The organism is Acinetobacter sp. UBA1496, assembly GCF_002324975.1.
In the GTDB taxonomy this organism is placed as follows: domain Bacteria; phylum Pseudomonadota; class Gammaproteobacteria; order Pseudomonadales; family Moraxellaceae; genus Acinetobacter; species Acinetobacter variabilis.
Map to the genome: position 1 here is coordinate 1 of NZ_DCRI01000108.1, position 41,817 is coordinate 41,817.

Below are 41,817 nucleotides of genomic sequence, written 5' to 3' on the forward strand. Positions count from 1 at the left end.
TGCTGCTTGAATCCGCCAACCGTAATAAAAAAGCACCCTATTGGGTGCTTTTTTAATTTGTCATTCTTACTTTTTCGGAGCAGGTACAGAAGCCTCGGTAGTAATGTTCACTGTAATTTTATCGCCCACATTTGGAACATAGCCGCCTACCCCAAAGGCTGAACGGTTAAATGAAGTGGTTGCATTAAAACCAATCGTTTGTAATTTGGTCATTGGATGTACGCCTTGTTTATTTAAAACTGCATCCAGTACCACAGGTTTAGTGACATCTTTCACGGTTAAGTTACCGGTGATTTTGTATTTGTTTTTGCCTAAAGCCTGAACTTTAGTACTTTTAAAAGTGATATTCGGATATTTGGCAGCATCAAAAAATTCTGCTGTCTTAATATGGTCATCCAGCGCTTTCACATTCGTATTAATGCTTGCAACCGGGATATTCACATTGACCGAAGAATTCGCAGGTTTTTCATTATCAACATTAATCGTACCCTGTATATCACTGAAGTTTGCAGATGGTGTAGAGAAACCAAAGTGGCTCCAAGAAAAAACCGTTGCTGAATGAGTCGGGTCAATCGTATAAGCCACTGGTTTTGCCATAGAAAATGTTGCTACAGATGCGACCGCCAAGCCTAATGCTAATGTTTTTAAATTCATGTTTTTATCTCACGTTTTGGATGTTATTAAGTGTATAGAATCTGGAACCGTTTACAGCCTTAAAGATAAAACGTTTTGTTGCAGCAATGAAACGATAAAATTGTAAGTTATTTTTTTAATTTTTGAGCTTTAATCCATACGGTACTGAATAAATCCAGTTTTCTTGGCGACTTTGTTATACAACGCTTGCGCCTGATGATTTGATTCCTGAGTCAGCCAGTAAACCCGGTCGCAATTACGCTGCTGCGCTACCTGATAGACATGCTGAATCAACTTTCGCGCCACGCCCCGTCCGCGATAGTCCGGATAGGTAAATAGATCCTGCAAATAAGCATATGGTCTTACTGTCCAGCTACTGTTATGCTCGATGACATGCACAATCCCAACGACCTTTTCATCAATCAAGGCCGCAAAACCGTACATTGAATCTAATTCATAATTGGTTAATTTATCCCAGGTATTTTTACTTACCTCATCCGAAATTTGCGTTTGATAAAAGCGTTGATAGTCTTGCCATAAAGATAGCCATTCTGACTGTGAGATTTGATCTGGATCTAGGGCTGTATATTCATGTTTAACTGCTTCTTTGGCTTATTTCTTTAATTTAAGTCGTTTCGATAGTGGTCGCGGAATTTTTATAGCAACTTCAACTTAGCTTTATCTCATCTGGCGCTCATAAGCAACCTGTCAGATGGAAATCATCCGACATAAAAAAAGCCCCAATTAGGGACTTTTCACGCTTTATATTTAAAGTTTTTCAACCAGAATACGATCCACCTGTTTCAAACCAGAATGCTTTTCATGGTTCTTGCGACGTACTTTAATGATTTTTTCTTCAGCCATTTCCTGAAGTAATAGCTCAACCGCAACCATTGCTTCAAGGGGGAGATCCTGCCCGATCCATTTCTGCTCGCCTGCATCCATTAAAGTAATTTCATCACTAATTTGTTCATACAAGCTCATGTTTATCTCACTCTTTCATTTCAATTATGGGAGAACACTTTTTAGCGGTTGCCACATGAAAACAAGGCTAGAAAGCGAAAAAACAAAAGACGCCCCAAAACTGGGGCGCCCTTAAAAAACGACTTAATCAGTTGATTAAGCAGTAATCTCTTTTACAGCTGCTACAACAGCTTCAGTTGTAATACCGAAGTGTTTGAACAGGTCTTTAGCAGGTGCAGATTCACCGTAAGTGGTCATACCGATCACACGACCATCAAGACCTACAAATTTCCACCAGTAATCTACATGTGCAGCTTCAACCGCTACACGTGCACGAATCGCTGCAGGAAGAACTGATTCACGGTAAGCAGCATCTTGCTTCATGAATTCTTCAGCACATGGCATAGATACGACACGTACACCTTCAAGCTGTGCATAAGCTTCCATTGCAAGAGAAACTTCAGAACCAGTCGCAATGATAATCGCTTTCAATTCGCCTTTTTCTTCAGCCAGAACATAACCACCTTTCACTACATTCTCAATTTGTGCTTGAGTACGAGTCTGGAATGGCAGGTTTTGACGAGAGAAGATCAACGCTGTTGGACCTTCTGAACGCATTAAAGCAGATTTCCAGGAAATCGCTGCTTCAACGGTGTCACATGGACGCCATGTATTCAGGTTTGGTGTACCACGTAAAGATGCGATTTGTTCGATTGGCTGGTGTGTAGGACCATCTTCACCCAGACCGATTGAATCGTGAGTGTAGACATGAATCACACGTTGTTTCATCAGCGCAGACATACGTACTGCATTACGTGCATATTCCATAAACATCAGGAATGTTGCTACATAAGGAATGAAACCGCCATGCAATGCTACACCATTGGCAATCGCAGTCATACCAAATTCACGTACGCCGTAATGAACATAGTTACCTGCTGGATTGTCCTGTACACCTTGTGCACCTTTCCAAAGTGTCAGGTTAGAACCTGCAAGGTCAGCAGAACCACCTAGTACTTCTGGTAATGAAGGTACAAGTGCTTGTAACGTATTTTGGCTCGCTTTACGTGTTGCAATGGTTTCTTCTTTCGCATTTACTTCAGCGATGTAAGCATCTGCTTTTGCAACGAAGTCAGCTGGAAGATCACCAGAAAGACGACGTTTTAATTCAGCTGCTTCTGTTGGATATTTTGCTGCATAAGCGGCAAAAGTTTCGTTCCATGCTGCTTCAGCTTGTGAACCTTTTTCTTTGGCATCCCAAGCTGTGTATACATCCTCAGGAATGACAAATGCTTCGTCTGACCAGCCAAGCGCTTCACGAGTCAATACGATTTCGTCATTACCCAAAGGTGCACCGTGACAGTCTTCTTTACCCTGTTTGTTTGGTGAACCTAAACCGATCACTGTTTTACACATGATGATGGTTGGTTTGTTCGCTTCAGCTTTTGCTTCAACAGTCGCTTGACGGATTGCATCAGCATCATGACCGTCAACTTTGATCACTTGCCAGCCATAAGACTTGAAGCGTTGTTCTGTATCGTCAGAGAACCAGCCTTCAACTTCACCGTCAATTGAAATGCCGTTGTCGTCATAGTAAGCAATCAGCTTGCCTAGACCTAAAGTACCTGCCAAAGAACATGCTTCGTGAGAAACACCTTCCATCAAGCAGCCATCGCCCAGAAAGCAGTAAGTGTAGTGATCAACAACTTTGATATCGTCTTTGTTGAATTGCGCAGCTAAAGTTTTCTCAGCCAGTGCGAAACCAACAGCATTTGCGATACCTTGGCCTAAAGGACCAGTGGTTGTTTCAATACCCGGTGCATAGCCCAATTCTGGGTGACCTGGAGTTTTAGAATGAAGTTGACGGAATGCTTTAAGATCTTCAATTGAAAGATCATAGCCCGTTAAATGAAGAAGTGCGTATTGAAGCATAGAGCCATGGCCATTCGACAATACGAAACGGTCACGGTTAGCCCAATTCGGATTTGTTGGGTTATGGTTTAAGAATTCACGCCAAACCACATCAGCGATATCTGCCATCCCCATTGGAGCACCTGGATGTCCTGAGTTTGCTTTTTGCACAGCATCCATTGCCAATACACGAATTGCGTTTGCAATACGACGTTCATTAAGCGGGGTTGTCATAAATCAGCGTCCAAATAAATTCAGAAGAAATAGGAAATGATGAAAAGACTTTCAAAACTGCCGTCTATTGTCTTAAAAAAACAGCGAGGGGTAAAGACTAGCCTACAATATTTATCAATTTATTGATCTTGTATTTACCTATCGGATAAATATTCTGCACTTTTAAGGTGCATTGATTGATTAGAATCTAAGTTAGATTCTAATAAGATGATAAATCTGGGATTATTCTTAACTATTTTTTATAAATTAAACTTTCACAATATGTTGAATTCCTCTCCAAGATACATCCAGATAGGAGTCAAAACAGAAGATCCAGACTTAAATAAGTGATCTTTTCCAGTCCATAAAAATGCATATGTGAATATCTATTATCTGCCCAAGATCATCAGACATGAAAAGATAAAGGTTGAAGTTCAATCAGGCTAATCGATACCACGAAAATTATTGTCCTCGGCAATCTTTAGGTAAATAACGCTGACTGATATCGCTCGACGAACAACTGCCGCTATAGACATCAAAAGCGATGGATTTCCCACGGATTGCCGTATCTACCCTATCCTGCCGTAGCTTAAATTCAATCCGACAAGCGGCATTGATCACGACTTTTTCAATATATTGGGTTCCGCTGCCAATTTGACGGCCTGCATCACAATGGCCATCCGATGCAATAAATTGAGTTCGATAGCTACCTGCCTGCTTAAAAACCTCTGCTAGTTGGCTTCGCACTACATAACTGTGATAACTCATGCCTGCTACTGTCGCCAGAATGGCAATAATCGTGAGTACAATCATGACTTCAATCAAGGTAAACGCCTTTTGATACATGCTTTTTCATCTCCGTACAGTCTTTTAAACAAATCCATACCAAAAGATTTCGCCACTTCCTGACAGGCGGTTTCTGAAGACTTGAAGCTACTATGCAGAGTCGTACTATTTGCAGCAAGGCTGTCTGTCGTGTGGTCAATACACCCACCTTAATTTATTAATAGAATGATCACTTTCCTTGATATTTGAGGCATTTAATTTTTATATTTTTCTTAGTACTTAGTTATGCAAATTTGTTTAGAAATATCACTGCTTAATAAGCGTCTCTTATCAATTCACAGATTATTTATTAAGTTTATTAAATGAATCCACCCTGCTGTTTAATTAGGCATATCAGTTTTTTTAATTCCAATAATCAAATAAAAGCACAATAATTTGAAACAATTTCGTGCAATTTTGTCGAGTTGCGCTAGTCCTAGAGCACAAGTCGATGTAACATATCGGGTCTTTAAATTTAACTGTGATAGGACTATGCGCGAGTACGCTGTATTTACTTCGGAATCTGTAAGCGAAGGCCATCCAGATAAAATGGCTGACCAAATCAGTGATGCTATCTTGGATGCAATCTTAAAAGAAGACCCATATGCACGGGTTGCTTGTGAAACGCTTGTAAAAACAGGTGCGGTTGTACTTGCCGGTGAAATCACAACAACTGCGAACATCGATTTTGAAGCGGTTGTCCGCCATACCGTTAACAGTATTGGTTATCATCATTCTGACCTTGGCTTTGATGGTTCGACTTGTGCGATCATCAACATGATCGGTAAACAGTCTCCTGAAATTGCTCAGGGTGTAGACCGTCAGAAACCGGAAGATCAAGGTGCCGGCGACCAAGGCTTGATGTTTGGTTATGCCAGCCGTGAAACTGATGTACTTATGCCTGCGCCAATTTCTTATGCGCACCGCTTAATGGAAAAACAGGCTGAATTACGCCGTAACGGTACATTGCCTTGGTTACGTCCAGACGCAAAAAGCCAGGTGACTTTCGCTTATGAAAATGGCGTACCTGTTCGTCTAGATGCTGTTGTGCTTTCGACTCAACACGATCCTGAAATTTCACAAGCTCATTTAAAAGAAGCTGTGATTGAAGAAATCGTGAAAAAAATCATTCCTGCCGACATGTTCCATGCAGATACCAAATTCCACATCAACCCGACCGGGATGTTTGTGATCGGTGGTCCTGTAGGTGACTGTGGTCTGACTGGCCGTAAAATCATTGTAGACACTTACGGTGGTATGGCACGTCACGGTGGCGGCGCATTCTCTGGTAAAGATCCATCGAAAGTTGACCGTTCTGCTGCTTATGCAGGCCGTTATGTTGCGAAAAACATTGTCGCTGCGGGTCTTGCAGACAAATGTGAAATTCAGGTGTCTTATGCGATTGGTGTAGCCGAGCCTACTTCAATTTCAATCAATACCTTCAATACAGGCAAAGTGTCTGATGAATTGATCGTTCAATTGGTACGTGAGCACTTTGACCTGCGTCCATACGGTATTACCCGTATGTTGAACATGATCCAACCGATGTATAAACAGACTGCTGCTTATGGTCACTTTGGTCGTGAAGGTTCAGATACTGCGTTTACTTGGGAAAAAACTGACAAAGTCGAAGCACTTAAAGCATCTGCTGGTCTATAAGTTTTCAGGTTTTAAAAGCTCGCTTTATGCGGGCTTTTTTATGGCTTCTAATTTTAGCCTGACAAAAATTGAGCCGGAAATAGTTGTGTTTTGTTACATCTAAAACTACATCTTAAAGCAGATAAACTCACTTTTTATAAGCGGTGAGAAGCAATCCACACAAGGTTTGTAAGAAAATACATTCAAATAATCAGACGATTGATATTTAGCAGAAATTGTATAAGTCTTTATAAAAATTACATTTAGCGAACAAATTCTGATCTAATTATTAGCATAAATTCAAATAAATACTCGCTAGACTGTTTTCGACCTTACAACTACAAAGGATATGACACGATGAATAAATTACTTGTTGCTTTGGGTTTAGCTGCAACCGTTGCTTTAGTGGGTTGTAATAAGAAAGAAAATCCTGAAACAGGTGCGACAACTGGCGAACATTTAGAAAATGCTGCTGATCAAGCAGGCCATGATATAGAAGATGCCACTCATGAGGCTTCTCAAGAAACTGATCAAGCCATGGATAATGCGGCTGCAAATGCTTCCCGTGCCGCTGATGAAGCCGCCGCTGCGACTTCTCGAGCAGCCGATGCCACTGCTGAAGCCGCTAAAAACGCGACTGCTGCAACTGCCGGTGCTATTGAAGAAGGTGCAGGCAAAGTACGTGAGAAAGCTGAAAATTAATTTTTAAAGCTTTCGATCTTTAAAAGCCTGCTTTGCAGGCTTTTAAACTTTTTATACGTTTCACTATTAGGCAGGTGATTGTTCTAATTAAGCTGATATCTTTTGAAATAATCACGACCTTATATCATTTAAAGTCATAATTATTATCAGTTATCAGGATGTTTAATTGACTCTTAGTAGCCTTAGATCAGCCCATTTTAGTGAGAAATTGCGTAATATACGCGACTTTATTTTTAAAGCTTGATCTCCCATGTCTGTTATTGCTGCGTCTTCCCAGCGATCGAATCTCTCGGTCTGTGTGGCTTTTATTTTACTTGTATTAGGAACTGTCGGTGCTTATCACATCGTAGGTCTAAACCAGGCTCTATTATTTCTGGTGGGTGGTGCACTGGGCATGACCTTGTATCACGCCTCGTTTGGTTTTACCTCCAGCTGGCGCATCTTTATTAAAGAACGTCGTGGTCGTGGCTTACGTGCCCAAATGATCATGCTGAGTCTTGCTGTATTGCTATTTTTCCCTGCTTTAGGCGCAGGTGAACTGTTCGGTAATCCAGTTCAAGGCTTTGTCAGTCCGGTTTCACTGTCTGTGGTGATCGGGGCATTTCTTTTCGGGATTGGCATGCAGCTCGGTGGCGGCTGTGCATCAGGTACACTCTATACTGTGGGTGGTGGCAGTGCCCGTATGCTGGTCACCCTGTTCTTTTTCTGTGCCGGCTCACTGATTGCGACTTCGCATATTGACTGGTGGTTTAACCTACCTCATTTCGCACCTATCTCCATTGTAGAAAGTTTTGGTGTCATTCCTGCACTTGTTTTGAGCTTTGTTATTTTTGCTGTTATTGCTACTGCAACTATCTTTTTTGAAAAGAAACGTCATGGCAATTTAGAAGTTGAACCTCAAAGCCAGCATCAGGGCTGGAAACGTTTTTTACGTGGTCCGTGGCCATTAATCTGGGGCGGAATCATTTTAACCCTGCTTAACTTTGCTACTTTGGCGCTGGCTGGTCGTCCATGGGGGGTTACTTCTGCCCTTGCTGTCTGGGCCGCGAAATCTGCAAGTTTTGTTGGAATTGATGTAGCCTCTTGGGCGTATTGGCAGCAACCAGCAAATGCCAAGGCCTTATCTGAATCGCTCTGGTTCGATATTACGTCCATGATGAACTTTGGCATCATGCTTGGTGCATTATTGGCTGCCAGTCTGGCAGGTAAATTTGCTCCGAACTTCAATATTCCAAAACGTTCATTGGTTGCTGCGGTTATTGGCGGCTTGATGCTCGGCTATGGCGCTCGTTTGGCTTATGGCTGTAATATTGGTGCCTATTTTAGTGGTATTGCTTCAGGCAGCGTACATGGCTGGTTATGGTTGGTCTTTGCATTCCTTGGAAATGGTCTGGGTGTAAAACTTCGTCCAATTTTCTTCCCCGGTGAGAAACCTCAACCAGAAAAATTAACTGGTTGCTAAATAAAAAGCCCATCTTTGTGATGGGCTTTTTTATAGCTTCATACTTATAACGCAGCTTTTAAGTTACAGCCATAATTCATGGTCTGTTGAACCTGGCGATAAGTGGTATAACGATCCAGAATAAAAGTATAGAACTGATCGCTAGATGCAAAATTGGATTTCAGGTCTTCATTCTCGGCTTTAGGTAACTGGATCTGATCGACCAGATTCAGATTATAATGCCCCAAGCGATACATCTCGGCAAAATAGCCATTCATCATGTCACAATAGGCCACTTTACTGGATTTTAGAGCAGTCCGGCTGACAGGATGCTGATTCAAGGTTTGCAGATTATTTACATCCAGAGGCAGCTGATGAGAAAAGGCAATGCTTTCTACTTTTTTAAATTGCTGAAAGTCCTGTGCCAACTTACTGTTTAGATCATCAAAACGTTGCTGTAATTCCTGTGCACTTTTAACCTGATATTTACCCGGATCTACTGCTATTTTCTGTTGCTCTGCTGAACATGCAGCCAATCCAGTTACCATAGCTAATGATGCCAGCCATACCTTCATATCTATACACTCGATCTAAATATTAGCTGCCATTATGCCTTAAACTTGGGCGAAGATTTTATTTAAAGTACTTTCTCATTCATATAACGCCAGTAGCGCTTAGGTACATACTGGATATGCAGTTTCATATTTTGTCGTGCCTGAATATTCACGCTTTTAAAATAATCTTTCCAAAGCTGATCATAGAGTACTTCTTCATCATCCAGTTCAATGCTAAAAGACTGACTATGTCCAATCCGGATTTGTGGATCAACTATTTCTGCATTCATTTCTATCTGATGTACATCATCTAAATCGTAATAGATACCGTACTGGCGCTGCTCATCATAAATTAACCAACGCTGATCTTGGTAACGTTCCTTAAAATGCCGGGAAATAATCGGCAGTACATTAAAATCCGGTTTGACCAGACTGAGGAACAATCCATCTTTGGCTTTTTTGAAGCGGACAAAAGCTTCCATACGATGCTTTTCACGCCCGACCTGTTTGCACCATTGTGACATTCCGATGACTGCATGATGGCCATAATCTTTATCAACCGGCCGTTGGTTTTTAAATACATAAACTGCAAAATCGAACAGGTTCTGAAATGCCTGTTCTTTTTCAGAAAGAAAAGCATAATAAAAGGCCTTTAAACTGCTAGATGATACTTTCTGTTTTAAGCCTTGCCAGACACGTTGCCCATGACTTTCATTCGAGGCCACATGAATAAAATCATCGAATAAGCCATTTTGTGCCTGCGGATTGGCAGTCACCTTGACATCAAATTCTTTAAATTCAAAAGCCCGAAAGATACAACTTAATAAACCGGTCATGGTGCCATCAAAACAGTAGTGTGCCATCAGAAACCGAATCCCAGTTGAGGTGACAATTGTTGCTGATATTTGGATTGACCAGCTTGTAAAATCTGCTGGCGAATCTGCTGGGATTGCTGCTCCTTTTTAAATTTTGGTGTATCTGCACAGCGGATAAAATGCTGTGCCCGGTTATACGCCACGCCCATCCTTTTCAGTTGGTCAATATGAATCTGACCAAAACGGCGTGCCTGTACAATCTTTTTGGCAGAACGTACTCCAATGCCCGGCACGCGTAAAATCATTTTGTAGTCGGCCCGGTTAATATCAACCGGGAAGGCCTCAGGATGACGTAAAGCCCAGCTCAGCTTTGGATCAATATCCAGATCCAGATTTGGATGCTGGTCATCTACAATTTCATCTGCTGAAAATCCATAAAAACGCATCAGCCAGTCAGACTGATATAGACGATTTTCTCTTAATAAGGGTGGTGCTGAGCCAATTGCCGGTAAGGCTTTTTCTTCGGGATTAATCGGAATATAGCCAGAAAAATACACACGTTTCAGCTTAAACTCCTTGTAGTGCCGATCAGCCATCAAAATAATATCTTTGTCCGTCTCACTATGCGCACCAACCACCATTTGCGTGGTCTGCCCTGCAGGAACAAATTTAGGAACGGATTTGATGATCTTACGTTCATCTTTCAACTGGATTAAACGGTCCCGCACAATTCCCAGATCTTTTTGTACTTCAGTATGGGTTTTCTCTGGGGCAAACTTTTGTAAGCCTGCTTCGGTCGGCATTTCCAGATTGATACTCATCCGGTCGACATATAAACCTGCTTCAGTAATAATCTCCTGTGATGCTCCAGGAATGGTTTTGAGATGAATATAACCATTAAAATTTTCTTCAAGACGCAACTTTTTCACCACCTGCAACATCCGCTCCATGGTGTAATCTGCTGATTTAAAGATTCCCGAACTGAGAAACAGCCCTTCAATATAATTACGGCGATAAAAATTCATGGTCAGATCGACCACTTCCTGCACGGTAAATGCAGCACGTTTTACGTCATTGGAACGACGGGAGACACAATAGGCACAGTCAAAAATGCAGACATTGGAAAACAGTATTTTCAGTAATGAGACACAGCGGCCATCTTCAGTATAACTATGACAGATCCCATTTCCGGTATTGCCCAAGCCTTTGTCTTTATTTTTGCGGTTGCTGCCACTCGATGAACAGGACACATCATATTTGGCGGCATCAGCTAAAATTTGTAGTTTTTCTCGGATACGATCAGACATGATTTCAGCAAGTTGTTGGCTAAAAACCTATTATAAATTTTCCCTGTTCTGAACTATAGCTTTGCTGTCTTTGTGACGACATCTCATGTCGTAAGAAATGTAATTGAACCGTTATCCATACAGCATTATTTCAAAATAAAATAACCAATATGATTTGCTTAATTCTGCGGCTATAGGCAAAGTAGGTAGAGTAACAGGGAGCAAATCTATGTCTTTATTAGAAAAACTTGGAATAAAACATCCTATTTTTTTGGCCCCTATGGCAGGCGTTTCGACACCTGAACTGGCAGCGGAAGTTTCAAATCAAGGTGGTCTGGGTTCGCTCGGCTTGGGAGCCAGCAGCGTAGAATCTGCGCGCCAGCAGATTTTAATAACTCAGGAACTTACAGACTGCCCATTTCAGGTTAACTTTTTCTGTCATGACAGCCAGCCTCTTGATGAAAACGTAGCTCAAGCCTGGATTGACCAGTTTAAAGATAAATTTGCTGAATACGGAATTAATCCACCCACTCAATTACACTGTATTTACCCAAGTTTTAAAGACAATGATGATTTCTTGAATCTGGTTCTGGAAACCAGACCATGTGCGGTCAGCTTTCATTTTGGCATTCCTCTTCCGCATCAGGTTCAGGCTCTAAAAGATGCCGGTATTCTGACGATGGTATCTGCCACCAATTTTGCTGAGGCCAAAGCCATTCAAGAGGCAGGGATTGATATCATCATTGCTCAAGGCATTGAGGCTGGAGGTCACCGAGGTATCTTTAGCACCAAGTTTGATGCCTCAGTCAAAACCTCTAATCTGGTCAAGTTAATAAAACAGCATTTTTCATTGCCAGTGGTTGCTGCAGGCGGAATCATGAATGGTAAACAAGCACGTCAGATGATGGACTTCGGCGCTGAAGCAGTACAATTAGGCACGGCATTTGTTCAGTGTAAATCTTCCAATGCCAATGACGCCTATCGTAAAGCGCTACTGTCCAAGCCGCTGACTCAAGTTAGTGCCAGCATTTCCGGCCGTCCAGCGCGTGGCATCATTAATCACTGGCATATAGACATCGACACTCCTGATCGTCTGGATGTACCTGCCTATCCATATACTTATGATCTGGCCAAGCAGTTACATGCAGCAGCGTCCAAACATGGTGATCAGGGTTATGGCGCGTTTTGGGCTGGTTCAAATGTGGCGCAAATTCGTGAGATGGAAGCCTCTGATTTAATTAATCAGTTAGTGCTGGAAATGAAACAAAAATAAAGCAAAATTTAATTTTAGAACATAAAAAAACCTCTCCAAAGAGAGGTTTTTTATATGGATTCTTTTAACGCGTCATACGATGCCAAGCATCTTTGATCGCAAATTTTGCTTCTTCCCAATTCAAACGAGATTCACCTTTCACCTGTTCCCATTTAGTTCGTAGTTCAGGTTCGGCATGTTCAAAGTCAGTCTGACGGTCATATAGCGGACGGTTTTCATAACCAACCCGATAAGCACTACGATAGTCACGATCATAGTCTAGATCGCTGTAGGTAATACGTGATTCAGTATAGTACGGACGGTTAGTATGCTCAGTTCTCCAGTAATCATCTTCCTGCTTAATCGTGTCCGGATGCTGATAATTATCTGCCTCTGGATGATTTTCTGGATGCTCGTAGTTATCCGTCTGTTTCGAATGATCAGGTGAAGCAATATCATTTCCTGCAATGCCGCCTACAACACCGCCAATGATACCGCCTACTACTGCACCTGGAGGACCACCTACCAGACCGGCAGTCGCTCCAACTGCTGCCCCGCCTAAAGTACCTGCACTGGTAGCAAGTACATTATCCTCGCCTTCATTCATATCTGGCACACGAGGATTATCTTTTTGAGGTGAATTCAAATCTGGTCGAGCACTGGCATCTGTTGCATCTTGATTTAATGCGTCACTACGTTCCTCTGGTAATTCAGTCGAGGTTTTATTGCCAAAGTCTGTAACTGGACGATTGGTATTTGTCATTATAGATCTCCCTTGATCATGAGAATGAACAAGATTGAATAAACATCTTGCCATGCTAGAAATTCAGTTTAGAGCAATTTCACGTAAACAATGTCCATATCCTGTCCAGTTTCAGTGAACTTAATATGCGGCTATGTTCACTACAGTCTTTAATGTAACGGAAGCATATAAAATTTTAGCTATAAGATAAAAAAGGTACTGTATTTACTACAGTACCTTTTAGAAGAACTAGGAAATCTCTCTTTTTATTTAGTTTCTAACAGATTCACCTGATCTACTTGTACATCGCTCATGATATGGCCTTGTTCTAGTAGTCCATTAAAATAGTTTTCCACCACTTTATATTGATCGGCAGTGTTTTCTACCTGATACATATTTTGACGGAATTCATTACTGGAACGTAAACCTTTGGTATACCAGGCAATATGCTTACGCGAAATACGGCAACCTGAGTATTCACCATAAAATTCATAAAGCTCAGATAGATGTCCTAATAACACATTTTTCACTTCAGCAATACTTGGTGCAGCAAGATGCTCTCCAGTTTCTAAATAATGTGCAATTTCACGAAAAATCCACGGACGTCCTTGTGCAGCACGGCCAATCATGATGGCATCTGCACCTGTATAGTCCAGTACATATTTGGCTTTCTCAGAGCTATCAATATCTCCGTTCGCAATCACGGGAATATTCAGCATCTCTTTAACTTCCTTGATTAAGGAGTAACGTGCCGTATTGAGGTACATGTCTTCACGAGTACGACCATGTAATGCTAATGCTGCAATCCCCGCGTCTTCAGCACGTTTTGCAACTCGCAGAATATTTTCGTGTCCATTCAGATAACCTAAACGGGTCTTTAAAGTCACAGGAACATCAACTGCAGCGACGACTGCATCTAAAATACGTGCAACCAGATCTTCATCCTTTAACAAGGCAGAACCAGCCAACTTATTACAGACTTTTTTGGCTGGACAACCCATATTGATATCAACAATTTGTGCTCCATTTGCAACCTGATAACGTGCTGCCTCAGCTAAGTCATGCGGATCAGAACCAGCAATCTGCGCTGAGATTGGTGCCAGCTCACCATCAAAATTTGCCCGATATAAGCTCTTTTTGCTCATGCGCAAGGTCTTGTCAGAAGTCATCATTTCACTGACTGCATGACCCGCACCGAAGTACTTACATAAGGTTCTAAATGGACGATCGGTGACACCTGCCATGGGAGCGACAATCAAATTATTTGACAGTTGATAGGGACCAATATACATATAAATTCATCACTTTTCTAATGGTCATAGTATACTGCATCTGCCTTGTTCACTCATCTTTTCAATTTATTTACGACACCATGAACAAATATTTTGCTCAAGCTTTTTCTCTTAAGTCCTTATCCCTACTTGCTTTATCTATTAGCCTTGTAGGGTGTGGCAATGGTTCATGGTGGTCAAATGATGAACCAACTCTTGAAGTTGAACATATTCGCAAAGCCATTCCAAGTCGTGTCAGTCAGCGCGAATCCTGGGCACAAGATATTTATGACATTACTGACCAGCTCGGTATTCCACAAACTAAAGAGAATATCTGTTCAATCGTAGCAGTTGTCGATCAGGAATCTAACTTTAATGCAGACCCGGTAGTTCCTGGTCTTGGTGGAAAAGCCGTTAAAGAAGTTCAGGAACGGCTGGAAGAAAAATTTAAAGATAAACTTGGTGAAAGTATCGGTGGAACAGTTGCAGGATATTTCCAGGATGTACTAAAAAACCATCCAAGCCCAGAAGACAATTATTTAAGCCAGATGCGTCGGGTCAAAACCGAACGTCAATTAGATGAACTTTATCGTGAAATCTTTGATTACATGGCTAAGCATTATCATGTAAGTGCATTGACAGGTGCAGCTAAACTGTTTGGGCAAAATATTGGCGAAAAAATGAATCCGATTACAACCTTGGGTTCTATGCAGGTTCATATCAGCTATGCCAAGGAATATAAACGTCAAGGTGGTAGTATTGCTGATTTACGTAGTGACCTGTATAGCCAGTATGGCGGACTCTATTACGGGATTCATCGATTGATGATGTACCCTGCGGATTATGAAAAACCGATTTATCGCTTTGCTGATTATAACTCTGGGATGTATTCCAGCCGTAATGCAGCATTCCAGAGCATGTTAAATAGCTTAACCGAAGCTGAGTTGAGTCTGGATGGCGATTTACTACTATATACTAAAGATGGCGCGATTCGCTCACAAAAGAGTCAATCTGAACGAGAGCTCATCAACGTTTTTGCAAAAAATAATTTTATTATTACTGAACGTCAGATTCGGGCTGACTTAAAGAAAGAAAAAGTTAAAGATTTTGAGGATACTATGACTTATCGTGGCATCAGTAAACTTTATCAAGAAAAAACCGGTAAAGAGCCAATTTATGCAATGATGCCAGAAGTCGTGATCTCAGGCCCAAAATTGAGTCGTGAGTATAATACTAACTGGTTTGCCAACCGTGTCGATGGTCGTTATCAAACATGCATGCGCCGCATCAAAAACATAAAACTCTAGCCTTATTTGACTTTGATGGAACCCTATATCCTTATGACAGTTTTACAGGGTTCATTTTCTATGCTTTAAAGAAAAGGCAAATTCTGAAACGTGGACTTCGTATTCTGCCTTGGATTCAGGCTTACTATCTTAAGCTCTATCCTGCTCATGCGATGCGACCAAAACTGTACTACACCATGTTCAGAAATAGTCATGCGCAGGAAATTCAGCAGCTTGCCGAAGAATATGCACAGCGGCTTGTTTTAAGATTGAATCCCAAGCTCTTAAAGCAACTCAGACAACACCAGCAACTCGGGCATCAAGTCGTTCTCGTTTCAGCCTCGTTAAATTTATATTTAAAACCGGTTTGTACTTATTTAGGCATTGACCTGATTTGTAGTGAAGTAGAAATTCTGACAGGCGAAATGACAGGTTTATACAACACACCTGATTGTAGTAAGGATCAGAAGAAAAGCAGAATCTTGGAAAAATATAATTTAGAAGATTATGCTGAAATTTATGCTTATGGAAATAGTGAGGAAGATGAGGCAATGTTAAGCCTTGCACAGTATGCTTATTTAGAAGGACGAGATAAAGTACTTCCATTACTTGAAATGAATTTACCCAAGTCTGAACTTAAAATAATTAATTAAACTGAGAATAATAAAAAACCGCTATGAACAGCGATTTTTTATTGAAATCTATCTTACTTCTTAAACGGAAACGCATATTTCACGATACGTTTAATCACGCTGCCATACTGTTTTACCAGACTGGCATTATTATAGTTTAAGCCGTATTTTTTACATACTGCTTCTACTTTTGGCGCCATTTGACGATAACGGCGTGCAGGCACATCTGGATATAAGTGATGTTCAATCTGATGGCTTAAATGTCCAGTCAAAATATGAAACGCTTCAGAACCGGTTAAGTTTGAAGAACCACGAATCTGACGCATATACCAGTGACCACGGCTTTCATTTTCCATGACGGCTTTCGGAAACACTTCTACATCTTTAGTAAAGTGACCACAGAAAATAATACTAAAAGTCCAGATATTACGAAGACCATTTGCCACCAGGTTACCTGTCAATACCGGTAATGCTGCAGGACCTGCAATCAACGGAAAGAATACATAATCTTTGAATAATTGCTTACCAATTTTACGCTGCATTGGCTCCCATTCTTCAAGAGTTTGTTCTTTGGTTTTACGGCCTTTGAAGTATTTACCCAATTCAAGGTTTTGAATGGCTACGCCCCACTGGAATAATAAGCAAAATGGAATACTGTAAATTGGCTGTAATAAATAGCCTGGTTTCCAGCGTTGCTCAGGGAATAAACGCAACAAGCCATAACCAATATCATCATCCATACCTTTAATATTGGTATAGGTATGATGCTTAAAGTTATGGGTTTGACGCCAGTTGTCTGAAGTTCCGACAATATCCCACTCGTAAGTCTGGCCATTGAGCTTCGGATCATTCATCCAGTCATATTGACCGTGCATGACATTATGACCCAGTTCCATATTTTCCATGATTTTGGCAAAGCCTAATAAGCCTGTACCCAACAACCATGCTGGCGGAAACCAGCCTGCGAATAATAAGGCACGACCTGCAATCGATGAATAACGGATGCTCGAATATACGCGACGGATATATTTGGCATCTTTTTCACCTAAATCATCCAGCACTTCCTGTTTGATGGCATCAAGCTCACGTGCAAGTTCATCTAGCTCAGATTGGGTCAGTTCACGGTTTTTAGGATTTTTAAAATACTGTAATTTTACTGGCATATTCATAGGATAAAACTCGCTTATAAGTCGATGACAAGGTCAGTCTGCGCTGAGTTAACACAAATTTTTAAAAGATTACCTGGCTCGGTATTTTGTGCGCCATTGACCAAATTCTTGGTTGAACCTTCTGCTTTATTACAGGCACATTTATTACAGATGCCCATACGACAGCCATGGGTCGGTCGGATATTCTGCTGTTCCAGACCCACCAGAATCGACTGACCTTTAGGAATCGTGACAATTTTTTTCGATTGAGTCAGGGTTACATTGACAAAACCAGTATCAGCTTCATCATTCAGACTCATGCTGAAAGCTTCACTTTTGAACAGTTTTGCTGAAGCAAACAGTCGTTCTGCAGTCGCAACAAAACCTGATGGTCCACACGCATAGACTGTGCTGTGTTCCAATGCCTGCAATTGATCTAGATAAGATTCATCAAGACGCGGCGCAGCCGGTTGTTCCTGAGTTGCAAATACCTGATAAGAAAAGTTTGAAAACTTTTGTGTCAGCTCTTCAAAACGCGCAATGAAAGCAGCATCCTGATTTTTCTTGACCCAATACCATAAAGTTACTGGTGCAACCAATTCAGCTTTATCATTTAAAGCTTCCAGTATACTCAGCATTGGTGTAATACCACTACCCGCAGCAAGCAAAAGCAATGGGCTGCTCTGTTCTGGCAAAGTCATGTCACCGAAAGGTTGACCGAATTCAATGATATCGCCGACTTCAGCCTGTTCAGCAAACCAGGTGGTAACCTTACCTGCATTCACTTTTTTAACCGTCAATAAAACATGCTGCTGATCAATACGGGTCAGACTATAGCTACGTTCATAACGAATGCCGTTCACCACCACAAATACAGGATGATGCTGGCCCGCCTGACCGAACTGGAATAAATGATTGACACGAATCGTCAGACTCAGCATATCCTGCGCAGCATTTTCTTTGCGCACGATCTTGCCTAAAGGCTGATTCATCGACCATAGAGGATTTAATTTCTGCATCCAGAAATTAATCGCATATGGATCAATCACACTCTCTTTCAGCGTATTTAATGGCGTTTTAAGTTTTTCGAGTACAGGCATCGTTTTAGACATCACCTTGGATTTTTAATTATTATACACTTGTATATATACTTGTATATACATTTGTATTGTTTCTAATCATTTCACAAGCTGGACTGCCTTCGTTATAATGTGTTAATGCCTTTTACTAATCACCTCATGAATGAGCCTTCAATGAAAATAAGCAGTGACGCGTCTTTACCATCGAAAAGCATTGATGAGCCCATTATTGTCCGTAGTGTGGGCCGTAAAGCGACCATTACCAAGGAAGAACTGTTTCAGGCTGCTTTAAACCTGATTGGACCACAAAAAAGTATTTCATCTTTAAGCTTGCGTGAAGTTGCCCGTGAGGCTGGAATTGCTCCGAACAGTTTTTATCGTCATTTTAAAGATATCGATGAACTGGCGATTGAATTGATTGATCGTGCCGGGATTGTGCTGCGTCAGATTCTCAATGAGTCCCGCCTAAAAGCATCGAAACAGAATAGTATTATCCGTAGTTCTGTCGAAGTCTTTATTGCCCAGCTGGATGCTGATGAAGGCAATTTAAGCTTGTTATTACGTGAAGGCTATACCGGTTCAAAATCTTATAAACAGGCAGTCGAACGCCAACTGAACTATTTCCAGCAGGAGCTTCAGGAAGACCTGATCCGTCTGGAACGACTTAATAATAAAAAATTATTTCATCCCGAGATTGCTGCCAGAGCGATTACCCAACTGGTATTTAATATGGGAGCCAATGTGATCGATATGGCACCTGAAGACCGTAAGGAAATTGCGGAACAAACCATGATCATGATTCGCATGATTCTGGAAGGTGCCCGTCATCTGGATCAGTCTCAGATCCGTTAAACCAGCTGAAAAAAAGACTCTTAGTGAGTCTTTTTTATTATAAAGGTTAAAGCTCATTCAATTTAGCTTTAACATGGTTTGCTGTCACTTCTGGATGTTCTAGTGGAAACATATGTCCGCCCTGCACCACTGAATAATCTACCCGATAAACCTTATACATGCCTTGTGGTAAACCTTGCTGATAAAACTGGCTGCGCTCTGCTGTGATTAAATGTATCGGAACCTGTGGTGGTTTTCTTGGTGTACGCCACCACCAGGCCGGTACAGTCCGGAAAATTTCTGCCTCAACCTGTTTCGGAATAGCTAAAGTTACCCCTCCACGCTCTTGATCAGGCACAATCCCGCTTTCAATATAATCCTGAAAACATTGCTCATCAAAATGCTTAAACAGACGATTCGATCTCAGCGCTGCAACGGCGTCCTGTTTAGATGGCCAGTAATCCTTACGTTTTAGGGTAATACCTGCCGGAGTGAAGCGGTCAATACTTTTTAAGTTGAACTTTTTCACGACTTCAAACAATGCACTATTTTTCCCAATTACGAAAGGTGGATCCATGATCACCAGTTTGGAAAATAATTCCGGACGTTGATAGGCTGCCATTAAAGTTACCAAACCACCAAATGAATGTCCCAGCCCAATCACCTTTTGATCCGGAGATTGCTGCTGGATATCCTGTATCACTTCATTTACTAGATAACGCCAGTCTTTGGTAATTGGATAGGCTGGATTCATCCCGATCAGCGGAATCGCCTTGACCTGATATTCATCCTGAAAATAATTTAAAAACTTCCGATAGCTTGCCGATGGAATGCCATTGGCATGAGTAAAATGCAAAACCTGTTTCATTATTTTCTTTGATCATTTCTTTATAAAGCCTGATAGAAGCTTAATATTAAAATATGAAATTCCACAGGATCGAATTCACCAATCTATGACCTTTAAGTCACTCCTGGCTTACATCGACATATGGTCCATTATTTTTTAGAAATAGTCAGGTTCTGCATTGGTAAAAAAGTGGCTCCACAACTGGCTTTATCTCCAGCAATGATTACAGCCCTACCTATGACTATTGTAGATAAATCACTAGCAATTGCAGTAACCGTAGTTTGACACTTGGGACAGTAATGCTTCATGCCATTCAGATGCACTGCCATACCATTAATTAAAAAAGAGCTCTCACACTCAGAGACCATACCGCCATGGCTGGTTTTCGCGCCAATAGTAATCAATGCTTTGGACATGGTATTTTATTTCTTATTCTTAGGTGTGCTGATTTTAAACAATACAGAAAATATCAGCTAGCACGGCCCGACCAAGCACTTAATGAAGATTTAAATTTCAGTCATAAAAAAGCAGCCCGAAAGCCGCTTTTTAATTCATTAGACCTTTATGGCTTAACCACGACCATTACCTGAATTGCTTCAGGTGTTACGGATAAACCTTCTAACAAACTCAAACCTTCTTTCTGCAATTTCTGTAAACGTGCGATTTCATCTTCACGGATACTTGGGTTGAACTGTTTTAAGTAAGTCAGACGGTCAATTTCATACTGCCATTTATTACCATACACTTCTTTAGCCTGCTGCTTGAAGTTTGGTAATGCTGAACGAGCCAATTCCAATGCTTGTTGATAACGCGCTTCAATTACTTCACGGCGCGCTTTCACTACCTGACGGCAGCTATTGCCATCTAAATGATGTAGATATGGTTTCAGGATTTCAGGCGCAATCTTCTGAGACAAGTCCTGACCTTTTTCACTCAGCAATACACGGATCAGCTGTTGTGGCAAGCTTGATGGCAAGTTTAGTGCTTTTGGTGCAACCACATCAACCTTGAACCACACTTCCATCAATACAGAACCTTGTGGTAACGCTGCAGACTTTAAGACTGTAACATTGGTACTACCAAAGCCCTGAGTAATGATCATTTCCATCACGCTTTCAGTGAATGGATGTTCTAGGGTCAAGTACTGTGCATCTTCACGGATTTGAGCCTGGTCACGATAGAAAGTGGCTGTCATGCCCTCTTCATCCAGGGTTAAACCTTGTACCTGCATCTGATCCGTTGGCTTGATGATCACCGTACCATTACTTTGTTCATCAAAATCGATATTGGTCGATGCCATGAAACGCTTCATGAACATTGGCAAGGTGGTATTGTCATCATAGTCTTCAAGCGCATTAACAATTTCCTGTGCCACGACGGGGCGGCAAGAATTGTACTCAAGCAGACGGTCACGACCTTCCTGCAACTCAGCTTCCAGTGCTTCACGTTGTACGCTAACTTCTTCCAGCAGATCTTCAAATTCCTGTCCTTTATCTGCCAGCAGGCAATCTTTCAGAGCAACAATAAAGTTTTCTTGCAGCGTTTGTGCAGTTGGAGAAATGTTGCTGAAAATATTCAGCGCTTCGTTATACCAGCGGAACATACGTTCTTGCGCAGTACCCATCAGATAAGGCACATGAATCTGGATACGGTTTTCCTGACCGATACGGTCCAGACGACCAATACGCTGTTCCAGAACATCCGGGTTGGCTGGCAAATCAAACAGGATCAAGTCAGATGCAAACTGGAAGTTACGGCCTTCTGAACCGATTTCAGAGCACAATAAAATCTGTGCACCATAAGATTCTTCAGCAAAATAAGCAGCTGCCTGGTCACGTTCCAGCAGACTCATGCCCTCATGGAACATGGCAGTACGTATACCTGCATGCAGACGTAATACATTTTCTAGCGCTTCAACCACTGGACCACTACGCGCAATCAGCAATACTTTTTTATGCTTCAGATCAGTACGCAACTTTTCCATCAACCACATTACACGCGGATCAGTTTCCATCCACGAGCCATCGAGTTGAGATTCTTCCGGCCACATTTGCTCACGCAATTTACCATCTTTAGACCAGTTTTCTGGCGCTGGCAATGGTGCTGGCTGACAGTCACGGCCCGGGAAGCCCTGAATTGCCTCACGTGTATTACGGAACAGGATACGGCCCGTACCATGACGGTCTAGCAATTCATGAATCGCACGGAAACGTTGCTCTGGGGTATCTTCAATCGCATGACCAAGCAGGCTTTCAATCGCAGTGAAATGCTCTGCTTCAAGTGGCAGATCTGACATCAACACTTCAGCGATTTTAGCGGTATGCTGATACTGCTCTTCTTCATCCAGGAAACGGTCCAATGAACTGAAACGTTGCGGATCAAGTAAACGTAGACGTGCAAAGTGAGATTCTACACCGAGCTGTTCTGGTGTTGCAGTCAATAACAATACGCCCGGTGTTTTCTCTGCCAGCTCTTCGACCAGATCATAACGGTCATTGCCACCTTCTTCCTCAGACCACATCAGGTGATGCGCTTCATCGACAACCAACAGATCAAAGCCCGCTTCAATCGCCTGTTCGCGCAGATCTTCGTGATCCACCATCAAGTCCACAGAAGCAATAATGCGCTGCTCAGTCAGGAACGGATTTAGATCAGGATCATGCTCTTTAATCGAGGCAGTACGCGCCAGATCAAATAGAGAGAATTCAAGATTGAAACGACGACGCATCTCAATCATCCACTGATATTGCAGTGAATCTGGAACCAAGATCAGGATACGTTCAGAACGGCCAGTTTTAAGTTGCTGATGAATGATCAGACCAGCTTCAATGGTTTTACCCAAGCCAACTTCATCCGCCAGTAAAACACGCGGTGCAAAACGCTGACCGACTTCATGTGCGATATACAACTGGTGTGGAATCAGACCTACACGCGAACCGACCAAGCCACGCAATGGACTGGTTTGCATATTGGCTTGCATCAGCAAGGCTTCAATACGCAGGTCATACCACTCTTTATAGTCAATCTGGCTGGCCAGTAAACGGTCTAAAGGTTTAGACAACTGGATCGTTGCGCCTACACGGGTTTCATTTAAAGCTTTACGTTCTTCTGTGCCATCTTCAAGAGTACGGACCACGTGATAACGCACTACGCCATTGCGATCTTCAACTGACTCAACGGTCCAGATCGTACCTTCCTGATCTTGCAGCTCGTCATTTGCATTAAATACGATACGAGATAAGGGTGCGTTACTGCGAGCATAGACGCGAGTTTCATCGCTTTTTGGGAATAAAATGCTGACCGATCGCTCATCAACATCAATGAGAACCCCTAAACCGAGTTCTGTTTCAGTATCTGATAACCAACGTTGACCAATAGCAAATTGCTGCAATTTTTCCACCTTTATCTTAAGTACAAGATTATGAATATCATGCTCAATCACGAAACGTCATTTGAGCAAAATTTCACACCTTCAAGCAATGTATTTTGACATAAAGCCCACTAAAAAGTGAGCATAATTCACGTCGATTAAACAAGTATTTCCTAGAATTCAGCCGGACAATTAAATTCAACTAACTGTTGTGTTTTAGGATGATAAAAACTTAAACGCTCAGCATGTAAGCATAGACGCGGACTAAGCTGTTGCTGCTCTGGCGTTGCATATAAGGTATCGCCAATAATCGGATGTCCGAGATATTGCATATGTACACGGAGTTGATGTGAACGACCGGTAATCGGAGTCAGTTTCACCCGGGTCACAGCTTGCCCCTGAATTTCAAAATGTTCGATGGCCTGCCATTCTGTAATAGCCGGCTTATTATGATTCGGTTCAGCAATATGCAGTGGTGGACGGCTTGGATCATAAATGACAGGCACATCAACTGTACCCTTGCCTTCTAATGTTCCAGCCACGATGGCCTGATAGGTTTTATCGGTTTGGCGTTCCTGGAACTGGCGGGAGATGGATTTTTGCCCTTCACGGCTTAAGGCAAATACTAAGATACCGGAAGTATCTCGATCCAGACGGTGGATCAGTAAAGTTTTAGGTTCTAATTTGATGAGGCGATTGATCAGGCAATCTTGTAAATCTTCTGTTTTACCGGGCACTGTGAGTAAGCCTGCAGGCTTATGGATGACCATAAAATCTTCATCACGATGTATCAGATGTTCGGTTAGAAAATTACTCAAAGTTCAATCCCACGCTGATCGCGAAAAACAAGGCGGCCATAATAGAAAGCTTGAGTGATAATTACAATGCGCATTTATGTAAATGGCGATGAAATTTCCGATTATTTTAAGAAAATTACCCAATTACCGATCATCGACGTGCAGATTGCATTACGAAGCTCACTAAATCATGTAATGACGGGTGTTCCAGCACATCTTCATAACGTAGATCAGCACCATGCGCACGCCATGTGCCAACCAGACTCACTACCGCAACCGAGTCCAGTCCATACTGTTTTAAGTCAGCATAAGGATCAATTTCCAGCGCATCCATATCCAGCTGTTCAGCTACTGCTAACATGATGCCTTTGGTTGACAATACATATTCTGACGACGCACTCAGGTTCCACAATCGGGTCAGACTATAGCTGTTCATATGATGCAAACCTTGTGCCGATATATTCTCAATCCACTGGATATGCTGTTCCTGACTAGGCATCAAAATTGCATCATTAATTATGCAAATTTGCTCTGTCACACTTTGCAGATGTGGCAGGATCTGTTTCAGCATCGGTGTAATCTGTCCGGCGAAAATCAGTTGTGAATGAGTTGAAGCATATTCTCCAAGTTGCTGCATACCTTGCATTAAATCATCGCCATACAAATCAACGATTGGAATATCGAGTGCTTTGGCTTTATTACTGATCTGGATCAGATGAGTTATCAGGTCGCTGTCTTGTATGCCCTGCTGCATACGCAAGTTTTGCAATCCGACTAAAACCAAAACAGATTCATTTGATGTAAGCTGCCATTTGGCTTGAGATGGCGCGAGTTGGATTTTTTTGGGCATGGGGTACAGCATGGGAAGCTCTTATAAATACAAAATAGCATGATGATTCATGCTATTTTAGTTTAGCATCGATTTGAAAAACACTTTGATTTTACAGACGTTTATTGTTCTAATTTCGTATAACCGCCATTATGTTAAATAAAATTTATAAAAGGAAAAGTGAGCTTAAATTTCTCTGAGACATGTGGGTTGTTCTTTAGGTATTCAATGGATTGTTCTTGCGTAGAAATAGGGTCAAAAATATCTATTCCCCTTAGATAAGAAATGCCTTCTAACGCTATTTTTCTGTTTTTGATAGTCCAGAGCTTGGCACAAATCCAATAACTAAATGAATCTTCGCTAATGAGTCTTCGAAATCTATAAGATCAAACATATAAAGTGGTATTTCATCTTGATTTAAATCGTTAATACAAAGCTCAACCCATTGCCTAAACTCATTTAAATTAATTGCTTCTGAAAATAGACACCCAATAGCAAATCCAAGATCAGAACTTTCTTCTTTATATATTTTCCACATACTTAAATTTTTCTAAAATTAACATAATACGCGTTATACGAAATTATTTTGATTTCCTTTTTAAATCATAATTTTATTGTATATAGACAAGCCCTCTCACTAGCGATTGGGCTTTTTAGTTGATATTTCACGTTCCACGCTTCATTTTGGAACATCGTTGGATGATTTTATTAAATTGAGCTGATCAATTTCTATTTTGGATTAGCTTTGCTTAGCCAAAAACTCCTCAATCTCCTGCTGTGCAATCTCAGCATCTTGGAAAGACTTCACTCCAGAAACACCCATCGCACCTACGAGCTGACCCTGATACAGAATCGGCTCACCACCTTCTAACATCCCAGAAAAAGTATCCATCGTCATAAAGCCCATTTGCCCACCTTTGATAATATCTTCAAACAGCTTGGACGGACGGCGACTAATGGCAGAACATCTTGCTTTTTCCAGACACATGTTTGCTGTCATCGGTGATGCACCATCCATACGCTTCATTGCCAGTAAATTACCAGTTTCATCGACCACTGCAATACTGACATTAAAACCCTACTTTAACGCATATTCATAGGCCTGATTTAATAAGAACTCAGCATCGCTTAAGGTCAAATAATGTTTGGTTTTCATCAAGATTTTCCTAATTTTTAATATGAATCTCCCCCTAGCCCCCTCTTTTAAAAGAGGGGGAACTTAAATTTTTAAGCTTAAGATTTCCCTCCTTTTCCAAAGAAGGGTTAGGGGGGATTAAAAACTTAAGCTTTCATTTCCGCAAAAGTTTCTTTAGCCGCTTGAATCGTAAATTCAATATCTTCATCACTATGCGCAGCTGAAATAAATCCTGCTTCAAATGCAGATGGAGCCAGGTTCACACCACGACTTAACATGCCATGAAAGAATTTTTTGAAGGCTTCAACATCACACTTCAGCATTGAATCAAAGCTGGTGATGTCTTCCTGATCCGTGAAGTACAGGCCAAACATACCGCCCACTTGTTGAGTCTTGAATGAAATACCAGCTTCATCCGCAGCTGCCTGTAAGCCTGCAAGCAGTTTTTCCAGTTGAGCATTCAGTTTTTCATAAAAACCTGGCTCACGCAGATGTTTAAACATCTCGATGCCGGCACGCATTGCTAGCGGGTTACCCGACAAGGTACCTGCCTGATACACGTTACCTAGTGGCGCGATGCATTCCATCACTTCACGCTTACCGCCAAAAGCACCGACTGGCAACCCTGCACCAATAATTTTACCCAAAGTGGTTAAATCAGGAGTCACGCCATAATGTGCTTGAGCACCACCGAGACCCACGCGGAAGCCTGTCATCACTTCATCGATAATGAAGACTGAACCATGTTCGTCACAGACATCACGAATAGCTTGTAGAAAACCATCAATCGGTTTCACCAGATTCATGTTCCCTGCTACTGGCTCAACAATCACACCCGCAATTTCAGATCCAAACTTGGCAAAGCATTCTTTTAAAGTAGCGATGTCGTTATACGGAAGGGTTAAAGTATGTTTGGCAAAATCAGCAGGTACACCCGCTGAAGTTGCTTCACCTTCGCCTTTAGTTAGCAGGCCAGAACCTGCTTTTACCAGCAACGAGTCAGAGTGACCGTGATAACAACCTTCAAATTTTACGATTTTGTCACGTCCGGTATAACCACGCGCCAAGCGGATCGCAGTCATCGTTGCTTCAGTACCGGAATTGGTCATGCGCACCAACTCAATCGACGGCATGATGTCGCAAATGATATCTGCCAGAGTCGTTTCATGCACGGTTGGTGCACCAAAGCTTAATCCATCTACTGCTGCATCTTGCACCGCTTTAATAATCTCAGGATGTGCATGACCCAGAATCATTGGACCCCATGAACCCACATAGTCCACATAGCGCTTGCCATCGACATCGTACAGATAAGCACCTTGGGCTTTCTCGATAAAGATAGGCGTACCACCCACGCCATTGAAGGCACGTACAGGTGAGTTGACGCCACCCGGAATATGTTTATTGGCTTGTTTAAATAGTTGTTCTTGCTTTGGAGATAAACTCATGAGAATCACTCAACTCAAAAATACAATAAGAAATAAAAATTAAGCTTGTTCAGCAAACAGTTCCGACCAATCATACACACGTTGACCAACAGTCGACATTGAGCGACCCAATACATCACTAATGACTGCACAAAGGTCGGCGCCGGCTTCAATGACTTCTTTGCCGTTTTCCACCGTCAAACCGCCAATAGCACAAATCGGTACATTTAATTTACTTTTGGCCTGTTTTAAGGTTTCCAGACCAATATTACCTGCTTCTGGCTTGGTATCAGTCGCATAGATCGCGCCAAAGGCCACATAATTAGCCCCATCAGCAATGGCTTGTTCAGCAAGCTCAAGTGAATTATTACAACTGCGGCCAATCAATACATTTTTGGGCAAACGTTCAACAGCTTCCTGAATTGAGCCATCATCCTGACCCAAATGCACGCCTACGCCATATTTTACTGCAGTTTCTAAATCGTCATTAATCACAAATGGAACTTTGTACTGTTCGCACATTTGTTTCATATATTCGATTTCGTAAGCCTGATCTTCTTTCGCTACTTTTTTACGACGATACTGAAGTACCGCAACTTCATAAGTCGCCATTGCACCTTCAAGTTTTGCCAAGAGAAGTTCAATAGGATCATCATTGGTAATTAAATACAAACCGCGCATGACTGCCGCCATTCAAAATACATACGCTATTATAGGCATAAATGGGCGAGTTTCCCCATCCTAAACACTGAATAATACCCAATTCAGGTATTAGATTATTATTTGTACTTTTTATACAGGTGATTGATCAATATCCCTATTTTCAGTGATAGGCGGCTGCGAGAATTTACGTTTTAATGGTTTTATAACAATAATGATAAAGTGTTAATGCTTACGCGCTCCGACAAACGCTTTTAGGATTTTGCAGATAACTTAGTGGAGAAGTTGCAAAATTCTGAAAGCGATTTTTTTATGTCCGAATTTTACAATTCCTGTTTATAAAATTGTTCGAATACCATTAGTCAAAAAACTCAAAGAAAACTTCAAAATACCCAATTTCAGGGATAGGTTTACACCCATTAAAGGATTTAAATAAGTTTGAACACAACAAATAAATAGAAAAGCAAAAGCTGTGTTTTATCTACCAGATCCTTTCTAGCTTTGGGTAAACCGTTAATGAGGAGACGTGTCAAAGCTAGAAAGGGTCGACCCATCTAAGCAAAAACCGACCATCTTATCTTTCGAACTTGCCTCATTCATCTCGTGAATATTTTCGAAATCATTCAGATAAATTAAAAATACGTCAATGCACATCTTTCTATTTTTTTAAATATAAAAAAAGCCCGGAGAAGGTCACTCCAGGCTTGGAAAACTGATTTATTCAGTGACTTATACTCTTTGATAAAATACTGAATAGGTAATAAAACAATTAATAGAATAATAACTCTACACTTGCAAGTGTTTTTATCGTTTTTATTGCAATACTTAAGCATAAATCCGATAAAACGTCATAAGCCCTAACTTGGAGTTTTGTCGTGCTTACGATCGACCAAGCTCAGGTTACCACGTAATACATCAGCAAACATACGCCAGTCTGAAATAAAACTGTAAAGCGGCTGTTTAAAGCTGGCCGGTTTATTCTTTTCAAAAATGAAATGACCAATCCAGGCACAGGCATAACCTGAGAGTAGTCCATAGGCCACATATTTGGCTTTACGCTGACGAAGGGCTTTGCTAAAAAAATATAAACCGATACTGCTGCCTGCGACATGCAAGCGGCGACTCATGATATGGCGATGCTCAGTCAGATAAAACCGGTAAAATTCATGATAGTCACGAATCGGCATTTGTGAAGAAGTCAGTACTGCAATCTCATTGCTCGGCTGCACCTGTGCATTCATTATCATCATCCTAATCTTTTTTCTTCACCTTAGCGCATAATTTAGGCAATTAAAAGTACCTTTATTTTCATGCAATTCTGTACCTGAATTTGGCTTAGATATTGAATTGTCATGCTTTCAGCAAAAACTGGTGAATGAGATCAGCATGTTAATTTTTCCATTTCCATTTTTTTCAATCGGTCAAGTCTTACATCAGATTGGTTTTTCGTTACAATCAGCCGCTCAAAAGTCTAAAAAATATTTCCGTTTCATATCGGAATTTCATGCAAGCGAATAAAAATTCAATTTGTTTTTTAATATTTTTCAATAAATTGAATAGACAGGATGATTATCATGGTTGAAGTTGAACTCAAGTTCCAGATTCCCGCGGCACGCCGTACTGCCCTGCTTAAGGCACTTGATCCCAAGAAATCTCAACAGATCCAGCTTCAAGCCAAATACTATGATACTGCAGACCGTCAACTGGCCCAGCATGGAATTGCCCTACGTCAGCGATTAGAAGGCAGTCGTTGGGTTCAGACGTTAAAAGCGGCAGGTAAAAGCCACATTGAACGTTTCGAGCATAATCATGATCTAGGTGAATTAGAATATTCTCCTGAGCTGGACCTGAGTATTTACAAGCAGTCTGCTGAAGCGCAAACCTTGCTTAATCGTGCTTTAGGTGATCAGTTTGACCTGCTGCAACTGCAGTTTGAAACCGATATTGCCCGTACCTTGCGCGTGATTGAATATGAAAATACGTCAATCGAAGTCAGCTTGGATATCGGCTGTATTCGCACGCCTCATGCTGAACAGGAAGTGCATGAGGTTGAATTCGAGTTAAAGCATGGCTCAATTCAGGATTTGCTGGCCTTTAGTTTTGAATGGGTCAAAAAATATCAGCTGTGGCTGGATGTACGTAGTAAGGCTGAAATTGGGAATTTGTTAGCAACTAATCAGAGCGTGAGTCCCGCTACTTTTGCCAAAGAATTCCAGATCAGCAAAAAAGATAGTGCGGGTAAAAACCTGTGTCATCTGGTGGCCCAGCAAATGCAGCATCTATTGCCCAATATCGCGGCAATCTCCGCGCAAGTGGCAGAACAGCAACATATTGATCAGGCACAACAGGCCTTAGATCATCTCTATCTGACCCTACTTTTGTTTAAAGATTGGCATCCTCAAGTTTCAGACAAATGGGCGCATCAGCTTGCCGCATTTAAACACCAGTTTGAACATCTGCAACATTTACAGCACATGCAAAACACTCTGGCTGGTTTCCTGCAAAATCCTACAACCGCAGAGAACCTGACTAAAGATATCCTTTATGCCAAAGAGAAGCTGGGCAATCTGGTGAAGTCCACCCAGAATGTGCATCACTATCTGGAATTGCTGGTCTTTAGCTTAAGTACAGATGAAGCTAAGTCGCAGGAATTGAAATCTGCAGCGCAAACTACCTTGCAGCAACAATACAAAGTCTTGCAAGAACAGATGAACCAGACTGATATTACCAATTTTGAAAGTCTGGATCAGCTAGCAATTCGCATTCAGGAATTAAAATTCAGCTTCCCGATTTTGACCACAATTTATGATGTCAAAAACCTGCAAAAATACAGCAAGGCTTTAAATGATGCACAGCAGGCAGCTAATGAATATCAGACGCTAGCCTCTTCTGCAGTCTATATTCAACAGACCGAGCTGGAAGCCAGTGACTGGTTTGTGCTGGGTTGGTTGACCGCAAAACAGGAAGTCTATGCACAAAAATTACTGGAAGCGACAGAACAGTTTCTGGTCAGCCGCAAATTCCTTAAATAAGTATTTAACTGACTTTCAAAGCACGCTACGGCGTGCTTTTTTTGTTGCACAAGCACATCACAACACTTTCGTTGTTTGGTCTATATTGATTGTTATGAGCTTCATCGAGAAGGAATGGCCCGATGGCAGAAATCGAACTCAAATTCCAGATTCCGCAAAGTATACGTCACCAATTCGAACAAGATTTTCAGCAGTACGGGCCGACTCGACATCATTTATGTGCCAAATACTTTGATACTGCCGATCAGCAGTTACAGCAGCACAAAATTGCACTCCGGCAGCGTCTGGAAGATCAGCAATGGTTTCAGACCTTAAAAGCACCGAGCCAGCATCAGTTTGAACGCTTTGAACTAGAAGAAGCATTGGATACTGCACCGGATAGGTGTGATTTAAAAGTTTATAGCAAGCATAAACAAGCTCGGAAGATTCTAAAACAGGCACTTCACACCCTAGATACGACTCTGTCTCTACAATTTGAAACTGATGTAGAGAGGGATCTTTGGGTTAAAGATTACCGAGGAAGTCAGATTGAAATTGCACTAGATAGAGGTGAGATTCGTTCTAAGGGCCAAACTTTGGATATTTATGAAGTCGAATTTGAGCTTAAAAGTGGCAGACTTAGTGACCTAATTGATTTTGTTAAACCTTGGATTCAACGCTATCAGTTATGGCTGGATGTACGCAGCAAATCTGAACGTGGTTATGCCCTGTTGAATAATAAAACTGATCTTCCGGTCCAGCATCAGACAACCTTAGAGCTCGCAGCTAAAGACGATATTCATCATATCTTGCAAAAAATTATCAGCAACTGTCTGACTCACTTGTTTCCTAATGCGACGGCGATTGCGCTAGAGAATTACAATAGTGACCATGTGCACCAGGCCCGCGTCGCTATCCGGCGTTTACGCAGTGCCTTAAAAATCTTCCAGCCCTATCATCAGGATTTGCCAGAGGAATGGCAGGATCAGTTACGAAATATCTTCCAGCAATTGGGTTCTACCCGGGATCGCGATGCTTTGGCTGAAAGTCTGCTTCCTCAGCTAGAAGCGGCAGGTTCACCAGTATTGCAATTACCTCCAGCCCAACAGGATCAGACAGATATTAGCCAATTATTCAAAGAGTCCACCACGATGGAGCTGATACTGGAGCTATTACGTTTTAGTCAGGATCAGAGTGAAAAACAGCAAAAGTCCTCCCATAAAATCCTGTGTAAAGGACTGAGTAAACTGCACCAGAAAGTCTGTGCAGATGCAGAGAGTTATCAGGAACTGGATATTGAATCGCGCCATCGCACCCGCAAGCGGGTTAAACGCTTGCGTTATAATGTGGAATTTCTGCAAAGTCTGTTTCCTGAAAAGGAAGTTAAAAGATATCTGAAAGCGCTAAAACCCTTACAGGAAACTTTGGGTCATTATAATGACCTGTTTGTCGCAGAAAGCCTGTATAGACCTTATGCCAAAAAACACTCCAAGGCATGGTTTGTCATCGGGTGGCTTACTGCAGAACAGCAGCATCTGTCGAAACAGGCTGCCGAGCAGTTACAGAAATTTTCTCACACCAAACCATTCTGGCAATAGATAAATAGGCAAAATCGCTCTAGCGATATTTGCGGTACACTTTCCAGGTATTGTTATCGGCTAATGGATCGCTATAACTATCGCTGCGCTGCTTACGCGGCTTATCACGGGCATCAACCAGCTCAAAATGTGGTTCAACACTCAGGACGATTCCATTCACATAAAATCGAGTCCGAGTGTATTCACTTTGACCATGCTGGAACACATAAGTACGCAGATCTACAAATTCACGATGTGCCACCAAAGCCGCCGTCTCATCACTGTCTAGCCAGCGTTGCATGGCCTGAATCTGTTCCGGTTCAAATTGTCCACATTTTTCAATCAGGCTGGCAATACCACGAAAGGTCTTGGATTCTTTAGCACGGGTTTTATTAATCCGGATGCGGTCTACATGAAAATAGAATAAAGGCAAATTCAAATGACTTGGCAAATGAATCGCATCCAGGACTTCATCTTCCATAAAAGGCTGAAACAGATCCTGTGCCCTTTCAATCAGACCCAGCCATTGCTTGTAATATTCTTCGACCTGCGACTTGGTGCCATAATAAATTGGCAATCCTTCAACATTAGCCAGATTTGCCGGTGGCCAGATATTCTGGCGCAATAAGGCAATATCACTTTTCAGGCTCTGTACCGCAATTGCATCTTGCATGAGATTCACATTTTTATTGCTTAGGCTATTTTTAGATTAAGGCAAAGGTTTAGTTTCTGCAAGGCTTTGCCTATAATTAGTGATTAAGATTTTATTATCAGGAAAAATTCATGGTTCAAAAGATTGAAGCAACCGATGTAACCGAAGAAGAAGCGTTAAATGCTGCATTCTTTGAACGTGCTGATGAATTTATTAAACAGGCCAACGAATTTAGCCGTATAGAAAAAGGCTCTCAGGAAAACCCGGCAGAAAAACGTGGTCAAGTCAGCGCCGCAATGCTGTTTGGTACTGCCCGCTTTAATACTTGGGTCGCTGCCAACAATTTCAAAGATGGCAACGAGATGCGCGACGCTAAAGATCAGGTCATGTCTTATATCTTGCAGCAATTTCAGATGATGCTGGAAGATAACTATGATGAATACTGTGAGCAGTTTGAAAACTATTTACGTTTCCGTCGTAATGAAGAGTTTCATGCCAACAAGCATCAACACGACCACGATCATTAATGAAAGCCCTACGGGGCTTTTTTTAAATCTTTGATTTTTAATTTGACTTTAATGCTGCATTTATCCTATAAAAAAATGAATAAAAATTAAACGACGACCACAAATATCATGCAGCAACTGCCCTTTCCGATTATAGATCCGCATATTCATCAATGGGACCCTTATACCACACCGCATGCCGCAGCCTCTGCCGTAAAATTATTTGGCAAACATCCAAAACTGCTGGACAAGATGGTGCGACTGATCAAGCCCAAAGCGGTGATCGATACCATTGGTCTAACCGAACATCTGACCGCACCTTATCTACCTGAAAATTATAAACGTGACATCGGTCATTATCAGGTGGAACAGATTGTTCATATAGAAGCAAGCTGGCATGAGCATAAAGGTACTGGTGTGGTTAATGAAACCAGGTTTATTGCCGGACTGCCTTTTGCTGAACAGAGTATTCAGCTAGGCGGCATTGTGGCCACAGCTGAACCTCGTCAAAAAAACTTTAAACAGCTGCTGCAATTGCATCAGGAAGTTTCGCCTAAACGACGTGGTATTCGTAAAATGGCATCGTTCCATGCCGATAAAGGCATTCATGCTTGGACCGATGAACCGCATTTATACTGCAACAAGAAATTTCTGAAAGGATTTGAGGAATTAGCCAAAGCCAATTTAAGTTTTGATGCCTGGGTTTATTCTACCCAAATTTCTGATGTGGCCCATCTGGCCAAAACATTTCCTGAAACACCAATTGTGCTGGATCACTTGGGCACACCTGCCGGCATCTTTGGTAAAGTCGGTATAGCGACAGGACAAACAGCACAGCAGCGAGACTATATTTTTCAGACCTGGAAAGAAGACCTGGCTGAACTGGCAAAATGCCCGAGTGTATATAGCAAAATCTCCGGTCTGTTTATGCCTGTACTCGGTCACCGTTTTCATTTAGATCGAAAACTGGCAAAAAAAGATGAACTGATTCAGCTCGCGACTCCGCTAATCCAACATGCCTTACAATGTTTCTGTAAAGATCGCATCATGTTTGCTTCTAATTTCCCGATGGATCGTGTCAGCACAGATCTGGTCACCATCATTGATGCCTTTAGCGATATTGTGCAGAACTATGACGAACATGCTGTAAAGCCGGTTTTTTATGAGAATGCGAAACGCTTTTATCGCTTATAGAAGTCTTATTGGGTAAAACTGAATCAACAAGTAGATTAAAATTTTTCATGGTCATAGATACGCGGAAACGTCATCCGCAATTGTTTGAGGCAGGACTACATCGTAAGAAGATGGCTTCTATAATAAATTTATTTCGTGAAGGTGGTGGACGAGTTTTGCAAATGACAAATGGTTTTGGCTACTTTTGCCGAAACAAAAGTAGCCATATAGACATCTAAACACTGATTCAAAATGAAAAGATACCGTCATTGGCTTATAAAAATTATGGAGTTTATTTCACCGCTTTCCCATACTGATCCGCCATGACTTCAACCAGTTGATCCGGTTTAACATATTTTTTGATAACGGCATCGACATCTGCCTTGGTCAGCTTGGCAATGGCCTGATCGCGTTTTTCCCGATAAATCAGATTACGATCCTTTTCAAGTTGTGGGATCAGCATGCTGTGAATACGACGATCATCTTCCAGTGCAGTGACGCGCTGTTTCAAAATCGTGGCTTTCGCTGCTTCAACTTCCTGCTCGGTTACTCCTTTGGCCAAAAGTTCATTCAATACCTTATGCACAGCTTGGGACACCTGTGCTGATCGGCCAGGCGTATAATTCGCCTGAATGCCTAATGCACCTGAGTCAATCCATTCATCATACTGAGCATTGGCACTGAAACCATAAACCAGCGCATTTTTCTCACGCAGTTCCTGTGCTAAACGTGAAGACAACTGTGAATCACCTAGAATGTGTCGGAATACCAGCATGGCAGGCAAATCTACATGTTCTGCACCGACAGGAAATGTCATGACAGCCTGATAATGACCGAACTCACGCTGTTCAGACAACGCATGGATTTTCTGTGCCGGATAAACTGTATATTGACCACTTAAGAGCTCATAAGGCTGCTTAGCTTTCCAGCTCGCAAAGTTATTTTTGAGGACTTTACTTACGGACTTCGGATTAAATTCCCCGGTCACTGCGATCTGGGCATGATGGGTATTAAAGAACTGTCGATATAACGCTACGACCTGTTCACGAGTAGCAGCTTGAATCTGTTTTTTTGCTAGTTCAGGTTCAAAATGATAGCGAAGGTCACCCGGCTGATAAATCTCGGTCGCGCGAGACATAGTCAGGCCTGCCACCATATTGGGCTCAGTATAAGGACGGTCTAACGCAGACAGGCTTTGTCCTTTAATCAGGTCAAACTGGCTCTGCTCAAAGGCCGGTTTATTGAGCACATCCAGCACATACTGGAAAAATTCTTCAAACTTCTCTTTTTTGGCACTGATCTGAATGCTCATGCCATTTTCAGAGGAACTGGCCGTGGCTGAACCACCAGACTCAATAATTTTATCGGCAATCTGTTGCAAGCTCTGGGTTTCAGAAGAACGCAGCAATAAGTAAGCTGTCAGATCCAGAACCTCGCCTTTATTGAACAAACTTTGTGCCGTGCCAAAATTAAGTGCAATAGTGGCATAAACTTTGTCATCCTGAGTCTGGGTCGGGAATAAAGCGTATTTAATGCCATTCTTCAGTTTGCCCCGTTGAATCTGCTTGTCCTTAGCCTGTAAATATTGCTTGGACTGCACCACATACTGCTTTACTTCTGCCTGATAGACACTGACATCTTTCAGCGGTTCTGCTGCTTCAGCCTGCTGGTCCAGAGTTTGAGCCGGCACTTCAGTCTGGGTCAGCTCCTGTGCTTTTTTCTGATCTTCTGGTGTCGGCAAGATATTGCCAGAAATACGATATTCTGGCTTAAAGAATGCCTTATACACCTGATTGATCTGATTGACATCCAGCTTTTCTATGGCTTGCAGATCTTTAAAATACTGGCTCCAGTCACCTGAATAAGCCACTACATATTCACTTAAACGCGAACCTAAAGCGGTTGCGCTATTTTTAATATTGTCCGCCTGGTTTCGGGTTAGACTTTTAGCCCGGTTTAATTCAGTTTCGTTAAATGGCTGGCTCTGCTCTACACCCTGAATCAGGCCCTGCTCAACCTGCTTGACTTGATGATTTGGCGCATAGATGGCACCCATAAACACCAGATTAAAATCTTTATCCAGCCAGGTCATAGACTGCACTGTAGTGGTCTTACCCGTCTCGACCAGACTTTGATACAGGTGTCCGCTAGGTTGCAATGTATATAAGATTGGAGACATGGCCAGCGTGGTTTTAATACTTTCTTCTGACTGGTTCAGATAAATATTAAATTTGGCCAGATCACTACCCTTTTGCACGGTAAATTCACGCTGTTTGATCTGTTCAGGTTTTAGCGCAGGCACTTTTACCGCTTCAGGCACTTTGCGGGACTGGATCGGGCTAAAATGGGTATCAATCTGCTTCAGCACTTCTGCCTTATTAAATTTGCCCGAAATAATCATGAGGGCATTATTCGGTGCATACCAATGGCGATAAAACTGGTTCAGCTCCTGCATCTTGATCGATTGCAGTTCGTTCAAATCGCCAATCGGTAATCGTCCCAGATATTGATTGCCATAAGCTGATTTAAACACCTGATCCATCAGCACGGAAAATGGCTGATCCAGACGGATTTCACGCTCACGCTTCACGATATCAATTTCAGTTGGCACATACTTTTCTTGCAGGACAAGCTTATCCATACGTTCAGCTTCAAGGAAAATTACTTCATTGACCGCAGTCTGCTCAGGACGAATCACATTGGTATATTTGGTTGAGTAATAGTCAGTACTGGCATTGGTCATTAAGGTATATTGATCCAGACGGCGCTGAAACTCATCTCCCTTTACATTTTCCGTGCCTTTAAATGCCAAATGTTCAAGCAGATGTGCCAGACCACCTTTGCCTTGCGGATCATTCAGTGAACCGGTCAGATAAACCGTATTCATAAACACTTTATTTTCTTTATCATTGGGCGCAAGAATAATTCTTAAGCCATTTTCCAGTCGATATTCTTCGATATTCTGTTCTGTTTTCACCAATACCGGCTGTGCAAAACTGGCCGCTGTCCAGGTAGATAATAAAATCGCCAAGCTCAAACGTTTAAAGCGTATTTGCATTGTTCATCCAAATTTTTAAGTGTGAATTTTTATTTACAGTCACTCTGATCTTAGAGAAAAGTCTTTATTATGAATAGTCTATTTTATAAGAGGCCAAATAAAATACCGCGCAATTTCACGGTATTTTATTGAATATATTAATTAAATATAAAGTTCGGCCAGCATAAACAGTTTGGCATAACCAGAAATTTCAATGCGGTCTTGTTCTTTTAATGCGCAATATAATACACCACCACGCTGAGAGGCCTGATAAGCCACCAGTTCAGTTTTATTTAATTTCTCCGCCCAGATCGGTGCAATCCCGGTATGAATTGAACCGGTGACCGGATCTTCATTAATCCCGTTACTTGGTGCAAAATAACGTGATATACAATCATATTGAGTATCGCCAGCGGTAATCGCGACATCCAGTAATGGACCCACCGCTGTAATCGCGGTTCTTTTTCCATTCAGCTGCTTCAGCAATTCAATATTGGGTTGCTCATCCAGCACATCCTGCACTGATTCATATTCAATAATATAACCTTGTGTATTCAGATAAACATTTTTAAAAGGCTTCGTCAGCGCCTGTCTTAAGGCTTCCGGATATTCTGTAATGAGTTCAGGCTGACGGATTGGGAAATTCATCCGGATTTTGCCATCTTCATCCTGGCGTACTGTAAAAATACCTAGATCTTTGACATGAAAATAAATGGTTTTTGCAGAGCTAAAATCCTTGAACAGTACAAAGCTACTGGCCAATGTGGCATGTCCGCAAAAATCCACTTCCTTGGTCGGTGTAAACCAGCGAATTTCATAATTTTCTGCATCCAGCACTTTGACAAAAGCGGTCTCAGACAGATTATTTTCCAGGGCAATATTCTGCATCAGGTGATCATCCAGCCAAGCATCCTGCACGATGACTGCAGCAGGATTTCCCTTAAATAGAGCCGTCGTAAAAGCATCCACCTGGTACATTTTCATTTTCTTTACTCCTGTATGTAGGTGTTTAGTTTAAAAGCTTTTTTCCAGAAGGGGAATTTTATATGCTGTGGATCAGATGATTTATTTTTCTCCCTTTTCACTCATTAAGGTTCTTTATGAACAATTCACATATTCAAACTGTACCTTTAGAAAAAGCCTATCGCCTGATTACGCACGGCCCAACAGTACTGGTGTCTGCCAATGATGGGCAAGACACTGATGTCATGACCGCTGCCTGGGCATGTGCACTCGAATTCAGTCCAGCAAAAGTCACCGTAGTGCTGGATAAAAGCACCAAGACCCGAAAAATAATTGAAAATTCTGGCAACTTTGCACTGCAGATTCCCACCCTCAAACAGCTGGAAATGGTCTATAGCCTGGGAACATTGAGTCTGTACAATGACCCAGACAAACTGGAGCAGTCCGGTGTGCAGTTATTCAAATTCGCAGATCAAGAGATCCCAGTTGTAGAAGGTTGTGCCGCCTGGATTTTATGTGAGCTGATTTCCGAGCCACATAACCAGCAGACCCATGACCTGTTTATTGGTAAGGTCATTGCGGCTTATGCCGATGATCGGGTGTTCCGTAATGGGCACTGGTACTATCATGAAGTCAGCGAAGAATGGAAAAGTATTCATCATGTCGCCGGTGGTCACTTCTATACCATTGGCGAAGCTGTCGCAGTAAAAGATGCAGAATAAATAACTGATCTTTTTAAACAAATTATATAAAAAATTCTTGCAAACAGGCGGCCTTGACCACAGTCAGACTGCCTGAATTTATGCTACTTTATCCATAATATCTGTTTGGTCTGATGTCTTATGATGCCGTTTAAAATCCACTGTATTGATGTCAAAAACTCATTACAAAATTATATCTGGTTACTTGAACATATACCGACGCATCAGGTCGCGGTCATTGACCCCACTGAAGCTGAGCTAGTTCAGGATTACTGCGCCGAACACGGGCTTGAGCTGAGTCAGATCTGGCTCACCCACTGGCATAAAGATCATATCGCTGGTGTTCCGGATTTAATTCGAAAACAAACATTACCGGTATATGGCTCAAAAGCTGAGCTGGAAAAAATTCCGTTTATTAACCATCCACTTGAACATGACGACCAGTTCAGTTTTCATGGTGTTGAGGTACAGATTATTGCCGTACCGGGTCATACCCTAGGCCATATCGTGTACTTCCTGGATGCCATTGATATGCTGTTCTGTGGCGATACCCTGTTTGCCATGGGCTGTGGACGGGTATTTGAAGGTACTTATCAGAAGATGTACCACTCTCTGGCTCGCCTGGCTGCCCTACCGCCACGTACCCAGGTTTATTGCACGCATGAATACACCTTGTCGAATGCACAGTTTGCCAAACATGTAGAACCGGATAATCCAGCAATTCTGGAGCGTTTCGAACAGGTTGAGCGTATGCGCATGCTTGGGCAATGCACCTTACCCAGTACTATTGCAGCAGAACTGGAAACCAATCCTTTTTTACGCGCAGACAGTGTCGAAGAGTTTCAACGTTTACGCGTGATGAAAGACTCGTTTTAAACTATAGCTGCTTAGAGCAGCTGATGCTTCTGAGCATAGTCATCCAGTTCTTGCTGGGTGACCACTCGTACCGCATTCATTTCATCAATCCTGACCAGCAATAATCCACCCAAAGCAGGTTGATAACGACGCGCACTACCGAATGGCGTATACGCCACCTTGGACTGTACCGAAAAATCCAGCCAGTCTTCATGACCCAGCATCACAGCAACCGGCTCCTGCCTTTGTTGCTGCATAAGTTCAATTTGCTGTTTGACGTACTGTTCAATATTTAATTCAGTCATCATCAATCTTATTTAAATTATATCCATGACAGTATAAAGGGCTGAGCCTAACACCATGATCTGAATACTCGGAAACTTTACTAGATTGTATATTTTTTCAGCCTTATTCAAACTCTAAAACTTCAAACCACGCTAATTCCTAATTTAAAATGAATAATATATAAACAATTATTGATTTAAATATTTGAATATTAATAACTATTCAAAAAATTATTTAGGCTTAAAATTAAAATATTTAGTTACAACATCTTGAAAATAATAAAAAACATAGACTTAGATGAAAAACCTTATATTTCGTCTATATTATCTTGTTCATTAAATCCACAAATTCAATTAAATTAATTTAAATAAGGGTATTTGCCCTTTAAAACGAAAATTCTCACCCTTATCTATGATTTAACTGATGAAGGAGTTATCTCGTGAAAAAAGTGGTTAAAGCAAAAAACGTTCTCGCATTTAGACTTTGGTTAGAAAAATTGGGGTATTCGGTTCGCACCCTGGCAGATAATCGTGGTTTTAGTTTCAGTTTTAAAAAAGAATATGGTCTGGTGACCTGCGATCTTTCAGGTAATGCATTGGCCATGCAGCTGGGTGAGGAGTTTGAAGATCATCTGAAAGCTTAAATTTAATTAATCAATGCAGTCATGATTTACCCTTTTATTTGAGTAAAATTCTATTATTCCTATAATCAGCCCATTTCGATGGGCTTTTTTTCGTTTATAAAATTTCAGGCAAAAAAAAACAAGGCAT

General features: G+C 41.7%; 39 protein-coding genes and 1 pseudogene. 14 read left to right on the top strand and 26 right to left on the bottom strand.

Annotated elements, in window-relative coordinates; all coding sequences use genetic code 11:
* Positions 1 to 66: 66 nt before the first annotated feature.
* From B3143_RS13820 to B3143_RS13840, 5 genes are all read right to left on the bottom strand, one after another.
* Complete coding sequence (locus B3143_RS13820) at positions 67 to 654, bottom strand: YceI family protein (RefSeq protein ID WP_005235180.1); 588 nt, start codon at positions 652 to 654, stop codon at positions 67 to 69.
* A 129-nt stretch (positions 655 to 783) separates the two neighbouring features.
* On the bottom strand, positions 784 to 1,197 hold the full coding sequence (locus B3143_RS13825) for a GNAT family N-acetyltransferase (protein WP_214002317.1): 414 nt from the start codon (positions 1,195 to 1,197) through the stop codon (positions 784 to 786).
* Positions 1,198 to 1,401: 204 nt separating this feature from the next.
* Positions 1,402 to 1,617, bottom strand: coding sequence for a hypothetical protein (locus B3143_RS13830; RefSeq protein WP_004786275.1), 216 nt, complete (start codon positions 1,615 to 1,617; stop codon positions 1,402 to 1,404).
* A 135-nt stretch (positions 1,618 to 1,752) separates the two neighbouring features.
* Positions 1,753 to 3,741 carry a transketolase gene (gene tkt / locus B3143_RS13835; RefSeq protein WP_214001342.1) on the bottom strand — a complete coding sequence of 663 codons (1,989 nt, stop codon included), beginning with the start codon at positions 3,739 to 3,741 and terminating at the stop codon, positions 1,753 to 1,755.
* 441 nt (positions 3,742 to 4,182) lie between these two features.
* A complete protein-coding gene (locus B3143_RS13840; protein WP_214001343.1) occupies positions 4,183 to 4,566 on the bottom strand; it encodes a pilin in 384 nt (127 codons plus the stop codon).
* A gap of 471 nt (positions 4,567 to 5,037) precedes the next feature.
* On the opposite strand from B3143_RS13840, the gene metK reads away from it, so the two are divergent.
* The 3 genes from metK to B3143_RS13855 all read left to right on the top strand — a co-directional run bounded on the left by metK (position 5,038) and on the right by B3143_RS13855 (position 8,347).
* A complete protein-coding gene (metK, locus tag B3143_RS13845; RefSeq protein WP_214001344.1) occupies positions 5,038 to 6,204 on the top strand; it encodes a methionine adenosyltransferase in 1,167 nt (388 codons plus the stop codon).
* A gap of 336 nt (positions 6,205 to 6,540) precedes the next feature.
* A complete protein-coding gene (locus B3143_RS13850) occupies positions 6,541 to 6,885 on the top strand; it encodes a hypothetical protein (RefSeq protein WP_175967370.1) in 345 nt (114 codons plus the stop codon).
* A gap of 250 nt (positions 6,886 to 7,135) precedes the next feature.
* The gene (locus B3143_RS13855; RefSeq protein WP_214001345.1) at positions 7,136 to 8,347 is read left to right on the top strand and encodes a YeeE/YedE family protein; all 1,212 of its coding nucleotides are present in this window, start codon (positions 7,136 to 7,138) and stop codon (positions 8,345 to 8,347) included.
* Between the two features lie 44 nt (positions 8,348 to 8,391).
* Here B3143_RS13855 and B3143_RS13860 read toward each other — a convergent pair whose 3' ends face one another.
* The 3 genes from B3143_RS13860 to B3143_RS13870 form a co-directional block, all read right to left on the bottom strand.
* Entirely contained in the window at positions 8,392 to 8,901 is a 510-nt protein-coding gene (locus tag B3143_RS13860) for a hypothetical protein (protein ID WP_214001346.1), read from the bottom strand.
* A gap of 62 nt (positions 8,902 to 8,963) precedes the next feature.
* Positions 8,964 to 9,743, bottom strand: coding sequence for a TIGR03915 family putative DNA repair protein (locus tag B3143_RS13865; protein ID WP_214001347.1), 780 nt, complete (start codon positions 9,741 to 9,743; stop codon positions 8,964 to 8,966).
* On the bottom strand, positions 9,743 to 11,002 hold the full coding sequence (locus B3143_RS13870) for a putative DNA modification/repair radical SAM protein (RefSeq protein WP_175967365.1): 1,260 nt from the start codon (positions 11,000 to 11,002) through the stop codon (positions 9,743 to 9,745). Before B3143_RS13870 ends, B3143_RS13865 begins: the two co-directional genes overlap by 1 nt.
* Positions 11,003 to 11,210: 208 nt before the next feature.
* Here B3143_RS13870 and B3143_RS13875 point away from each other — a divergent pair, with 208 nt between their 5' ends.
* On the top strand, positions 11,211 to 12,254 hold the full coding sequence (locus tag B3143_RS13875) for an NAD(P)H-dependent flavin oxidoreductase (protein ID WP_214001348.1): 1,044 nt from the start codon (positions 11,211 to 11,213) through the stop codon (positions 12,252 to 12,254).
* 64 nt (positions 12,255 to 12,318) lie between these two features.
* On the opposite strand, the gene B3143_RS13880 is transcribed toward B3143_RS13875, so the two are convergent.
* Positions 12,319 to 12,996 (bottom strand): hypothetical protein, encoded by a 678-nt coding sequence (locus tag B3143_RS13880; RefSeq protein ID WP_214001349.1) that lies wholly within the window; start codon positions 12,994 to 12,996, stop codon positions 12,319 to 12,321.
* Between the two features lie 245 nt (positions 12,997 to 13,241).
* Positions 13,242 to 14,267 (bottom strand): tRNA dihydrouridine synthase DusB, encoded by a 1,026-nt coding sequence (gene dusB, locus B3143_RS13885; RefSeq protein WP_214001350.1) that lies wholly within the window; start codon positions 14,265 to 14,267, stop codon positions 13,242 to 13,244.
* Between the two features lie 80 nt (positions 14,268 to 14,347).
* Between dusB and B3143_RS13890 the strand changes: the two genes are divergently transcribed.
* Both B3143_RS13890 and B3143_RS13895 read left to right on the top strand, forming a co-directional pair.
* The gene (locus tag B3143_RS13890; protein WP_286740918.1) at positions 14,348 to 15,553 is read left to right on the top strand and encodes a DUF1615 domain-containing protein; all 1,206 of its coding nucleotides are present in this window, start codon (positions 14,348 to 14,350) and stop codon (positions 15,551 to 15,553) included.
* Positions 15,520 to 16,185, top strand: a complete 666-nt coding sequence (locus B3143_RS13895) for an HAD-IB family phosphatase (RefSeq protein WP_005235152.1) — start codon at positions 15,520 to 15,522, stop codon at positions 16,183 to 16,185. Before B3143_RS13890 ends, B3143_RS13895 begins: the two co-directional genes overlap by 34 nt.
* A gap of 53 nt (positions 16,186 to 16,238) precedes the next feature.
* Here the strand turns inward: B3143_RS13895 and B3143_RS13900 are convergent, their stop codons facing one another.
* Positions 16,239 to 17,333: a fatty acid desaturase family protein gene (locus B3143_RS13900; protein ID WP_214001353.1), complete on the bottom strand. Its 1,095-nt coding sequence runs from the start codon at positions 17,331 to 17,333 to the stop codon at positions 16,239 to 16,241.
* A gap of 14 nt (positions 17,334 to 17,347) precedes the next feature.
* Complete coding sequence (locus tag B3143_RS13905; protein ID WP_214002318.1) at positions 17,348 to 18,412, bottom strand: ferredoxin reductase; 1,065 nt, start codon at positions 18,410 to 18,412, stop codon at positions 17,348 to 17,350.
* A 153-nt stretch (positions 18,413 to 18,565) separates the two neighbouring features.
* Between B3143_RS13905 and fabR the strand changes: the two genes are divergently transcribed.
* Positions 18,566 to 19,243 (top strand): HTH-type transcriptional repressor FabR, encoded by a 678-nt coding sequence (fabR, locus tag B3143_RS13910; protein WP_004786319.1) that lies wholly within the window; start codon positions 18,566 to 18,568, stop codon positions 19,241 to 19,243.
* Between the two features lie 46 nt (positions 19,244 to 19,289).
* Here fabR and B3143_RS13915 read toward each other — a convergent pair whose 3' ends face one another.
* The 10 genes and pseudogenes from B3143_RS13915 to B3143_RS13960 all read right to left on the bottom strand — a co-directional run bounded on the left by B3143_RS13915 (position 19,290) and on the right by B3143_RS13960 (position 29,528).
* Positions 19,290 to 20,090 carry an alpha/beta fold hydrolase gene (locus B3143_RS13915; protein ID WP_286740919.1) on the bottom strand — a complete coding sequence of 267 codons (801 nt, stop codon included), beginning with the start codon at positions 20,088 to 20,090 and terminating at the stop codon, positions 19,290 to 19,292.
* A 128-nt stretch (positions 20,091 to 20,218) separates the two neighbouring features.
* On the bottom strand, positions 20,219 to 20,485 hold the full coding sequence (locus B3143_RS13920) for a PAAR domain-containing protein (protein ID WP_214001355.1): 267 nt from the start codon (positions 20,483 to 20,485) through the stop codon (positions 20,219 to 20,221).
* A 146-nt stretch (positions 20,486 to 20,631) separates the two neighbouring features.
* Positions 20,632 to 23,469 carry an RNA polymerase-associated protein RapA gene (gene rapA / locus B3143_RS13925; protein WP_286740921.1) on the bottom strand — a complete coding sequence of 946 codons (2,838 nt, stop codon included), beginning with the start codon at positions 23,467 to 23,469 and terminating at the stop codon, positions 20,632 to 20,634.
* Between the two features lie 143 nt (positions 23,470 to 23,612).
* Positions 23,613 to 24,209 carry an RluA family pseudouridine synthase gene (locus B3143_RS13930; RefSeq protein WP_286740928.1) on the bottom strand — a complete coding sequence of 199 codons (597 nt, stop codon included), beginning with the start codon at positions 24,207 to 24,209 and terminating at the stop codon, positions 23,613 to 23,615.
* A 178-nt stretch (positions 24,210 to 24,387) separates the two neighbouring features.
* Entirely contained in the window at positions 24,388 to 25,098 is a 711-nt protein-coding gene (locus tag B3143_RS13935) for a phosphopantetheine-binding protein (protein WP_214001357.1), read from the bottom strand.
* 265 nt (positions 25,099 to 25,363) lie between these two features.
* Positions 25,364 to 25,603, bottom strand: coding sequence for a hypothetical protein (locus tag B3143_RS13940; RefSeq protein ID WP_228301712.1), 240 nt, complete (start codon positions 25,601 to 25,603; stop codon positions 25,364 to 25,366).
* A 201-nt stretch (positions 25,604 to 25,804) separates the two neighbouring features.
* Positions 25,805 to 26,221: pseudogene (locus B3143_RS13945) on the bottom strand (GlcG/HbpS family heme-binding protein).
* 125 nt (positions 26,222 to 26,346) lie between these two features.
* Positions 26,347 to 27,648 carry a glutamate-1-semialdehyde 2,1-aminomutase gene (gene hemL, locus B3143_RS13950; protein WP_214001358.1) on the bottom strand — a complete coding sequence of 434 codons (1,302 nt, stop codon included), beginning with the start codon at positions 27,646 to 27,648 and terminating at the stop codon, positions 26,347 to 26,349.
* A 39-nt stretch (positions 27,649 to 27,687) separates the two neighbouring features.
* The gene (gene thiE, locus B3143_RS13955) at positions 27,688 to 28,308 is read right to left on the bottom strand and encodes a thiamine phosphate synthase (protein ID WP_004786336.1); all 621 of its coding nucleotides are present in this window, start codon (positions 28,306 to 28,308) and stop codon (positions 27,688 to 27,690) included.
* Between the two features lie 836 nt (positions 28,309 to 29,144).
* Positions 29,145 to 29,528: a DUF962 domain-containing protein gene (locus B3143_RS13960; protein ID WP_034169975.1), complete on the bottom strand. Its 384-nt coding sequence runs from the start codon at positions 29,526 to 29,528 to the stop codon at positions 29,145 to 29,147.
* A 333-nt stretch (positions 29,529 to 29,861) separates the two neighbouring features.
* Between B3143_RS13960 and B3143_RS13965 the strand changes: the two genes are divergently transcribed.
* Complete coding sequence (locus B3143_RS13965) at positions 29,862 to 31,319, top strand: inorganic triphosphatase (RefSeq protein ID WP_034169976.1); 1,458 nt, start codon at positions 29,862 to 29,864, stop codon at positions 31,317 to 31,319.
* Positions 31,320 to 31,441: 122 nt separating this feature from the next.
* A complete protein-coding gene (locus B3143_RS13970; RefSeq protein ID WP_005235126.1) occupies positions 31,442 to 32,896 on the top strand; it encodes a CYTH and CHAD domain-containing protein in 1,455 nt (484 codons plus the stop codon).
* Positions 32,897 to 32,915: 19 nt separating this feature from the next.
* Here B3143_RS13970 and B3143_RS13975 read toward each other — a convergent pair whose 3' ends face one another.
* Positions 32,916 to 33,548, bottom strand: coding sequence for a hypothetical protein (locus tag B3143_RS13975; RefSeq protein WP_286740923.1), 633 nt, complete (start codon positions 33,546 to 33,548; stop codon positions 32,916 to 32,918).
* A gap of 110 nt (positions 33,549 to 33,658) precedes the next feature.
* Between B3143_RS13975 and B3143_RS13980 the strand changes: the two genes are divergently transcribed.
* Both B3143_RS13980 and B3143_RS13985 read left to right on the top strand, forming a co-directional pair.
* Positions 33,659 to 34,054, top strand: coding sequence for a DUF3144 domain-containing protein (locus B3143_RS13980; protein ID WP_005235124.1), 396 nt, complete (start codon positions 33,659 to 33,661; stop codon positions 34,052 to 34,054).
* A gap of 108 nt (positions 34,055 to 34,162) precedes the next feature.
* Positions 34,163 to 35,227, top strand: coding sequence for an amidohydrolase family protein (locus B3143_RS13985; protein ID WP_005235122.1), 1,065 nt, complete (start codon positions 34,163 to 34,165; stop codon positions 35,225 to 35,227).
* Positions 35,228 to 35,498: 271 nt separating this feature from the next.
* Here the strand turns inward: B3143_RS13985 and B3143_RS13990 are convergent, their stop codons facing one another.
* Both B3143_RS13990 and B3143_RS13995 read right to left on the bottom strand, forming a co-directional pair.
* Entirely contained in the window at positions 35,499 to 38,264 is a 2,766-nt protein-coding gene (locus B3143_RS13990) for a M16 family metallopeptidase (RefSeq protein WP_214001359.1), read from the bottom strand.
* A 141-nt stretch (positions 38,265 to 38,405) separates the two neighbouring features.
* Positions 38,406 to 39,227 (bottom strand): PhzF family phenazine biosynthesis protein, encoded by an 822-nt coding sequence (locus B3143_RS13995; protein WP_005235119.1) that lies wholly within the window; start codon positions 39,225 to 39,227, stop codon positions 38,406 to 38,408.
* Between the two features lie 116 nt (positions 39,228 to 39,343).
* On the opposite strand from B3143_RS13995, the gene B3143_RS14000 reads away from it, so the two are divergent.
* Entirely contained in the window at positions 39,344 to 39,928 is a 585-nt protein-coding gene (locus tag B3143_RS14000; protein ID WP_214001360.1) for a flavin reductase family protein, read from the top strand.
* Positions 39,929 to 40,048: 120 nt separating this feature from the next.
* On the top strand, positions 40,049 to 40,783 hold the full coding sequence (gloB, locus tag B3143_RS14005) for a hydroxyacylglutathione hydrolase (protein WP_261634901.1): 735 nt from the start codon (positions 40,049 to 40,051) through the stop codon (positions 40,781 to 40,783).
* Positions 40,784 to 40,794: 11 nt separating this feature from the next.
* Here gloB and B3143_RS14010 read toward each other — a convergent pair whose 3' ends face one another.
* On the bottom strand, positions 40,795 to 41,067 hold the full coding sequence (locus tag B3143_RS14010) for a hypothetical protein (protein WP_034170064.1): 273 nt from the start codon (positions 41,065 to 41,067) through the stop codon (positions 40,795 to 40,797).
* A 419-nt stretch (positions 41,068 to 41,486) separates the two neighbouring features.
* Between B3143_RS14010 and B3143_RS14015 the strand changes: the two genes are divergently transcribed.
* Positions 41,487 to 41,690 carry a hypothetical protein gene (locus B3143_RS14015; RefSeq protein ID WP_004786362.1) on the top strand — a complete coding sequence of 68 codons (204 nt, stop codon included), beginning with the start codon at positions 41,487 to 41,489 and terminating at the stop codon, positions 41,688 to 41,690.
* The last annotated feature ends 127 nt before the right edge of the window (positions 41,691 to 41,817 follow it).

Bases quoted from the DNA above. Each gene is read 5' to 3' on its own strand.
- gloB (WP_261634901.1), top strand. From the start codon at position 40,049: ATGATGCCGTTTAAAATCCACTGTATTGATGTCAAAAACTCATTACAA.
- B3143_RS13900 (WP_214001353.1), bottom strand. From the start codon at position 17,333: ATGAATATGCCAGTAAAATTACAGTATTTTAAAAATCCTAAAAACCGT.
- B3143_RS13830 (WP_004786275.1), bottom strand. From the start codon at position 1,617: ATGAGCTTGTATGAACAAATTAGTGATGAAATTACTTTAATGGATGCA.
- B3143_RS13935 (WP_214001357.1), bottom strand. From the start codon at position 25,098: ATGCTGTACCCCATGCCCAAAAAAATCCAACTCGCGCCATCTCAAGCC.
- B3143_RS13905 (WP_214002318.1), bottom strand. From the start codon at position 18,412: ATGCCTGTACTCGAAAAACTTAAAACGCCATTAAATACGCTGAAAGAG.
- thiE (WP_004786336.1), bottom strand. From the start codon at position 28,308: ATGCGCGGTTTGTATTTAATTACCAATGATGATCCTATTGAACTTCTC.
- B3143_RS13820 (WP_005235180.1), bottom strand. From the start codon at position 654: ATGAATTTAAAAACATTAGCATTAGGCTTGGCGGTCGCATCTGTAGCA.
- tkt (WP_214001342.1), bottom strand. From the start codon at position 3,741: ATGACAACCCCGCTTAATGAACGTCGTATTGCAAACGCAATTCGTGTA.
- B3143_RS13855 (WP_214001345.1), top strand. From the start codon at position 7,136: ATGTCTGTTATTGCTGCGTCTTCCCAGCGATCGAATCTCTCGGTCTGT.
- hemL (WP_214001358.1), bottom strand. From the start codon at position 27,648: ATGAGTTTATCTCCAAAGCAAGAACAACTATTTAAACAAGCCAATAAA.
- B3143_RS13980 (WP_005235124.1), top strand. From the start codon at position 33,659: ATGGTTCAAAAGATTGAAGCAACCGATGTAACCGAAGAAGAAGCGTTA.
- B3143_RS13870 (WP_175967365.1), bottom strand. From the start codon at position 11,002: ATGTCTGATCGTATCCGAGAAAAACTACAAATTTTAGCTGATGCCGCC.
- B3143_RS13995 (WP_005235119.1), bottom strand. From the start codon at position 39,227: ATGAAAATGTACCAGGTGGATGCTTTTACGACGGCTCTATTTAAGGGA.
- B3143_RS14010 (WP_034170064.1), bottom strand. From the start codon at position 41,067: ATGACTGAATTAAATATTGAACAGTACGTCAAACAGCAAATTGAACTT.
- B3143_RS13930 (WP_286740928.1), bottom strand. From the start codon at position 24,209: ATGGTCATCCATAAGCCTGCAGGCTTACTCACAGTGCCCGGTAAAACA.
- B3143_RS13850 (WP_175967370.1), top strand. From the start codon at position 6,541: ATGAATAAATTACTTGTTGCTTTGGGTTTAGCTGCAACCGTTGCTTTA.
- B3143_RS13865 (WP_214001347.1), bottom strand. From the start codon at position 9,743: ATGGCACACTACTGTTTTGATGGCACCATGACCGGTTTATTAAGTTGT.
- B3143_RS13840 (WP_214001343.1), bottom strand. From the start codon at position 4,566: ATGTATCAAAAGGCGTTTACCTTGATTGAAGTCATGATTGTACTCACG.
- B3143_RS13970 (WP_005235126.1), top strand. From the start codon at position 31,442: ATGGCAGAAATCGAACTCAAATTCCAGATTCCGCAAAGTATACGTCAC.
- fabR (WP_004786319.1), top strand. From the start codon at position 18,566: ATGAAAATAAGCAGTGACGCGTCTTTACCATCGAAAAGCATTGATGAG.
- dusB (WP_214001350.1), bottom strand. From the start codon at position 14,267: ATGTATATTGGTCCCTATCAACTGTCAAATAATTTGATTGTCGCTCCC.
- B3143_RS13890 (WP_286740918.1), top strand. From the start codon at position 14,348: ATGAACAAATATTTTGCTCAAGCTTTTTCTCTTAAGTCCTTATCCCTA.
- B3143_RS13960 (WP_034169975.1), bottom strand. From the start codon at position 29,528: ATGAATGCACAGGTGCAGCCGAGCAATGAGATTGCAGTACTGACTTCT.
- B3143_RS13920 (WP_214001355.1), bottom strand. From the start codon at position 20,485: ATGTCCAAAGCATTGATTACTATTGGCGCGAAAACCAGCCATGGCGGT.
- B3143_RS13965 (WP_034169976.1), top strand. From the start codon at position 29,862: ATGGTTGAAGTTGAACTCAAGTTCCAGATTCCCGCGGCACGCCGTACT.
- B3143_RS13990 (WP_214001359.1), bottom strand. From the start codon at position 38,264: ATGCAAATACGCTTTAAACGTTTGAGCTTGGCGATTTTATTATCTACC.
- B3143_RS13975 (WP_286740923.1), bottom strand. From the start codon at position 33,548: ATGCAAGATGCAATTGCGGTACAGAGCCTGAAAAGTGATATTGCCTTA.
- B3143_RS13880 (WP_214001349.1), bottom strand. From the start codon at position 12,996: ATGACAAATACCAATCGTCCAGTTACAGACTTTGGCAATAAAACCTCG.
- B3143_RS13895 (WP_005235152.1), top strand. From the start codon at position 15,520: ATGCATGCGCCGCATCAAAAACATAAAACTCTAGCCTTATTTGACTTT.
- B3143_RS13915 (WP_286740919.1), bottom strand. From the start codon at position 20,090: ATGAAACAGGTTTTGCATTTTACTCATGCCAATGGCATTCCATCGGCA.
- B3143_RS13985 (WP_005235122.1), top strand. From the start codon at position 34,163: ATGCAGCAACTGCCCTTTCCGATTATAGATCCGCATATTCATCAATGG.
- B3143_RS13875 (WP_214001348.1), top strand. From the start codon at position 11,211: ATGTCTTTATTAGAAAAACTTGGAATAAAACATCCTATTTTTTTGGCC.
- metK (WP_214001344.1), top strand. From the start codon at position 5,038: ATGCGCGAGTACGCTGTATTTACTTCGGAATCTGTAAGCGAAGGCCAT.
- B3143_RS13860 (WP_214001346.1), bottom strand. From the start codon at position 8,901: ATGAAGGTATGGCTGGCATCATTAGCTATGGTAACTGGATTGGCTGCA.
- B3143_RS14000 (WP_214001360.1), top strand. From the start codon at position 39,344: ATGAACAATTCACATATTCAAACTGTACCTTTAGAAAAAGCCTATCGC.
- B3143_RS13940 (WP_228301712.1), bottom strand. From the start codon at position 25,603: ATGTGGAAAATATATAAAGAAGAAAGTTCTGATCTTGGATTTGCTATT.